Below are 56,949 nucleotides of genomic sequence, written 5' to 3'. Positions count from 1 at the left end.
TGGTCCAGCTGCTCGTGCTCGAACCTCGCGCCCCGCACCCTCAGATGCCGGCTGAAGACCGCCCGCCCGCTCGGCCGTTCGAGGCGCACGGCCCAGGGGGCGAGTTCCGCATCGAGCATCCATTCCAGGCCGGACGGAGTTACGGCGACCAGCCGGGCACCGCTCTCCTCGACCAGCGCGCGGTAGGACATGAGCGTGCGCTGAGCAGCCGGGTAGTCGCTGTCGCCGATGCTCGACAGGTCCAGCAGAAAGCGGTCGTCCGGCGACGGGTCGAGGGGCTCCTCCTCTCTGACCGTGGGCAGTTCCTCGATGCGGCTGCCCGGCACCGACGCCTCCACCAACAGCATGGTCGCCGCGGAGCGCCGGCCGATCCCGGGCGCGCCTTCCAGGAGCACCACCGCACCGGGCCGCGCCAGCCGGTCGGCCGCTCGGGCGTATCCGCCCGGCCATACGAAGCACTTGGCGAGCCGCCGCCGGTGCTCACGTACGATCTCCAGCCGATCGACTCCGGCCCTGATCAGGGGTTCTCGCAGGCCGATCGAGTAGTAGTAGGTGTTGTTCTGGTCACCGTCACCGCTGTGCACCGGTCCCTGCGGGTCACTGATCGACGTGCCGCCCGTGCCACCCGTGTCACCCGTGCCGGTCACCGTTCCTCGTCCACAGGCCGCCCGTTCCGGTCCGCCCTCTGCCGGACTTCCCCATGGTTTTCGCCCACGTACTGCACGTTGCCTCCGTCGCCGGAGATGCGCGGGCCCAGGTACTGCTCACGCGCCTGATACAGGTGCCCGCTCCCGGTGTGGACCGGGCCCTGGGGCTCGCTGACGAACGTTCCGGAGAAGTCCCCGTTGAGATTGCCGATCCCCCCGCGCTGGCGGTGCTTGATCACCCTGGCCTGCATCCGAGCGTCTCCGGCCCCGTCCCTGTCGGTGGCGTGGTCGTCGGCCGACAGTGCCGAACGGGTCCGGTAGCCGTTGCTCCGCGCGGCGGCCCCCAGTTCGGGCAGCAGCTCAACGAGGTCGTCGGCCAGCCCCGTCAGGTCGGCGTCCGCGTTGCGGTGGCTGAGCCGACGGTACTGGCAGGAGGCCAGGGCCTCGATGTCGCCGGGAAGATCGTCGATGCGCAGCCTCTTCGCGCCACCGACCAGCAGAGGGATGACCACGGCCCCTGTCTCGAGCGCTTCCCTGATCTCCCGCCGGGTCCAGTCGTCCTCGTCCTGCAGAGGACTCCGGCCGCCGGGGCCTTCCTGCTCCTGCCAGCGGGGTCCCATGACGGCCAACAACACGCTGCTGCGCCGGACCGCGGTGAGCAGTTCTTGGGGGAACCGGCTTCCCAACCGGATGGACTTGCTCGCCCGGAAGACATTCTCATTGCCAAATACCCGGGAGAGTTCCCTTTCCACGAGTGTGGCGGTGGCCTCCTCGTCATTGGTCCGGTAATTCACGAAGATCAAAGGCACGCGGAATTCCGTTTCTGTGTGATGTTCCCATGCGCGACGGAAAGGCAAAACGATGCCGATGGGATGCCGAAGGCCCGTAGGGCCCGAGCCGGAGAAACTGCCCGGCATGACGAAAAGCGGCCGAATTACTGTGCGGCCGAGACTCCTGTGGCCGGAAACAGCCCTCAGCGACCGGCGCCGAGTACGTTGGCGAGTGCGGGCCGGAGCCCGCGCACCGCCGGGTTTCCACGGAACCGTGACCATTCACGGTCCAGCCGACGCACGTCCGTGCGGACGGTGGCCGAGGGAACGACACTCATGAAGGCCAGCAGTTCGCGGGCCGTTTCGCAGGATCGCTCGATCTCACCCGATGCGGCGAGTGCCAAAGCGTGCCGGAGGCCGTACCGCGCACGGGTGTTCAGTGCGTGGGGTGCGATGCGCCGGCACTGGCGCTCCAGCACGTCGGCAGCCTGCCGGGGACGGCCCAGGTCGTGGAGACACCACCCCTCCACCATCGAGACCGGGTCCTTGAGCTGGGTGGTGCCGAGCATCGGGCCGACCGACGGATCCACGTCGGCCGCCAGGAGATCGCGCGCGCGTTCCAGCGCTCTTCCGCAGGCCCTTTCGTCACCGGCGAGGGCATGGCCCTGGGCCTCGCGCTGGGCCGCCAGTCCTCTGACCCTCGGGGGCGCGGCGCTGCGCTGAGCCTGTCGGGCGAGTGCGATCGTCCGGGGAGCGTCCCCGTCGTAATAGGTGACGAGCGCCCGGCGGACCAACGCATAGTCCGCCAGATCCGTGTCCCCACCGGCCTGCGCCAGCTCCACCGCCTCAGCCGTGGCGCGCAACGCGGTGGTCGCGTCCCCGTTCTCCTGGGCCATCCACCCGATGTACTCGGCGAAGCGGGAGGCGGTGATGAGCAGGCCGGCCCGGGAGGGTCCGGTGGTGCGGGAGGCCAGCGTCGTGACGGTGGAGGCCTGTGAGCGGAGGACGGGCAGCATCGCGGCGGGCGCCAGGCTCTGGCCCAGCCTCTTCATCTGGTGCAGCTGTTCCCGGAACAGGGCGTCCGGCGGCAGGTCCTGGTCGCCGACATGACCGGTCCCACCCCCGTCCGCCATGCGGGCGGCGAGCAGGGAGCTCACCCCCGTGACGATCACCCGGCGCCGCGCCGGCCTCGGCCTGCTTCCGGCAGATTGATCCTCCGCGGAGAACAGTCGGCGCAACCGTCCGCCGGCATTGAAGTAGGCGTCACAGCACTGGGCCAGATTCATCGTGGGGGGATTCACACCCCGCTCGATCTTGGAGAGATGCCCGGTGCTGTAGGTCGTAACTTCCGCCAGCTGCTTGAGCGTCATTCCCGCGTCCTCACGCAGCCGACGCAGCTCCGCACCGAAACGTAACGGGACGTCCATACCCTCACCTTTCCAACACCCTGTGCGGCCGAATTATCCCTCGGCCGCCTCCTGAAGAAGATTCTGGCACGAACGCGCGTCGTTCAGCCGGGTAAAGCGAAGTTTCATGTTTCCTCCTTATGTTCGGGCTCGGGAAACCGATGCGCATCCCATGACCCCGTGCTGTGACTGCGGCCCGGAATCAGGCGTTCGACGTGCAAGGATCCCTCTGACACCGATTCCGCACCCCGATCCTCCGGAGATGCGAAATCTCGGGTTCCGGATCGCATGATTTCCGTGGTTCCCCCTGCCGACCGCACCGATAACTATCGTGCCGACGAACCGAAGACCGAGTGGGAGGGGCCAGGTGTTACCGGAAGCACTGAGCAGGACTGCGGCAGAGGCCGGTGTGGCCGTGGTGGAGACGGCCGGGACCGGTCACTGGACGCTCTTTGGGGAACAGGTGGCCTGCTGGCTCGCTCGGGGCGGGCAGGCCGAGCGGGCCGACCTCGCCCGCTTGGCGGAGACCGAGGCCGCCCTGCGCTTGGCCACCGATTCCTCGTCCCGGGCTGTCGCCGTCCGTCATGCGATGGTCTGGCAAGGCCGCTTCACCGCCGTGCTGGAGCGATTGAGCGCCGATGGACGCCACCCCGCGGCAGCACACCTCCAGCGTCTCGTACGCGACCACCCAACCGGCGCCGCCCCGGCGGCCTCTGCCCCCGGCGTCATTGCCGGCGAGAACGTGCAGGTGGCAACTGCCCCGCCGTTGAACAGTCGCCGACGGGGCACGTCCGGCGGCTGGCAGCCGCGAAACCTCGCACGGAGCCGCTCTCGAGGTGCCATCCATGCGCAATCACTACCGGGTCTGACCCATCTGGCTCTTGCTGCTTGGTCAGCCCTCTCGGAGGCGGAGATGCCAGAGCACTCAGCGGTCGTCGACACCGGGACCGGCCGAGCGGTGTCCCCGGCAGCAGTGCATCGGCCACCAGGTGGTTGAGGAGTAGCGGCACGAAGTCGAGGGGATTGCTCCCAGACGTCTCCCCAGAGACCCAGCTGACGGAGAAACGGCAGATCACGGGTCCTGCATGGCGCCCACGGTAAATCTGTTGGCTGCGCCAGTGCTGCCGAGTTGGGCGGGTGCACCTCGAAACCACGCTGTAGTCAGCGTCCGCGCTGGATGCGGTTCCACACCGGAGAGTCGCCGCCGTTCGCCAGGGTCGGCACCGATGTATTCGGCCGGCGGCGCCCGCGTGGCCTGGGGAGAGCGAGCAGCATCCTCCCGGCGAGGTGCCCCAGGAACCCCCAGATCTCGTGATCGGTGCCACGCCGGTCGCTGCGGTTCGGCACGCACCTCACGCACTCCACGCCACCGCCAGGACGGAACCGCATCCGTTCGTGGCCGCACCGATCGCACTTGATCTGCGCCGTGCCCCCCCCTGTGCGTCTTGGTGCTCTCAGCATCTCAAGGTTCTACGGTGCGCACTGGGGTTCGGCGTCACCGGATAGAGGATTGCCAGGTTGCTACCTCCCGGAAAGGCTCCAACAGGCGGTCACAGCCGTGGTCGTCGTGGTTCTGTTCGGACTGCAATCCCCAGGTGCTCTGCCTTCGGGCTTGTGGCGATCCGGCGTTGGGCCGCGCGGAGGCGCGTCGCCTGTGCGGCGGGGGCCGCCGTCATCTCTTCGCCGGCGGCGGTCCCGCCCGGCGGTGCGCTGGCGGCACCAGGCATGACAGGGAAAACACTCGCCTCAAGGCGGCTCCAGTCCAGAGCCCTCCCGCCGAACTTCAGGTGAGCGTAAAGCCCCATCGAAGGGCCTCGTTCTCGATTTCTATTTGCTCCTGATCCAGCTCGGCCTTTCGGGCCGGATCCAGGTTCTGCACATTGAGCATGGCCTGTACTGAGGCGTAGCGAATTCTTGCCTTTTTCCGCCGGCTCACGAGTTCCAGATTTACGAGGCCCCACTCAAAAAATGCCGAGAGCAGGACTGCAATCAATGGAGCCAGGTACAAAAATGCTTTTCCCACCGCCTTGTCCTGGTAGCTTTCGCCAACAAAAGCGGCGATAGTGATGCCGGCACCAGCACCAGCGAGTGAGGCTTTGAGGGCATCGGCGTTGAATGGGGTTGGAACGACAGGCCCATTCTGAGTAATTCCGTTTCGCTGCGGGGGAATCATCACGAATCACGCCCGGAAGACTTACTGTCGTACTCATTCAGAAATTTGTCGAACTGGGCCGCCTCGCTCGCGTTGGCTAGATTTAGGTTCACAGAATGAGCATCTCGGCCTCCCACCTCGAAGGTTACTTTGTGGCCAGCGATATCGACCTGCACAGAGTTCAACCGGCGTAATTGCAGCAGTTGCCTGAATGCGCGCCAGCCAGCCGGGATGAACGTGGCAATGACGCCGATCAACGCGACAGCAACATTAGCTCCCACCGACCAACCTCCCCTCTGACTGTGTACAGCTCCCGCAGTCGCGCAAGCGTCAACCAACCAGCATACTGGCCCAGTTGAGCAGCGGCAGTGACTTTCAACTGATCATTTAGCGTGTCTCTGTGACGGGTGGGGAGCGCCCGTACCCAAGTCGCCTCGGGACGAAGCGGTTGCCCCGCAGGGGGAGTCTGGGGCCTGGGCCAGCCACCGGCGCTCGTTGTCCTCTTTCTTGTTCAGTTCGCTCATGCCCGCAGTGGTTCATCCTGCGCACCGGCCCCCGCTGAGCTGAAAACTACGCCTGCGGCGCCCCTAGGCCGCACCATCGGTCCTCCGAAGAGCGAACGCGGACACGAACCGGGTTCCCCGTGCCCGCCCGGTCGCTTTCCGTCCATCTCCGCACCGGTCGCCCGCGTGGCCTGCGTGCCACGCCGTCCTTTTCGGTCCGCCCGGACCACTGGTCATGGTCCTGTACAGGGAAATCAGCCCCCTCGGAAATCGCGCCCGCCGTGCGGTTGACGGCAAGTAGCGGAACAGGCGGCACAGAAGACGGATTCCAGCGAAGGAACGGCACATGGCCGCAGAAGATCTTCGGCTCCACACCACGCTCAGTGTCGAACAGATCAAGAAGATCTTCAGTACGACCCTTCAGACCTCGCGGAAGGTCGAACTCGGCGCTGTGTGGGTTAAGTGACAATCCGTTCGAGGAGAACACGGATTTCGATGCCTTCGCCGCGCTCAAGACGGTTTTCCCTAAACGAGGGCAGGCAGAAGGCGGCGCCGTGGTGGAACAACTGCGTCGTCGACGCCGGGTTGTGGGTCGGCTGAAGGAACCACCGGCCTCCGGGCCAGCTCAGGGGCCGGTCCGTGCGCGCGGACCGGTCCCTGACTGTTCCCGCACCGGGCGGACGACGCCTCGTCCCAGCCCATGAACTCACTTTCGGCCATCCGAGCGTTGTCCTGGTGTCGCAGACAACCTGATCCGTCCCGAGGGCCTCTCACAGGGCGGACACAGCGTCGACACAGCTGAGTTGGGCCGTGCTGCTGGTCCATGTCCCGCCACGCACCCGGAAGCCGGAAGTACGAGGAATGATGACCAGATCCCAGCCGGGCCGCACCAGCCGCCTGACCCGACCCTCGATCGCCATCGCCGCGGCCGTCGCCGTGACGGCGGGCGTCGTGGCCGCCGCGCCCGACGCGAAGACCGCGCAGCCGGGGCCGAAGCTCAGCCTGATCGCCGCCTCCACCTCGGTGACGCTCGACTCGTGGAAGGAGGAGCCCGGGGTCTATCTCGATCTCGGGACCTACCTGACCTCCCAGAACGGCGCCTTCGAGCTCAAGGTGACCCGTAAGTCCTACAAGGACCCGGTCGTCGCCTCGCAGATCCTCAGGAACGGGAAGAAGACCACGACCAAGGCGCTCCCCGCCGGGCTCGTGAAGGACTTCTCCGGGCTGCCGGACTTCGCGCAGATCGCCGTCACCGACGCGGCGGGCAAGACCGTGCTGAGCAAGACCGAGGCCTTCTGTCCGAACAACGCCTCCGGGCGCGTGCGGCCCGACGCCCCCGCCCAGTCGAAGTATCCGCAGAGCTGCCCGGTCAACCCCTTCACCCTCGGCTCCGTGTGGGGCGTGGAGAACGGGTGGGCGTCCAACACCTATGCCGGGTACTACTCCAAGCCGGTCCAGCTGGCCGCCGGCACGTACACCGCCAAGATCTCCGTGACCAAGAAGTACCGGGACCTCTTCGGGATCGCCAACAAGCCCCAGACCGTCAAGGTCGTGGTGCGCGAGCGCAGCTGGGAGGAGGGCGAGGGTGTGTCCCCCGCCTCCCGTACCGCCGCTCCCAAGTCCGCCGCGTCCGGACACGCGGGGCACAAGGGCCACACCCCGGCCGCCTCCTCCGGACACGCGGGGCACAAGGGCCACGCGCAGGCCGCCCCCTCCGGTCACGGGGGACACGGCGCCCACGGCGCCCCCGCCCGTACCGACGCCCCCGCCACCCGGACGACCGGCGCCGGTTCCACGTACAACGTCGGTCACGGGCCCTACGCCCCGGCTCCGCCCGCCCTCCCCTGGGCGCTCAAGAAGCAGGACGCCGGGAAGCAGGACGCCGGGAAGCAGGACGCGGGGAAGCAGGACGCCGGGAAGGACGCTCACGGGCGCCACGCCTTCGCAGCCGCCAAGGTCGGTGACCGGACCGGGCAGACCGACGGGTCGCGGCAGGCGCCGGGCGCGCTGCCCAACGCCAAACGGCCCACGGGCAAGGCGTCCGTGCCCGCCGTGCCCAAGCCCGACCTGCGCTCGCTGCCCGCGTACGGCATCACCGTCAGCGACGGTTACGAGGACGTGCCCGGCAAGGACTACCTCGCCTTCAGCGCCAACGTGTGGAACGCCGGCCCGGCCAAGCTCGTCGTGGACGGCTTCCGCTCCCCGGGCAAGAAGCTGATGGACGCCTACCAGTACTTCTACGACGCCAAGGGCAAGCAGGTCGGCTACACCCCGACCGGAACCATGGAGTGGGACCCGCGCCCCGGCCACGAGCACTGGCACTTCACGGACTTCGCCAGCTACCGGCTGCTGAAGGCCGACCAGAAGGAGACCGTCCGCAGCGGCAAGGAGGCCTTCTGCCTCGCCAACACCGACGCTGTCGACTACACGGTGAAGAACGCCAACTGGCACCCGGGCAACACCGACCTGTCCACCGCGTGCGGCCAGGAGAACTCCATCTCCGTCCGCGAGGTGCTCGACATCGGCTCCGGTGACACCTACACCCAGGACCTGCCCGGCCAGTCCTTCGACATCACCGGCATGCCGAACGGCACGTACTACATCCAGGTCCTCGCCAACCCGGAGAACCGCCTCAAGGAGACCAACCACAAGAACAACAGCGCGCTGCGCAAGGTCATCCTGGGCGGCAAGAAGGGCGCCCGTACGGTGAAGGTCCCCGCCCACCACCTGGTCAACGCCAACTGATCACCGCACACCGACGGGAAGTCGACTGAACATCGCCAGCTGAGCCTTGCGACACGGGGCTTGCCGGCATCGCGCTCGTGCCGTCGGCCCCCGGGGTCCCTCCCCGGGGGCCGACGGCACGAGCTGCCCAACCCGTCTCCCCCAGCGCCCGCCGGTCCGTGATCCGCCCCGTCGCGTACGCGTCCAGGTGGGCCGTGCCGTTCTTGCCGGTCATCGTGGCCCGGACCCTCGGCCCCACCCCGGCGCCGGTGCCCGGGGTCACGTCGATGCGCCAGCTTCCGGGGGCGCGGACCCCCAGGGTGGTGCGGGCCTCACGGACCAGTCCGGGGAAGAGTTCGTACGGGAGGGACTGGAGGTGCACCGCCTCACCGGGTGGGAGTGCCGAGTCGCCGCGCACCGCCATGCGGTGGTCCTCGATGGTGACCGCGGTGACGTACGCGGTGTCCATCCGGGACTCCAGCTCCATCGCGGTCGCCCGCATCCGCCCGAAGGTGAGCAGGGAGGACGAGGGACGGAGAGGGTGGTGGAGGTCGAGAACGTACGGGAGGCGGAGGAGGAGAGCCGTTTCGCCGGGCCGCCGTCGCCCCCGCCCCCGCCGTCGCCCCCGGACGTGAACAGCTCCCCCCGCAAGAGCAGCACCACCAGCGCCGCGCCGGTCACGCAAGAGGCAGCCGCCAGACGGAGCCCGGCGGAGCCAGACGGAGCCCGGCAGAGCCAGACGGAGCCAGGCGGAGCCCGGCGGAAAGCCTGCTCACGCCCGAACGGGCCCCCGTACTCGGTGCGTTGACCTCACCCGTGCCCTGCTGCCCCTGCCCCGGTGTCGCCCGGTGTCCCATGACCGTGATGGTGCCGGTCGGGGAGGGGCCGGGGCAGGGGGCGGCAGGGGAACGGGAGGGTGAGGCGGGTCAGTCCTCGCCCTCCAGGTTGCCTTCCGTCTCCAGGTACACCTGGCGCAGCGCTTCCAGCACCGCCGGGTCCGGCTTCGCCCACATGCCGCGCGACTCGGCCTCCAGCAGGCGTTCCGCGATACCGTGCAGGGCCCAGGGGTTGGCCTCCTGGAGGAACTGGCGGTTCTCCGGGTCGAGCACGTACGTCTCGGTGAGCTTGTCGTACATCCAGTCGGCGACGACGCCGGTCGTGGCGTCGTATCCGAAGAGGTAGTCGACCGTGGCGGCCAGTTCGAACGCGCCCTTGTAACCGTGGCGGCGCATCGCCTCGATCCACTTGGGGTTGACGACCCGGGCGCGGAAGACGCGGGAGGTCTCCTCGACGAGCGTGCGCGTGCGGACGGTCTCGGGGCGGGTGGAGTCCCCGATGTACGCCTCCGGGGCCTTGCCCTTGAGCGCGCGCACGGTGGCCACCATGCCGCCGTGGTACTGGAAGTAGTCGTCCGAGTCCGCGATGTCGTGCTCGCGGGTGTCGGTGTTCTTCGCGGCGACCTCGATGCGCTTGTACGCGGTCTCCATCTCCTCGCGGGCCGGTCGGCCGTCGAGCTCGCGGCCGTAGGCGTACCCGCCCCAGACCGTGTAAACCTCGGCGAGGTCGGTGTCGGTGCGCCAGTCGCGGGAGTCGATGAGCTGGAGGAGCCCGGCGCCGTACGTGCCGGGGCGGGAACCGAAGATGCGGGTGGTGGCCCTGCGCTCGTCGCCGTGCTCGGCCAGGTCGGCCTGGGCGTGCGCCCGTACGTAGTTCTGCTCGGCGGGCTCGTCCAGCGAGGCGGCCAGCCGTACGGCGTCGTCGAGCAGCCCGATCGTGTGCGGGAACGCGTCCCGGAAGAAGCCCGAGATGCGGAGCGTCACGTCGATACGGGGACGGCCCAACTCCTCGTACGGGATGGGCTCCAGGCCGGTCACGCGGCGCGAGGCGTCGTCCCAGACGGGTCGGATGCCAAGCAGCGCGAACGCCTCCGCGATGTCGTCGCCCGCCGTGCGCATCGCGCTGGTGCCCCAGAGGGAGAGGCCGACCGAGGTGGGCCAGTCGCCGTTGTCGGTGCGGTAGCGGGTCAACAAGGAGTCCGCCAGGGCCTGACCGGTCTCCCACGCCAGCTTGGAGGGGACGGCCTTCGGGTCGACCGAGTAGAAGTTGCGGCCGGTGGGCAGCACGTTGACCAGGCCGCGCAGCGGCGAGCCGGACGGGCCGGCGGGGACGAAGCCGCCGTTCAACGCGTGGACTGCGTGGGTGAGTTCGTCGGTCGTGGCCGCCATGCGCGGGACCACCTCGGTGGCCGCGAAGGTGAGGATGTCGGCCACCGCCTCCGGCAGCCCGGCGGCGACACCGGCGACGGCGGCCGGGTCCCAGTCGGCGTCGTCCATCGCCTGGACCAGCGCGCGGGCCTGCTCCTCGATCTCGTCGGCGGCGGTACGGGTGGCCGCCGACTCGTCAAGACCGAGCGCCTCGCGGAGCCCCGGCAGCGACGCCGTACCGCCCCAGATCTGGCGGGCGCGCAGCACGGCCAGGACCAGGTTGACCCGGTCGTTCCCGGCGGGCGGGTTGCCCAGCACATGCAGGCCGTCGCGGATCTGGACGTCCTTGATCTCGCAGAGCCAGCCGTCGAGATGCATGATGAAGTCGTCGAAGCCCTCGTCCTCCGGCCGGTCCTCCAGACCGAGGTCGTGGTCGAGCTTGGCAGCCTGGATCAGTGTCCAGATCTGCGCGCGGATGGCGGGCAGCTTCGCCGGGTCCATGGCCGCGATCTGGGCGTGCTCGTCGAGGAGTTGCTCAAGGCGTGCGATGTCGCCGTAGCTGTCGGCGCGGGCCATCGGCGGCACCAGGTGGTCGATCAGCGTGGCGTGGACGCGCCGCTTGGCCTGCGTACCCTCGCCCGGGTCGTTCACGAGGAACGGGTAGATGAGCGGCAGGTCGCCGAGGGCGGCGTCCGGGCCGCAGGCGGCGGAGAGGCCCGCGTTCTTGCCCGGCAGCCACTCCAGGTTGCCGTGCTTGCCCAGATGGATCATCGCGTCCGCGCCGAAGCCGTTGTCGTCGGCGGAGGCGGCGATCCAGCGGTAGGCGGCCAAGTAGTGGTGCGAGGGCGGGAGATCGGGGTCGTGGTAGATCGCGATCGGGTTCTCGCCGAAGCCGCGCGGCGGCTGGATGAGGATGAGGAGGTTGCCGCGCCGCAGGGCCGCGAGGACGATGTCGCCCTCCGGGTTGGCGGACCGGTCCACGAACATCTCACCGGGCGCCGGCCCCCAGTGCTCCTCCACCGCACCGCGCAGCTCCTCGGGGAGCGTGGCGAACCAGCGGCGGTAGTCGGCGGCCGGGATACGGACCGGGTTGCGCGCCAACTGCTCCTCGGTCAGCCACTCCTGGTCGTGGCCGCCCGCCTCGATCAGCGCGTAGATCAGCTCGTCGCCGTCGCCGGAGACCAGCCCCGGGATGTCCGCCTCGGGCCCGAAGTCGTACCCCTCGGCCCGCAGCCGGCGCAGCAGCGCCACGGCGCTGGCAGGCGTGTCGAGGCCGACCGCGTTCCCGATCCGGGAGTGCTTGGTCGGGTAGGCGGAGAGCACGAGCGCGATCTTCTTCTCCGCGTTCGGGATGTTCCGCAGCTTCGCGTGGCGTACGGCGATCCCGGCGACGCGGGCCGCGCGCTCGGCGTCGGCGACGTACGCGGGCAACCCGTCCTCATCGATCTCCTTGAACGAGAACGGGACCGTGATCAGCCGCCCGTCGAACTCCGGCACCGCGATCTGGGTGGCCGCGTCCAGCGGGGAGACGCCCTCGTCGTTCTCCTCCCACGCGGCGCGCGGGCTGGTGAGGCAGAGCGCCTGGAGGATCGGTACGTCCAGCCCGGTCAGCGCGCCCGCGTCCCACGACTCGTCGTCGCCCCCGGCCGAGGCCTCGGCCGGCCGGGTGCCGCCCGCCGCGAGGACGGTGGTCACGATGGCGTCGGCGGCGCGCAGCTCGTCGATGAGCTCGCTCTCCGGCGTACGGAGAGACGCGACGTACAGCGGGAGCGGCCGGGCCCCGGCGTCCTCCACCGCCCTGCACAGCGCGTCGATGAACGCGGTGTTCCCGCTCATGTGGTGGGCGCGGTAGTAGAGGACGGCGACCGTCGGCGCCCCCTCGGGCAGCTCGCGGGCCGCCCGCTCCAGCGGGCCCCACGCCGGGGCCGGGGCGGGCGGCTCGAAGCCGTGGCCGGTCAGCAGCACGGTGTCGGAGAGGAACCGGGCCAGCTGCTCCAGGTTGGCGGGCCCGCCGTGCGCGAGGTAGGCGTGCGCCTCGGCGGCTATGCCGATCGGCACGGTGGAGGCGGCCATCAGCTGCGCGTCCGGAGCCTGCTCACCGGTCAGCACGACGACCGGCCGCCCGGTGGCCAGCACCGCGTCGAGCCCCTCCTGCCACGCGCGTACGCCGCCGAGGAGACGGACGACGACGAGGTCGACGCCGTCCAGCAGGTCCGGGAGGCCGGCAAGGTCGACGCGGGAGGGGTTGGCGTACCGGTAGCTGACCGGCCCCTCGGACGCTCGGGCGCTCAGGAGGTCGGTGTCGGACGTCGACAGGAGCAGGATCATGCTGCGTCAGGCCTTCCTCGGGGTGTCCACGCCCCGGGCGGTGTCGGAGGGGTCTCCCCACGCAGGCTCGGAAGCCGGGCGCCGCAACCGGCCGCGGAGGGCCGGGTGCTCGGGGAAGGGAGTTCCTGACTCGCCCGGCCGGTGGTGGCGGCCGGGCTCACAGTGGCGGGACCGCGCCGGAATCGCACCGGGCTTCCTCCCCTGTCGCCGTCTGGCGATGGCGGCCTGAACGGACCACCGCCTGCATCCTAAGCGGCGGGGGTGGGGGCGGGGCAGGGGGCGGGGGTGCGGTGGTGATCACTGTTTGCGGGGTGGGTCACCGGCGGGGCGGGGCCATGCCCCAGGTTCGTGGTGCGGCCCTGGTCCCGCAGCTTCGTCGTGGGGCCTGTCCCGCAGGTCACAGACGCGAGCCTGCCGCCCGGACCGGCCCGGTCGGTATGCTCGCCGCCATGCCCGATTCCGCCCCCCCGCCCCTTTCCGCGGGCGGCGTCTCCCCCCGCAGCGGCGGCGACGCCTGCCCGGGAACGCTGCGGCTGCACCGGGCCGACGACGGGGCGCTGGCCCGCGTACGCATCCCCGGCGGCGTGCTGAGCGCGGACCGGGCGGAGGCGCTGCTGGCGGCGGCCGACCGCTTCGGGGACGGTGAGCTGCATCTCACCTCGCGGGGCAACGTACAGCTGCGCGGCCTCGGTACGGAGTGCGGCGGCCAGCTCGCCGGGCTGCTCACGGCCGCGGGCCTCCTGCCGTCCGCCGCGCATGAACGGGCCCGCAACATCGTGGCCTCGCCGCTGGCCGGGCTCGACGGTTCGCCGTCGCTCGGGGCCTGGCTGACCGAGCTGGACCGGCTGGTGTGCGGGTCGGTGGCCGCCGCCGCACTCTCCGGCCGCTTCCTCTTCGCCCTGGACGACGGGCGCGGTGACGTGGACGCGCTCGGGGCGGACGTGACGCTGATCGCGCAGGGGCCGGGGGCTGCCGCCCTGCTGCGGATCGGGGTGGATGACGAGGTGTTCCGGGTCCCGGTCGCCGATGCCCCGCGCGCCGCGCTGCTGGCCGCCGAGGCGTTCCTGCGCGCGGCCAGCCACTTCGGCGCCTGGCGCGTGAAGGACCTGCCCGACGACGTACGGGCCGAGCTGGTCAGGGCCATCGGCGCGCAGGCGGGCCCGCCCGTCCACCACCCCCGCCCCCGTACGGCGACAGCCCCCGCCCCCGGAGCGCACGGCTCCACCCCCGCGATCACCCCCGCGATCAGCACCGCGATCAGCACCGACGTACCGCTGGGACGGCTCACCGCTCCCCAGTGGCGGCTGCTCACCGAAACGGCCAGGCGGTACGGCGGCGAGCTCCGGCTCACCCCGTGGCGCGGGATCGTCATCCCCGGCCCCTTCCCCGGTCACGAGGCGGCGCGGGCACTCCGCGCGCTGTCCGAGTCCGGCCTGATCACCGCCCCCGGCTCCCCCTGGACCGGCGTCGGCGCCTGCATCGGCCACCCCGGCTGCGCGAAGTCGCTGTCCGACGTACGGGCCGAAGCGGGGGCCGCCGTCGGACCGCTCGGGCGGCTACCTGTGTACTGGTCCGGGTGCGAACGCCGCTGCGGCCACCCCCACGGGGAGTGGATCGACGTGGTCGTCACACCCGACGGACACCGGATCTCCCACGTACGGGGAGAGCGGCGGGACCCCCCGACGACCGTAGGGAACGACCCGGCGCGGTTGGCGGCGGCGGTGGCGGAGGCCCGCGCCTGAACACCCTTCCTTGATGAGCTCACGCATGAGCTCACGGCAGAAGAAAGCGACAGCACTGTGCACCAGTACGAGAAGGACGGACCGGCGATCTACCGCCAGTCCTTCGCCACCATCCGCGCGGAGGCGGATCTGGCCGGGCTGCCCGCCGACGTCAGCCAGGTCGCCGTCCGCATGATCCACGCCTGCGGCATGGTCGACCTCGTACGCGACCTCGCCTTCTCGCCGAACGCCGTGGCCGACGCCCGCGCGGCCCTGCGCTCCGGCGCCCCGATCCTCTGCGATGTGGCGATGGTGGCCAGCGGGGTCACGCGCAAGCGGCTGCCCGCGAACAACGACGTGGTGTGCACGCTGTCCGACCCGTCCGTGCCGGAGCTGGCCGCGAAGATGGGCACGACCCGCAGCGCGGCGGCCCTGGAGCTGTGGCGGGACCGGATGGAGGGGGCGGTGGTCGCGGTCGGCAACGCCCCGACGGCCCTGTTCCGCCTGCTGGAGATGATCGAGGAGGGCGCCCCGCGCCCCGCCGCCGTCATCGGTGTCCCGGTCGGCTTCGTCGGCGCTGCCGAGTCCAAGGAGGCCCTGGCCGAGCACGCGTCGGGCCTGGAGCACCTGATCGTGCGGGGCCGGCGCGGCGGCAGCGCGATAGCGGCGGCGGCCCTCAACGCCATAGCCAGCGAGGAAGAGTAGTGAGCACCCCAAGCACCTCCGTGACAGACATCAGCAGTGGCAGGCTCTACGGCGTCGGGCTCGGCCCCGGCGACCCGGACCTGATGACGCTCCGGGCCGTCCAGGCCATCGGCGAGGCCGACGTCATCGCCTACCACAGCGCCCGCCACGGCCGCTCGATCGCCCGCTCCATCGCCGCCGCGCACCTGCGCCCCGACCACATCGAGGAGCCCCTGGTCTACCCCGTCACGACGGAGACCACGGACCACCCGGGCGGCTACCGGGGCGCGCTGGAGGAGTTCTACGAGAAGGCCGCGGCCCGCCTGGCGGCCCACCTGGACGCGGGCCGGACGGTCGCGGTCCTCGCCGAGGGCGACCCGATGTTCTACGGCTCGTACATGCACATGCACAAGCGCCTCGCCGACCGGTACGCCACCGAGGTCATCCCGGGCGTCACCTCGGTCAGCGCGGCGGCAGCCCGCCTCGGCACCCCTCTCGTCGAGGGCGAGGAGATCCTCACGATCCTCCCCGGCACCCTGCCGGAGGAGGAGCTGACGGCCCGTCTCGCGGCGACGGACACGGCGGTGGTGATGAAGCTGGGGCGTACGTTCCCGGCGGTGCGCGGAGCGTTCGAGGCGTCGGGGAGGCTGGCCGAGGCACGGTACGTGGAGCGGGCGACGATGGCCGGGGAGCGCACGGGCGACCTTGCGGACATCGACCCGGCGTCGGTCCCGTACTTCTCGGTGGCGGTGCTGCCGAGCCGCATCGACGCACCGCGGCCTTCGCTCTCCGCTGGTGGCGAAGTGGTCGTCGTGGGCACAGGACCGGCGGGCCCGCTGTGGCTGACGCCGGAGACGCGGGGCGCGCTGGCGACGGCGGACGCACTGGTCGGCTACACCACCTATCTGGACCGGGTCCCGGTCCGCCCCGGCCAGGCGCGGCACGGCTCGGACAACAAGGTGGAGTCGGAGCGGGCGGAGTTCGCGCTGGACCTGGCCGGCCGGGGCCACCGCGTCGCGGTGGTCTCGGGCGGCGACCCCGGGGTCTTCGCCATGGCCACGGCGGTACTGGAGGTGGCCGCGCAGGAGGCGTACGCGGACATTGCGGTACGGGTGCTGCCCGGGGTCACCGCGGCCAACGCGGCGGCGGCGCGCGCCGGCGCACCGCTCGGCCACGACTACGCCACGATCTCCCTCTCGGACCGCCTCAAGCCGTGGGAGGTCATCGCGGAACGGCTGCGCGCGGCGGCGGCGGCGGACCTGGTGCTGGCGCTGTACAACCCGGGCTCGAAGTCCCGTACGTGGCAGGTGGGCAAGGCCCGCGACCTGCTCCTGGAGCACCGCGCCCCGGACACCCCGGTGGTGTTGGCGCGGGACGTGGGCGGCTCCACGGAGAGCGTACGTACGGTGCGGCTCGCCGACCTCGACCCGGCGGAGGTGGACATGCGGACCCTGCTGATCGTGGGCTCGTCGCAGACGCGCTGGGTGCGGCGGGGCGAGGGCGGCAGGTCCATCGTGTGGACCCCGCGCCGCTACCCGGAGGCTGCCGGGCCCTCCGCGTAGAGCTGCCGTACGACCCACCCCACGGCCTCGTCGGTCGTAGCGGCCACCGGCACCCCTTCGGGAACCGGTGGCCGCCGGACCACGACGACGGGAATCCGGGCCTCGCGGGCGGCGGTGAGCTTGGGGGCGGTGGCGTCGCCCCCGCTGTCCTTGGTGACGAGCACATCGAGGCGATGGCGCCGGATGAGCTCCCGCTCGCCTTCGAGGCTGAACGGCCCCCGATCGAGCAGGACTTCCGTCCTCGCCGGGCAGGGCGGCTCCGGCGGGTCGACGGACCGCACGAGGAACCACAACGCATCAAGCTCGGCGAAGGCGGCGAGCCCCATCCGCCCGGTGGTGAGGAAGACCCGCTCGCCGAGTGTCGGCAGCAGCTCGGCGGCCTCGGCGAGCGACGCGACGGAGTGCCAGCGGTCGCCGTCCTGGGCGACCCAGCCGGGCCGACGGAGGGCGAGCAGAGGAACATGGGCCTGGGCGGCGGCCTCGGCCGCGTTCCGGCTCATGGCGGCGGCGAAGGGGTGGGTGGCATCGACAAGAGCGTCGACGCGGTGCGCACGTACCCACTCCGCAAGCCCACCGCTGCCCCCGAACCCACCGACGCGCACGTCACCGGGCGGCAGCCGGGGAGCGGCCACGCGCCCGGCGAGCGAGGTGGTGACGCGCACGCCGGGTTCAGCCACCAGGCGCTCGGCCAGCAGGCGGGCCTCGGTCGTCCCTCCCAGAACAAGAACATGCTTCACGTGCATCATCGGAACGGACTCTTCTCATGAACGCTTCTCATGACCGCTGAGGCGCGGGGCGGTCGCAGTGCCCAACTCAAGCACACGGGTCTGCGCCCCGGCTGGACGACGGGTGCCTGCGCGACGGCGGCGACGACGGCCGCGTACACCGCCCTGCTGACCGGCGACTTCCCGGACCCGGTGAGCATCACGCTGCCGAGGGGCCAGACACCGGCGTTCGCGCTGGCGGTGGAGGAGCTGGCGCCCGGGCGGGCGAGCGCCGGGGTGGTGAAGGACGCGGGGGACGACCCGGACGTGACGCACGGGGCGCTGGTGAGGGCGACGGTACGGCGGCTGCCGCCGGGCTCCGGGGTGGTGTTCCGGGCGGGCCCGGGCGTGGGCACGGTGACGCTGCCCGGCCTCCCCCTGGACGTGGGCCAGCCGGCGGTGAACCCGGTGCCGCGCCGGCTGATGCGGGAGCACGTGGAGCGGGTGGCGGCGGAACACGGGGAGCCGGGGGACGTGGAGGTCACGGTCTCGGTGGACCACGGCGAGGAGATCGCCCGCTCGACGTGGAACGGCCGCCTCGGCATCCTGGGCGGCCTGTCGATCCTGGGCACCACGGGCGTCGTCGTCCCGTACTCCTGCTCGGCCTGGATCGACTCGATCCGCCGGGGAGTGGACGTGGCGAGGGCGGCGGGCCTGACGCACGTGGCGGGCTGCACGGGCTCGACGTCGGAGAGGACGGTCGCGGCGGAGTACGGCCTGCCGGACATAGCCCTGCTGGACATGGGTGACTTCGCCGGCGCGGTACTGAAGTACGTACGCCGCCACCCGATCCCCCGCCTGACGATCTGCGGTGGCTTCGCCAAACTCTCCAAACTGGCAGCAGGCCACCTGGACCTCCACTCGGCCCGCTCCCAGGTCGACAAGCCCTTCCTGGCGGACCTGGCTCGGACGGGCGGCGCGAACGAGGAGCTGGCGTCCCGGATCGCCACGGCCAACACGGGCTTGGAGGCACTCCGTCTCTGCGAGGCGGCGGGGGTGCGGCTGGGCGACCTGGTGGCTTCGCGGGCATGCGACGAGGCGCTGTCGGTGCTGCGGGGCGCGCCGGTGGAGGTGGACGTGATCTGCGTCGACCGGGCAGGATTGGTGGTCGGGCGGTCCTCCGCTCGTACCTCCTAGCTCTTCTGCAACGCGCGGGTGACACCGGCGACGATGGCGGTGGTCAGCACCCAGCCGAAGGCGATCAGCAGGTAGGCCAGCCACTGGACGCCGCTGTCCGACCAGTACCACCCGGAGCGCTGCCCCAGATCACCGATGGGGACCAGGAGGTCGAGGGTGTAGACGAAGGGCTGGAACGGACTGCCTTCGCCTTCCTTGACCGCGCTCGGGGTGTGCGTACTGAAGGCCAGCGTGCCCAGCAAGGTCAGCGCGAGGAGCCAGACACCGGCCATCCAGGGCCGGTAGCCGTAGCCCACGGTCACGTCGAGCAGATGCCCCCACACCCGCGCCGGCAGAGACAGAGTGAGTCGCCGGTGCCGCTGTTTGGCCAGGAGTACGCGGCGGGCGTCGTCGTCATGGCCGATCTGCCGGTACCAGCCCGCGAGTTGCTCGTACGGCTGAGGGGCATAGCCGGGATTCCGGCGGACCCAGGCCAGGCGACGGGCCACCCCGTCAGGCGCGCGCGCTCCTCCGTCGCCCGCCGCGGCTGAGGAGCCACGGACCGGATGGACCCGTAGGTGAACCCGTCCAGGAGCACCTGCTCGGGCCAGCTCTGCTCGCCGTCCCGGAACCAGGTGGCCTGTGCTGCCCGGAGGTCCACCAGCCCTGCGGGCGGTGCCGGGGGGCGGTGGTCGAATTCCCCCACGGACATCGACACGCAGTCCAGGGCGGTCCCGTCCCCGTTCGGATGGGCGCCCTCGAAGGTCAGCGGACCTGCTATTCGGGCGCCTCGCAGCCGTATCTCCCCTTGTGCGGTGAACCCCTGCGAGCAGTCCACGGCCGATGCGGCCACGCCCCGCCGGCGAGCGCGGCGCCGCCGGTGTTCTCCAACCGTGCGCCTTGCAGGAACAAACCACTGAGCAGCTGTGCGCCGGGCAGCCGCAGTCCGCCTCGGGTGATGAGCCGCTGACCGAAGACGCTGCCCTCCAGCACGAGGCCGCCGGCGAGCACCGCCCACTCGTCCGGCCCCGAGATCTCGGCATCCGAGACCAGCAGATTCCCGGCCATGCGGGCGTTGATGAGTGTGAGAGAGCCGCCTTCGACAGTCGACCGCCGCAGGTCCAGGTCACCCTCGATGCGGGCGAGCTCGGCGTCGACCCCCGGAACCCAGCTGTCCGTGATCACGATCGTCCGGGTCGTAGCGCCGTACAGCCGCACGGCTCGTCCAGTCGGCAGCCCTCCAGGGCGAACGTGTGGGGGATCTCCGCCCCGGACAGGTCGAGCGAACCGCTGATGCGCGTCCCGGCGAGCCGCAGGGCAGCCACAGTGCCGGACCGGTCGTCGTTCGCGCCGAGCAGCAGCCTCGCCACGACGGCGGCACGAACGGTACGTTCGCGCCCCCACCGGGCACCCGCGGCGGGAGCGTCCAGCTCAGGTGTGCCCGTACGCAGGTCAACGGGACGTCCCTCGGGGAAGGCGTCCCAGAGCTCGCGCTCCGGCGGGGTCAACTCCTCATAGGACAGCACCCCTTCAGCGTAATGACCTGCTCACCCAGCCGCGTGCCGAGCGAGAGATCGATGAATCCTGCTCGGACCCAGCCCCCGCGACTACCGCCCGGCAACGCCCCCGGCCCCGACGGCAGCGGCGGCGAGCCGCGCCCGCCACCCATCCGGCGCCCGCCCGGCCTCGACGGCCCTGGCGGCGTCTTCGGCGAGGTCGATCCCCAGATCGGCGGCCCTGCGCTTGGCCCACCGCGCCCAGGCGGCGGCCTGCTGGCACTCGGGACACACGGTCGCGCCGTCCAGGGCCCGGAAGACATGCTCGGTGCCGGGCCCTCGGCAGGTGATAAGGGGCGCGACATGAGGGGGAGCAGCGGACGGCAGACCTAGCCCGTTTTGCCGTTCTGGCGCTCACCTCCACAGCAACGGATTTCTGTCGAATGGAAGAGGGGACTACCTCCGGGATCATTGATCAGAATCACTGCCATGGGCTCCCTATTCGACACTCGTTATGCAGCCTCAGCGTTTTCCGCCTTTGGCTCCGTCGTGATGGGGCTACAGAGCCAACCGTGAGTGACAGATATAGCGCGCCATAGGTCAGTCCCGGTCCGTGTCGTTGCCGCTTGTTGTAAGGCAAGCCAAAACGGCCACCGGATCAGAGGGCATGTCGACCCCTCCTCCTCGCTCGGAACAGGCTGGTGGCCACTGGCGCCCCACCGTCCGGCCCCGGGTCGTGCACGGTGTCGGAATCAACCAGGTCGAACCCGTGCTCGTCCAGCAGCTTCGTCCATACCGTCGATTCCAGGACCCATCGCTGCATGGTGCCGGGACTGCCGTCAGGCATGCGGGTCGGGATGTCGGCGGGGCGGCACTCCGTCTCGGATGGGGCGCCCGTTCGGTAGTGGGCGAGCGTGGAGAACACCAGGGTCCCGCCAGGTCGGAGCGCCACCGCGGCTGCTGGGAGCAAGGTCTGCGGGTCGCTGAAGTCGAGTGCGCCGAAGATGCTGTAGGCGACGTCGAGACTGGACGGGTTGTCCAGGAGGTACATGGCGGCGTCATCGTGGGTAAAGTCCAGGCCGGGAACGGCCTCGTAAAAACCACGGCTACGGCTGTGCTGGGCGATGGAGCTGTCAATCGCGATGACGAGTGCCGCTTTCAACTCGATTGCCACATAGGCGGCCTGATGGCCGGCTCCGGCGCCCAGTTCCGCGACCGTACGACCCGCGAGGTCGCCCAGCAGTTCATCGCCCGGTCCCATGCGCTGGTACCAGTCCCAGTACAGGCGGCCAATGGCGGGGCGCCTGTTCGAGGAGGTTCCGTAGTGATGCCAGCGGTCGAGGGCGTCTGCCGGGGAGGAGGAGGTCGGAGTCACGGCCCATATCTTGGCCTGCCCATCGCAACCGCCGCAGCGCCCTCACAGCATTCACCCGTACGCGCTCTGCCTCGCTCGGCAATGCGCAGCCCGCCGCCCTTGCCAGACCAAGGACGGCGGTCCTCTGTGCCTTCTCAGTGACCGTCCTCACCGGGACGGCACGGCGTGCACTGAGAGGAATCGGCGGCCCAGAGCGGGGTGTCGACGTCCCAGCCCGCGTGGGCGAGCAGCTCGGCGGTCCGGGCCACAGACCCGTCCCCCTTCATCTCGACCAGCGGCACGTGGTGCAGGTACTCGCCGCCGTTGTACTTCTCGCACAGGCCGAAGAAGGCCTTCGTGTCCAGCATGATCGTGTGAACCCCGATGTCGACGATGCGACCCGGCCCCATGCCGAGTCGACGTCCCTTGTGCTCCATGGCGGTGATCACGTAGGCGACGGCCTGGCCGAGCACCCGCTCCGCCATCACAGAGTCGAACGGGTAGTCGCGCATCAGCAGGCCGACCAGCTTGGACCACTGATCGGCGGACACGTACGCGTGCGGGTCTCGCGGGGAACTGACGGGTCCGGTGCTCCCGCAAACAGGGGTTTCCAGGACTGCAGTCATTGGGGGCAGCCTCCTCCCGGTCGGCCCCCGGCCGGGGGCGATAACAGAAGGTCACCTCTTTCCGTGGTCGATGCGACAGTCAACACCCGTACCGTGCAACGCGTTTGCACGGCTTGCACGTGCCGTATACGGGCGTCGCAGCACCGCCTAACGTGGAAAGACGGTCCCCATCCCGGCCAGTGGAGGTGCGATGCGCACCATCGATCCGATGTGGCACTCGCCGAAGGCGAAGGCACTTGCCGCCCGCCACCAATTGGGGGCACTCATTCGCATAGGGCGCGAAGAGCGTGGATGGCGGCAGGCGGACCTCGGCGTACGAATCGGGTGCTCGGCATCCACCGTGTCCCGTCTGGAGCAGCGTGGGCACCATGCCGACCTGCGCCTGCTTCGAAAAGCGGCCTCGGAGGTCGGCTTGCCCACAGATGTTCTGGCGGAGTGTCTGGGGCTGGCGAGACCCACAACCACTAGGGTTGCGCCGGTAGGTCCACGAGTGGAGGAGGACCCGATGCGCCGCCGCACCCTGCTCGCCGCAGCCGGCCTGGCCGCCCCGGTCCAGCTGCTCGCGGGAGTGGACACGGCCTTGGCCGCCATGCCGGATCCCACAGGGTCCTCCATCCCCTTGGACGTCCGCCTGGCACAGGCGCGTTCCGCCTTCGACGCTGCCCGCAACACTCACCTGCTCCAGGTGCTCCCGGGGCTTCTGGCCGACGCGCATGACGGCGTACGGCAGACGCGCACCGACGCGGCGTACGGCAGGCTCTCCTCCGCCTACAGCCTCGTCTCGCAAGTCCTGACGAAGGTGGGCCGTTACGAGCAGTCCCGGCTGACCGCCGACCGGGCGTCCGTCTACGCCGAACTGTCCGGCTCCCCGCTCACCATGGCGGCAGCCGCCCGCGAACTGAGCATTGTGCTCCGCCACCAGAATCAGTCCGCGGCCGCACAGCGCCTCATCCTCTCCGCCGTCACCCAGGTCGAGGCGACGGGGCTTACGACAGACGCACAGGCATTCGCCTTCGCGCAGATGCTCTGCACCACCTCATACACCGCTGCGGTCGCAGGTGACCGGCATCAGGCCGTCACTTTGATCCGGGAAGCCTCACGAGCCGCCCGCGACCTCCCGGCAGACCCACCTGCGGGACGCCTGTTCTCCGTCACCCCTTCCGCCGTCGACCTCTATGCCGTGAGCGTCCACTGGGCACTTGGTGACGCCGGTGCGGCGCTCGAAGCGGGTCGGGGCCTGCGCGCGGCACAGTTCAAGACAGCTGAGCGCCGCAGCCGCATGCACACAGACCTCGCGCGGGCCTGGTGGCAGTGGGGCAAGCCGGAACAGACAACCGCCGAGCTTCTGTCCGCAGTGCGTGTCTCACCGGGAGAGGTACGCGATCGCCCGGCCATCCGCCAGATGGTCGGCGAGATTCATTCACGTCACCCCCGGACCACCGGCATTCGAGAGCTGGCGAAGGCAGCCGGTCTGCGCTCCAACTGACCCTTTTGGCAGGGGAACCGTCACTCCGAGCGGGTCCGGTGGTTCAGACCCCGGAGCCCCTCAGCACCCGCCCCGCTCCCGCCCCACCGCGTACAAGTGGCTGTCCCGGAACTGCTCCGCCCCCAGCGTCCGCCCCACCATGATGACCGCCGTCCTGATCACCCCCGCCGCCTTCACCCGCTCCGCGATCGAGTCCAGCGTGCCCCGCAACACGATCTCGTCCGGGCGGGACGCCATCGCCACCACCGCCGTCGGGCAGTCCGCCCCGTAGTGCGGGAGCAGCTCCTCCACCACCCGGTCCACGTAGCGCGCCGCCAGGTGCAGGACGATCAGGGCGCCGCTGCGGCCCAGGGTGGCCAGGTCCTCGCCCTCCGGCATCGCCGTGGCGCGCTGCGCGACGCGGGTCAGGATCACCGTCTGGCCGACCGTCGGGACCGTCAGCTCGCGCTTCAGGGCCGCCGCCGCCGCCGCGAACGCCGGGACGCCGGGGACGACTTCGTACGGGACCCCCGCCTCGTCCAGGCGCTTCATCTGCTCGTTCACCGCGCTGAACACCGACGGGTCCCCCGAGTGCAGCCGCGCCACGTCGTGGCCCTCCTCGTGGGCCCGTACGAGCTCCGCGGTGATCTGCTCGATGTCCAGGTTCGCCGTGTCGGTCAGGCGGGCGCCCTCTGGGCACTCGGCCAGCAGCTCCACCGGGACCAGGCTGCCCGCGTACAGGCAGACCGGGCTGGCGGCGAGCAGGCGCGCGCCCCGGACCGTGATCAGGTCGGCCGCGCCCGGGCCCGCGCCGATGAAGTACACCGTCATGTTCGATCTCCTGAGACTGAGGATGTGCGTACCGACCACTGCGTCACCGGCATCGCCTGGCGCCAGCCCGTGAAACCGCCCACCGGAACGGCATGGGCCACCGCCAAGCGCACCAACTCGCCCCCGTGCGCCCGGTACCACTCGCCCAGCAGCGCCTCCGACTCCAGCGTCACCGTGTTGGCGACCAGCCGGCCCCCGGGCCTCAGTGCCTGCCAGCACGCGTCGAGCAGGCCCGGGGCGGTCAGGCCGCCGCCGATGAACACCGCGTCCGGCACGCCCAGTTCGGCCAGTGCCGAAGGAGCTGCGCCGGTGACGACCTGCAAGTCCGGGACCCCCAGACGCTCCGCGTTACGCGTGATCCGCTCGGCCCGCACCGGGTCCCGCTCCACGCTCACCGCCCGGCAGGAGGCGTGCGTCCGCATCCACTCGATCGCGATCGAGCCCGATCCGCCGCCCACGTCCCACAGCAGCTCCCCGGGCGCGGGCGCCAGCGCCCCCAGCGTGGCCGCCCTGATATGGCGCTTGGTGAGCTGGCCGTCGTGTTCGTACGCCTCATCCGGCAGGCCCGGTACGGCCCCGAGCCGCAGCGCCCCCGCCGCCGCCCGGCACTCCACCGCGATGACGTTCAGGCGGTCCCCCGGCGCGTGCGCCCACGTCTCCGCGACGCCGTCCACGTACGCCTCCGCCTCGCTGCCCAGCTGTTCGAGGACGCGCATGGGGCTCGGGCCGAAGCCATGGGCCGTGAGCAGGGCCGCCACCGTCGCGGGCGTCGCCGCGTCCGCGCTCAGGACCAGCAGCCTGCGGCCCTCGTACAGGGACGCGGCGAGCCGTGACGCCGGGCGGCCCACCAGCGTCACGGTCTCCGTGTCCTCCAGCGGCCAGCCGAGCCGCGCGCAGGCGTACGAGACCGAGGACGGGTGCGGCAGCACGTGCAGGCCCTCCGGCCCCAGCTCCTCCGCCAGCGCCCGCCCGATCCCGTAGAACATCGGGTCCCCGCTCGCCAGCACCGCGAGCCGGCGCTCCCGGTGCTCGGCCAGCAGCCGGGGCACGGCGGGGCGCAGCGGTGACGGCCAGCCCACCCGTACGCCGGCGCACTCCGGCGGGAGCAGGTCCAGCTGGCGCGCCCCACCGATCAGCACCTGCGCCTCCCGCAGCGCCTCGCGCGCCCCACCGGACAGCCCGGCCCAGCCGTCCGCGCCGATCCCCACGACGGAGACGGGATGCGGGAGCGGAGCGGGGGGAGGGGCGGCAGACACGGTCGGGACCTCGTTCGGCTGCGGAGGAGGCGAGTAGACGCAACGTTGCCGAACTTTACTGAACGTCCCGTTCCGACCCCTCCAGCGGGTGAATCCCTCAAAGAACCGCGCGTCGTGTCGAGAACCCCGCCCCGGCCCCGACGTCCCCTGTGTAGGCGGAGAACCAAGGAAACGAAGAACTCGCTACAGGAGGCGACGGTCATGAAGTATCTGGTGATGGTCCAGGGCAGCCAGACGGACTACGAGGCGCAGGCCGGCAAGGGGTCCCCCGACAGCCCGGCCTGGGACGAGAAGGCCGTGCAGGAGATGTTCGCCTACATGGGCAGCATCAACGACGACCTCGCCGAGTCGGGCGAGCTGGTGACCGGGTACGGGCTCACGGAGCCCGCGCGGGGGCGGGCCGTGAGCATCGACGCCGAGGGGCGCCCGGTGGTCTCGGACGGGCCGTACAGCGAGACGAAGGAGCTGCTCGCCGGGTTCTGGGTGCTCGAATGCGAGAGCCTGGAGAGGGTGACCGAGATCGCCGCCCGCGTGGCACGCTGTCCGCAGCCGGCCGGGGCGCCCGAGTACCCGGTGCTCATCCGGACCGTCGGCGGCGGGATCGACGACTAGGAGCAACCACTGAAGGCGGACCGTACGACCGACGTCCACGACGTCGAGGACCTGCTGCGCCTGCACGCGCCGCAGGTCCTCGGCGCGCTCGTCCGCCGCTACGGGCACTTCGACCCGGCCGAGGACGCCGTCCAGGAGGCCCTGATCGTGGCCGCCGGGCAGTGGCCGGAGGACGGCGTTCCGGAGAATCCGCGCGGCTGGCTGATCCGGGTCGCCTCCCGCCGCCTCATCGACCGGCTGCGCAGCGACGAGGCCCGGCGGCGGCGCGAGGAGACCGTGGCCGCGCTCACCCCGGCCGACGCGTTCGTCGCCCCGCCGCCCGGGGAAGGCCCCGCCGGGCTGGGCCGGGCACCTTCCGAGGACGACACCCTCACCCTCCTCTTCCTCTGCTGCCACCCCGCGCTCTCCCCCGCCGCCCAGATCGCGCTCACTCTGCGCGCGGTCGGCGGGCTGACCACGGCGGAGATCGCCCGCGCGCATCTGGTGGAGGAGGCGACCATGGCGCAGCGGATCAGCCGGGCGAAGCGGGCGGTGCGGGGTACGGAATTCCGGCCGCCGGAGCCGCAGGACCGCGACCGGCGGCTCGCGGCCGTCCTCCAGGTCCTCTACCTGATCTTCAACGAGGGCTACACCGCCACCGCAGGCCCCGCGCTGCACCGCCCGGACCTGGCGCGCGAGGCGATCCGGCTGACGGCTCCTCGTGCACCGCACCCCCGACCCCGCCGCCGCGCTCGGCCGGGCGGTCGCGGTCGCCATGGTGCACGGGCCGCGGGCGGGGCTCGCCGCGGTCGACGCCCTCGCGGAGCCGTCGGCGGGTCGCTACCGCCTCGACGCCGTACGCGCCCATCTCCTCGAGCGCGCCGGGGACCACGAAGCCGCCCGGGCGGCCTACCGCGCGGCAGCCGACGGCACCCTCAGCGACCCTGAGGCCCGCTACCTGCGGGCGCGGGCGGACCGGTTGAGCCCGTAGCGGGGACGGCGACCACGTACGGCGAGCAGGCGGCCACCCACACGTACGGCCTCCGAACGGGGCCTGAGCCGGGCGGGACCTGAGCCGAGCGGGACCTGAGCCGGACGGGACCTGAGCCGAGCGGGACCTGAGCCGGACGGGACCTGAGCCGGACGGCACCTGAGCCGAGCGAGACCTGAGCCGGACGGGACCTGAGCCGAGCGAGACCTGAGCCGGACGGGACCTGAGCCGGACGGCACCATCGGCCCGCCGGGTGCATCGGCCCGCCCAGCGCATCGGCCCGCCTGGTGCATCGGCCCGCCCAGCACATCGGCCCGCCCGGCGCATCGCCGCCCAGCCCATCGCCGCCCAGCCCATCGGCCGCCCAGCGCATCGGCCGCCCGGCGTCACTGGAGTCGCCGTCGCCGCCCGGCCTCGGGATCATCGAAAGTATGACCAAGAGCAACGGCGGCAAGGACCTCACTCTGCGGATCGCCCAGCGGCCGGAGGCGGACGAGCTTCTCGCCCGCAGCCCGCTGGCCGCCCTGGTCGGCATGCTGCTGGACCAGCAGGTCCCGATGGAGTGGGCGTTCACCGGCCCGTACACGCTGGCGGAGCGGATGGGCTCGGACGACCTGGACGCGGCGGAGATCGCGGCCTACGACCCCGAGGCCTTCACCACCCTCTTCACCACCAAACCGGCCCTCCACCGCTACCCCGGCTCCATGGCCCAGCGGGTCCAGCAGCTGTGCCAGTACCTGGTGGCGGAGTATGAGGGCGACGCGGGCGCGGTGTGGCGGGACGCGGACACCGGGGAGGAGCTGCTGCGGCGGCTGAACGCCCTGCCGGGATTCGGCACCCAGAAGGCCCAGATCTTCCTGGCCCTGCTCGGCAAGCGGTTCGGCGTACGTCCCACGGGGTGGCGGGCGGCGGCGGGGGCGTACGGCGAGGACGGTTCGCGCCGGTCGGTCGCCGACATCACCGGGCCGGAGTCGCTCGCGGAGGTGCGTGCGTACAAGCAGGAGGCCAAGGCGGCGGCGAAGGCCGCGAAAGCGGCCAAGGCAGCGAAGTCGACGAGGACGGCCAAGGGCTCACCCCAGGCCAAGGGCTCGCCCCAGGCCAAGGGGTGACCGGAATGCACAGCTCAGCACGTAGCCGGACAGAACAGTCGGCGGAAACGATCAAAACAGCCACTGCTGTTCCCAGGAGCCACCCCACTCGCTAGCTTTCGCAGCACATTCGTTCGTACGTCCAGAACGCCTCGACCGGAAGGACTCCTGTGCACGCAACACGTCGCAGAGCCATGGCAGTTGTGGCCGCCACCGCTCTGGCCACGCCGCTCCTCCTGGGCGCCGCCCCGCACCAAGGGCCCTCGCACGGGACGGCCCCCTCGAAAGAGGCGGTCAAGCTGTCCCGGGAGCTGGTGCAGAACGCGTCCGCGCGTGACGCCTACCGCCACCTCCAGCAGTTCCAGGCGATAGCCGACTCGGCCGACGGCCACCGCGCGGCGGGGTCGCTCGGCCACGACGCCTCGGCGGCGTACGTCTACCGGCAGCTTCAGCGCGCCGGGTACCAGGTCTCCTACGAGACCTTCCGCTTCCCCTATACGGAGACCCTGGCCGAAAGGCTCGCCGTGGTGTCGCCGACGCCTCGTGATGTGACGATCAAGGCGATGACCTACACCCCGTCGACCAAGGTGGGCGGACTGACGGCGGGACTCGTCGGCGTCCCCGTCGACGACACGTCCGGCTGCGAGGCGTCCGACTACGCCTCCGCCAACTTCACCGGCAAGATCGCGCTGATCAAGCGCGGCGGCTGCCCCTTCGCCGACAAGCAGGCGGCGGCGGCGACGGCCGGGGCGGCCGGAGCGGTCATCTACAACAACACCGAGGGCCTCCTGTCCGGCACGCTCGGCGACGCCGCGGCCGGAAAGATCCCGACCGGTGGCATCACCCAGGCGGAGGGCGAGAAGCTCGTCGCCGACCTGGCCGCCGGCGCGGTCACGGTCTCCTTCGAGGTCCGGCAGCTCCAGGAGCAGCGCACCACCCGCAACGTCATCGCGGAGACGCGCGGCGGCAGCGCGGCGAAGACCGTGGTGCTCGGCGCCCACCTCGACTCCGTCACCGAAGGCCCCGGCATCAACGACAACGGCTCGGGCTCCGCCGGGTTGCTCGAAGTGGCCCTGGAACTCGCCAAGTCCAAGAGCAAGCCCGCCAACAAGGTCCGCTTCGCCTGGTGGTCGGCCGAGGAGAACGGCCTGCTCGGCTCGGAGGCGTACGTGGCCGGGCTCACCGAGCAGCAGCGCGAGCAGATCGCGCTCTACCTGAACTTCGACATGATCGCCTCGCCCAACGGGGTCCAGTTCGTCTACGACGGCGACGACTCCGACCAGGCCGGTGAGGGCCCCGGCCCCGAGGGATCGGCCCAACTCGAGCGGGACATCAACACGTTCCTCGACGGCAAGGGCAAGAAGCACGAGGGCACGGACTTCACCGGCCGCTCCGACTACGGGCCGTTCATCGAGGTGGGCATCCCCTCCGGCGGTACGTTCACGGGTGCCGAGGGCATCAAGACGGCGGCCCAGGCCGAGGTCTACGGCGGGGAGGCGGGTGTCGCCTACGACCCGTGCTACCACGCGGCCTGCGACGACCTGAGCAACGTCGACCTGCGCCACTTCGACGTCAACATCGACGTGATCGCCAACGCGGTGGGCACGTACGCCCACGACCTGCGCTCGCTGACCCGTCCGGTCACCCCGGCGCCCAGCACCGGCACGCCGGGCAGCGGTGGCGGGCTGCACGACGGCCACGGACACGAGGTCACCGAGTAACGGCCGCCCGTACCCACCCGTACGCGTACGCGGCGACTACTCGTACGTGACAGCGCACGCCGCAGGCGGAGCCGGGCCCGGTCGCCCGACCACCTGCGGCGTGCACCGGCGCCTGCGGCATGCACCTACGCCCTCGGCACGCACCACCACCTGCGGCGGGCACCACCACCTGCGGCGGGCACCGCCCGGGCGCCCCCCACTCGTACGGGCGAAACCCTGACCGGTATCCAGCGTTATGCGACGCTCTGCGGCCTTAGGCGGGGCACGGTGGTGGGGTTCCCTGGCTGCGCCCGGAGCCCCTTGCCCGGTAGGCTTTCCGTGTGATCTTCAAGCGCATCGGAAATGGGCGGCCATACCCCGACCACGGCCGGGAAAGCACCCGACAGTGGGCGGACGTCGCGCCGCGTCCGGTTCGCCTGGACCAGCTCGTGACCACCAAGGGTCAGCTGGACCTGGAGACCCTTCTCGCCGAGGACTCCACGTTCTACGGCGACCTCTTCGCCCACGTCGTGAAGTGGCAGGGCGACCTGTACCTGGAGGACGGGCTGCACCGGGCGGTCCGGGCCGCGCTCCAGCAGCGCCAGGTGCTGCACGCGCGCGTCCTCGACTTGGGCTGACGCCGCCGCACATATCATCCTTTCAGCGACCGCACACGAATTCAGGCCTTTCGGGTGCTTTCGTGCTCATCCGGGTGCCATGCGTAGATCATTTAGTACGCATCATCACCGGGTCGCACTACGCTGCCTCCATGAGCATGCTCACTCCCCCCGGCATGGGCGGAAAGTACCGCATCACGGGCAACGCCTATCCCCGTATGCGCCGCCCCCGGAACCGCCGCAGGATCGTCCTGGCGGGCGTCTCGGCCGTGGTGGCCCTCGGCCTGGCCGGCTGGGGAACACTGCAGCTCATCGACGTCTTCACGGGCGGTGACAAGAGCGCCAGCGCCGCCGGTCTCCGGCGGGACTGTCCGACCCCCGCACCGAAGGCCCCCGCCAAGGCGCTGCCGAAGCCGGCCGGCATCAAGGTCAACGTCTACAACGCGACGACCCGCACCGGGCTCGCCAAGTCCGCCGCCGACGAGCTGAAGAAGCGCGGGTTCACCGTCGGCGAGGTGGGCAACGCCCCGAAGGCGTACGACAAGAAGGTCCCCGGCATCGGTGTGCTGCTCGGCGCCCCGGTCGCGGCGAACGGGACCTTCAGCGTGCTGGGCACACAGCTGCCGGGCACCGTGCAGAAGACCGACAACCGCAAGACGGGGGAGGTCGACCTCATCCTCGGCGCGAAGTTCAAGGCGTTCAGCACCCCGGCGGAGGCGACCGCCGCGCTGGCGGCCCTCACCAAGCCGACACCGGCACCCTCCTCGTCCTGCTCGACGACGAAGAGCGGCTGAGCGGCCCGCCCCTGGACGAAGACCGGTGCCCCTCCCGCGACGCACAAGACGTACACGCGGGAGGGGCACCGTCCGTTTCCTCCCGGGCCGGAAAGGCTACTCCGCCGTCCCGTACATACGGTCACCGGCGTCGCCGAGGCCCGGGACGATGTACCCGTGCTCGTTGAGCCGCTCGTCGACGGAGGCGGTGACGACGGTGACGGGGGCGCCCGCCAGCTCGCGCTCCATCACCTCGACGCCCTCGGGCGCCGCGAGCAGCACGACGGCGGTGACATCGTCGGCGCCGCGCTTGATCAGCTCGCGGATGGCCGCGACGAGGGTCCCGCCGGTGGCCAGCATCGGGTCGAGGACGTAGACCTGGCGGCCGGAGAGGTCCTCGGGCATCCGGGTCGCGTACGTCTCCGCCTGGAGCGTCTCCTCGTTGCGGATCATGCCCAGGAAGCCCACCTCGGCGGTGGGCAGCAGCCGCACCATGCCGTCCAGCATGCCGAGACCGGCGCGCAGGATCGGGACGACGAGGGGGCGGGGGTGCGACAGCTTGACCCCCGTCGTGGGCGTCACCGGGGTCTCGATGTCGACCTGCTCGGTACGCACATCCCGGGTGGCCTCGTAGGCGAGAAGGGTGACCAGCTCGTCGGCGAGGCGCCGGAAGGTCGGAGAATCGGTGCGCTTGTCGCGCAGCGTGGTCAGTTTGTGCGCCACCAGCGGGTGGTCGACGACGTGGATCCGCATGCGTCAACAGTAACCGCGCCCTCCGGCACTCTGCGCTGGCATCAACCACCTGTTCGGAGGGAAGGTGGGGCATACGGACCCAGCGTTGGGGTGGTGTGTCGATGGCAGTGGACGGGCAGCAGCAGCGGAACCCAGGATCACGCGGAGTGAGCGACGCGCGCGACGCGCGCGAGCCGCGTGACACGGCGGGTGACGTCACGGACGCGCAGGAGAGTGACGCGGCCCGGCGCAGACGGCGCGCCCAGTTCCTCCGTGAGCTCCATGAGGCCAAGCAGCTGCGCGACCGGGTGCAGCCGCGCCGCGCCCGTGCCGCCCGTATGCGCCAACAGATGCGGATGCGTACGTTCCGCTGGTGAATCCGCCCGTACCACCGGCGCACTCCCCCCGCCGATCGGGTCTTCGGCGGGTCCGTCAGGGGGAGGGCCGACCAGGCACTCCTGGAACTGATGGCCGACGCAACGGTCGAAGAGGTCTCGCATGGCGCTTGTTTCTGCCACGATGCCGATTGGGCGGGGCTCAGGACAGACGGACAGCCGTCTGCCCTCCCGTCGGACCGATTCACCTATGACCAGTGGGAGAGTCACGGTGTACTTCGCCGCACTGCTCGCGCGCACCGAAGACGGGTGGGAAGCGAGCGATACAGAGCTCGACGATGTGGAGACCCTGTCCGACCTGACGGATCTGGCCCAGGAGGCCTCGGTGGACGAGGACACGGTCCTGGTCTACATCGAGCAGGAGGACGCCTGGTTCGGCATCCTCCGGGTGGACGGTGAGGAGGACCCCCGTATCTACGTCTCGGACGCGTCCGCCGCCGCCCGCTCCTCGTACGGGGAGATCCTGCTCACCGACGAACTGCTCGGCCGGGAACCAGGGGCCGAGGACGAGATCGCCGCGCTGGAAGAGCTCGTCGACCTCGACGACACGGAGGACGGCGACCCGGACGGGCCGGCCCGGCCCGCCTCCTCATCCGCGACCACCGACCGGACCGCCACCTCCGACTCCGATGCGGACACCGATCCCGACGCCGTCCCGGCGGGCCCGATCGGCGAGCTGGGCATCCTCGCCGACTTCGGGGTCTCCGAGAAGGACCTGCTGACCCTGCGAACCGACGCGCTGACGGAGATCGCCGACGCGCTGGGAGCGGCCGAGGTCCTGGAGGCGGTCCGCTAGGGCGGCCTGTCGTTCGGATCAGGTCGAATCAGGTCGGATCAGGTCGGATCAGGACGGATCGAGGTCGGCCGAGGACGGATCGAGTTCGGATCACAGTCCGATCAGGTCCGACCAAGGTCCGATCGGAGGTCCGCCCGTGAGCCCGGCCTGATCCGAACGAGAGGCCCCTGAGAGCGGGTGCCCGGCTCGACCCCTGCCCGGGACCCCGCCCGGGTGCCGGCCCTGGCCCGCCGGGGACCAGCGCCATGGACGTCCGTCCCTGACCCGCCGGGGACCCCGCCGTGATGTCCGACGGCACCGACCCGTCCGCGACCCCGTCCGTTAAGGTCCGCGGGTGACCGCACCACCGCCGAACCCCTCACCCCGGCCCACCCCGGACCCCTCACCCCGGCCCACCCCGGACCCCTCACCCCGGCCCACCCCGAACCCCTCACCCCGGCCCACCCCGGACTCCGTACGCGTACCCGACCCCGTACGCGCGCCCGTGCCCGACCCCGTACGCGATCCGTGGCAGGCCCCGATGCGCCGCGCCCTGGCCGAGGCCGAGCGGGCGGCGTCGGCCGGCGACGTGCCGGTCGGTGCCGTCGTCCTCGGTCCCGGCGGCACCGAGCTCGCCGCCGCCCACAACGAGCGTGAGGCCACCGGCGACCCCACCGCGCACGCCGAGATCCTGGCCCTGCGCCGGGCGGCCGAGGTCCACGGCGAGTGGCGCCTGACCGGCTGCACGCTGGTGGTCACCCTGGAACCATGCACGATGTGCGCGGGCGCCCTGGTCCAGTCCCGGGTGGCCCGGGTCGTCTACGGGGCCCGCGACGAGAAGGCGGGCGCGGCCGGCTCCCTCTGGGACGTCGTCCGCGACCGCCGCGTGAACCACCGCCCGGAGGTCGTCGCCGGCGTCCTGGAGGACGATTGCGCGACCCAGCTGACGACGTTCTTCCGCGCCCGGTGACCGGGCGCGGCCCCGCCACCGGGAACCGATTTCTGCGCACGCCCCGGGATGGTCTAAGCTCTCTCTCGGTAGCGTGTCCGAGCGGCCGAAGGAGCTCGCCTCGAAAGCGAGTGTGGCGTAACCCGTCACCGTGGGTTCAAATCCCACCGCTACCGCTGGTAGATGGAGGGACAGACCCGTTCGGGTCTGTCCCTCCACTGCGTCCCGCCTCAGTTCTCGTCTCAGTTGGCAGTCCCATGCCGCAGGAAAGCGGACCGCGTCAGCTCCCCCGCAGCGCTGGTAGGGGGCGTGGAGGGGCAGTTGCATGAGGCTGTTCCCGATCCCGGCCGTCCACCGCGGTGACCCCACGGAGAGGCCTGTTCCGGCCCTCCGGTTCCTGCCCGGTCCGGAGGGCTCGTGATCCATGCCGCCGTGGAGCAGAAGCCGTACCGGCGGGCAAAAGGCCTCGATGGACAGGTCCTAGGTCCTTGAAGGGCGCATCAGTGATCGAACACAGTCACCGGATACGACCATGCGTGCGGATAGAATCGCCCGATCGCACGCGGGGTCGGAGGCGGGTTCTACGGGGAGGCAAGGGCAGTGGCGCAAGCGAAGAAGATCACGCTCTACATAGTGGTGGTCTTCGTGCTGTACACGATCATCACCTCGCCCGAACGGTCCGCCGAACTCGTGGGGGTAGGGTTCGAAGGCGTTTCCAGCGCCGCTCAGGGCGTCGGCGAGTTCATGACCGAACTGGTGAAGTAGCGAAGCAGTAGGAGTACCCGATGATCCGCCACCTGGTCCTGTTCAAGCTCGACGAGGGCGTCGAGCGGGACGACCCGAGGGTCGTCGCCGGGGACCGCGCCTTCCGGGAGCTGGCGGGGCAGGTTCCGGAGCTGGAGTTCTGGGAGTGCGCCTGGAACATCACCGACCGGCCGATCGCGTACGACTACGCCATCAACTCCGCCGTCGCCGACGAGGACGCCCTCAAGCGCTACATCGAGCACCCGGCCCACCAGGCCGCCGCGGGCCAGTGGCGTGCATTCGCCACTTGGGTGATCGCGGACTACCCCTTCTGATCCCTCCCGCCGCGGAGGCAGGACCGGCTCCACCCGACCCCTCGCCGTTCAGGCGAGGGGTTTCCTCGTTCCGTTTAAACCCTTATGACCTCAACACGGCACTTTGCGGTGCTTGCACACAGTGGGCATGTCTTGTGATGCTATGACCGCTTTTGACGGATGAGTTGACCGTAGTTGACCGCGAAGGGGTGGCGTCACCGTGCCGGCCAGTACAGCGCCTCAAGTGCCTCCCCAGTCCGTCCAGCCGCCCCAGGCAGCCTCCCAGGCCGCCCCCCAAGCCTCCCAGGCCCCGCAGACCCCTCAGACCCCTCAGGCGTCCCAGGCCGCTCCGGCCGAGGAGATCCAGACCGAGACCCCGGACCCGACCACCCCGCCCGCCAGAACCCGTGGGGCGGACACCAGAGCCCTCACCCAGGTGCTCTTCGGGCAGCTCAAGGACCTGGAACCCGGCACCCCGGAACACGGCCGCGTCCGGGCCGCCCTCATCGAGGCGAACCTCCCGCTCGTCCGGTACGCCGCCGCCCGCTTCCGCAGCCGCAACGAGCCGATGGAGGACGTCGTCCAGGTCGGCACCATCGGTCTGATCAACGCCATCGACCGCTTCGACCCGGAACGCGGCGTCCAGTTCCCGACGTTCGCCATGCCCACCGTCGTCGGCGAGATCAAGCGCTACTTCCGCGACAACGTCCGCACCGTCCACGTCCCCCGCCGGCTGCACGAGCTCTGGGTCCAAGTCACCGGCGCCACCGAGGACCTGACGACCGCTCACGGGCGCTCCCCCACCACCGCGGAGATCGCCGAGCGGCTGAAGATCTCCGAGGACGAGGTGCTCGCCTGCATCGAGGCCGGACGCTCGTACCACGCCACCTCCCTGGAAGCGGCACAGGAGGGCGACGGGCTGCCCGGACTGCTGGACCGGCTCGGTTACGAGGACCCCGCGCTCGCCGGTGTCGAGCACCGCGACCTCGTACGCCATCTCCTCGTCCAGCTCCCCGAGCGCGAGCAGCGCATCCTCCTTCTGCGCTACTACAGCAACTTGACCCAGTCTCAGATCAGCGCGGAACTAGGCGTCTCCCAGATGCATGTGTCAAGGCTCCTGGCCAGAAGTTTCGCCCGATTGAGGTCCGCAAACAGGATCGAGGCGTAACCGGAACGGGTAGACCCTCCAGAGAACGGTTCTGACGGCATAAAAGCCCTACACCCCCTGTTTCCAGGGCGGATTCGTCGCTGACTTGTCGACATGTCACTACAGCGTGTTGCCGACATGTGACATTCTGCTCGAAGCGCGTTTGCCGCAGCCCCGCCTCCGGTATTCAGGTGGAGGCTGCGTTCCTCCGATGGTCGCGGCCACCGCGACCGTCCGCGACCTCAAGGGGGTGGCATGTCCGCAGAACAGGGCAGCTCGAAGGTGCTCACGCTCACGAAGAGCGTGCCGGCACCCGCCGTGCTCACCAGCTCGCCGGAAGCCATCGACACCCGCACTCTGTCCCGCTCCCTGTTCCTGCGGCTCGCCGCGCTCGGCCCCGCCTCGGGTCCCGAGGGAACGGACAGTCCGGAGCGGACCTATGTGCGGGACACACTCATCGAGCTCAACCTCCCGCTGGTGCGGTACGCCGCGGCGCGGTTCCGGAGCCGCAACGAGCCGATGGAGGACATCGTCCAGGTCGGCACGATCGGCCTGATCAAGGCGATCGACCGGTTCGACTGCGAACGGGGCGTGGAGTTCCCGACGTTCGCCATGCCCACGGTCGTCGGCGAGATCAAACGGTTCTTCCGCGACACCTCCTGGTCCGTACGGGTGCCCCGGCGCCTCCAGGAGCTGCGCCTCGCGCTGACGAAGACCAGCGACGAGCTGTCCCAGAAGCTCGACCGCTCCCCGACCGTGCCGGAGCTCGCCAAGGCGCTCGGGGTCTCCGAGGAGGACGTGGTCGACGGTCTCGCCGTTGGCAACGCGTACACCGCCTCCTCGCTCGACTCCCCCTCGCCCGAGGACGACGGCGGCGAAGGCTCCCTCGCCGACCGCCTCGGGTACGAGGACGCGGCGCTGGAGGGCGTCGAGTACCGCGAGTCGCTGAAGCCCCTGCTGGCCAGACTCGCCCCGCGCGAGCGCCAGATCATCATGCTGCGGTTCTTCGCCAACATGACCCAGTCGCAGATCGGCGAAGAGGTCGGCATCTCCCAGATGCACGTCTCGCGGCTGCTCACCCGTACCCTCGCCCAGCTCAGGGAAGGACTCATCTCCGACTGAGGCCGGGCGGAAGCCCCTGCACATCGTCACCCCGTGCACGAGGGTTCTGATTTGACGGTGCGTCAGACACACTGGCGCGATGCGACGTCAGAAGCGTCAGACCCCTGGAATCCGCCGACCCCGACAGACCCGCCGGACCCGTCGGACACGCCAGGCACTTGCAGACCCGCCAGACACCTCAGGCACTTCAGGCACCTCAGGCGCGTCAGGCATGCGGACCCAACGGCCGCCGAGGCATCGTGATCGCCGCCTCGGCGGCCGCATTGTGTCTGGGCGGCGGCTTCCTGGTCGGCTGCGGGGGCGGTCCGGACGACGGTTATGTGGCGGTGGGCGCGGCCGGCAGCGGGCCCGAGCGGTCCGCGGGCGGGACCGGAGGGCCTTCCGGGAAGGTGACACTGGTCCCGTTGGACGGCGGCGCGGAGGAGGGCGGGGCCGGGGCGGGGGGCGGTGGCGGCCGCCGGAGCCCGGGAGTCCCCTCGCCGCCCGGCTATGACCCGGTAGGCGCTGACGCCACTCAAGGGCGTACGGAAGGTACTGCGGCACAGTCCGCGGACCCAGGCCCGGGGGGCGGCGGCAGGGGTGGTGGGAGCGGAGGGCGTACGGGGGCGTCCGACGGGGCCGGAACCGGCCCGGGGGCCACCACCGGCACGGGCTCCGGTACGGGCTCCGGTACGGGCTCCGGTACGGGCTCGGCACCGGCCCCAAGCCCGGCGGACCCGCCAAGCCCCCCGGAGGCGGGTCCACGCCCCCGGACCCGGGCAGCCCCGGACCCGGTGGCGGAGACGGCACCGCCGGCCCTTCCCCCGGCAGACCCGCCCCGCCCCCGACCCCCGCCGCACTGAAGCTCGGCGCCCCCCAGCGTGCGCCGGCGGACAAGCGGTGGTACGAGAAGGTCACCGTGGACTTCCGCAACACCGGCGGCTCCCCGGCCCGCTCGGGAACGGTCACCTTCGCCACGCACGTCATCGGAGCCCTGGGCGTCGACTGGGCCACCATCAGGTCGAGCCGGCCGCTACCCGCACCCATCGCGGCCGGTGCGACGCGTTCGGAGACGTACAGCGTGTGCGTGGCGTCCTGGCGCGTCCCCCTGGGAATGCGCGTCGAGACGCAGGACGTCTCCGCCGTGTGGCAGTGAGGCGTGGAGGTGAACGCCCGTGGGGCGGAGCGGCGGCCGCGCGGTCGCGGTTCCGCCGTCCGCCCCACGGGCGTTCAGGTCGTCATACGTCGTTCGGTGGGCCGGTGCGTCAGCTCAGTGCGAGCCACGCCACCGCGCCGAGGACGACGACGACCGCGACGACGAGCGCGATCACCCCGGCTCTCGGCCCGGACGAGGTCGCCGCCGGCTGCTGCCGGCGCTGCGGCTCGCCCTCGTCGACGAAGGCGCGGAACATCTGCGTGCTGCCCGCCGGATCAGGGGTGCCCTCGGGGCCCGGCTGAGGGGCGTGGGGGTTGTGTGCCATGGGGCAGGACCCTAGCGAACTCGGGCCTTCCGCCCAACCCCCGGGCCGCCGGGCACCCCGTCCGACCGGCGGTTGCGGATACGGAGAACGGGCTTGACCCGGAGCCTACGGAGGCTTTTGCGTTCCTTTACTTCTGCAAGCCGATTTTCGTTTGCCTGTAGCAACCAACAGCTTCTATGGTTGCCCTAAGCAACAACATAGTGAACACAGCCAATCAGTGCGTTGGGGGGTCCCGTGGCCGCACGGAGTCGGTACGAGGAACTGGCCCGGCAGCTCAGCGCCGTCGGGGCCGTCAAGCGGGGACTCGCCCGCGTACTGCCCCCCGAGTGTCCCGGTGGCTCCGCCGCCGTGCTGACGCTCCTGGACCGGCACGGCGAGATGCGCATCAGCAGACTCGCCGAGCTGATGGCCGTGGACCTGTCGGTGACCAGTCGCCACGTGGCCCATGTGGCCGAGCACGGCTGGATCGAACGGTCCCCGGACCCGGCGGACAAGCGGTCCCGCATCCTGCGGTTGACCCCCGGCGGTCACGCGCAGCTCGACGAGCTGACGCGGCGCATCACCGAGATGTTCGCCCGCAATCTCGTCGACTGGTCCGACGAGGACGTCGGCCGGCTCAATGCGCTGCTGTCCCGGCTGCGGGACAGCTTCGCCTGTCGCGGAACCGGTGGCTGTGCCCCCGGAAGCCACTCCGGGGAGTGCCGGAACGGGCTCGGCGACGACGCGTACACCCGTACACCTATGTAACAGAAGCAAATACGCACGGATAAGGAACTCAATGGCTACGACCACACCGACCGGTGTGCGGGGCGGCCACGCCAAGCACGGAGGGCACGGAGGCCACAGCGGCTCCGGCGCCCCCGACGGCACGCCGATGACACACCGGCAGATCATGGAAGCGCTGACCGGGCTGCTGCTCGGCATGTTCGTCGCGATTCTGTCGTCGACGGTCGTTTCCAACGCCCTCCCCGAGATCATCTCCGACCTCGGCGGCGGACAGAGCGCCTACACCTGGGTCGTCACGGCCTCGCTGCTGGCCATGACCGCCACCACCCCCCTGTGGGGCAAGCTCTCGGACCTCTTCAGCAAGAAGCTGCTGGTCCAGATAGCCCTGATCATCTACGTCCTGGGATCGGTCGTCGCCGGTCTGTCGACCAGCAGCGGCATGCTCATCGCCTGCCGGGTCGTCCAGGGCATCGGCGTCGGCGGCCTCTCCGCCCTCGCGCAGATCGTGATGGCCGCGATGATCGCTCCGCGCGAGCGCGGCCGCTACAGCGGCTACCTGGGCGCGGTCTTCGCCGTCGCCACCGTCGGCGGCCCGCTGCTCGGCGGTGTCATCACCGACACCAGTTGGATGGGCTGGCGCTGGTGCTTCTACGTGGGTGTGCCGTTCGCGGTCATCGCCCTCGTCGTGCTCCAGAAGACCCTGAAGCTCCCGGTGGTCAAGCGGGAGGGCGTCAAGGTCGACTGGACCGGCGCGTTCTTCATCAGCGCCGCCGTCTCCCTGCTCCTGGTGTGGGTCACCTTCGCGGGTGACAAGTACGACTGGCTGTCGTGGCAGACCTACGTGATGGTCGCGGGCTCGGTCCTGCTCGGCCTGATCTTCGTCTTCACCGAGTCGCGGGCCGCGGAGCCGATCATCCCGCTGCGCCTCTTCCGCAACCGCACCATCACGCTGGCCTCGATCGCCTCGCTCTTCGTCGGCATCGCCATGTTCGCGGGCACGGTCTTCTTCAGCCAGTACTTCCAGCTCGCGCGGGGCAAGTCGCCGACGATGTCCGGCGTCATGACCATCCCGATGATCGCGGGCCTCTTCCTCTCCTCGACGATCTCCGGCCAGGTCATCACCAAGACGGGCCGCTGGAAGGCGTGGCTGGTCAGCGGCGGCTTCCTGGTCACGGCCGGGCTGGGACTGCTCGGCACGATCCGGTACGACACCGAGTACTGGCACGTGGCGATCTACATGTTCGTCATGGGTCTGGGCATCGGCATGATGATGCAGAACCTGGTCCTCGCGACACAGAACCAGGTCGCTCCGGAGGACCTCGGTTCCGCGAGCTCCGTCGTCACCTTCTTCCGGTCCCTCGGCGGCGCGATCGGCGTCTCGGCGCTCGGTGCCGTCCTCGGCAACCGGGTCACCCACTACGTGAAGGACGGCCTCGCCGACCTCGGCCCCGAGGGCGCGGCCTTCGGCCACGGCGGTACGGGCGGCGGTGGCATCCCCGACCTGGACAAGCTGCCCGAGCCCTTCCGCATGGTCATGGAGGCCGCGTACGGCCACGGCGTCGGCGACGTCTTCCTCTACGCCGCTCCGTGCGCGCTGATCGCCTTCATCGTGACGCTCTTCATCAAGGAGGTCGCTCTGAAGACCAGCGCCGGGAACGACAGCCCGCAGGACGGGACCGCTCCCGACGAGACGGTCGCAGTGCCGGCCGTCGCGGAGGCGGAGGTTCCGGCCGCCGTGGGTGCCGCCGGGCTCGTCTCGGAGGGCGCGGCGGGGGTCACGTCGGTCGACACGGCCGACGCCACCCCCTCGTACGACACCGTCCAGGGCACGCCCGTCCGCGGTGTGGTGCGCGGCGCCGAGGGCGCTCCGGTGGCCCGTGCGGCCGTCACCCTGATCTCGCTGGGCGGCCGTCAGCTGGGGCGTTCCGTCGCCCGCGGCGACGGCGGCTACGCCCTGGACGCGCCGGGCTCCGGCAGCTACGTCCTGATCGCCTCCGCCGACGGTTTCCAGCCGCAGGCGTCCACGGTGGTCGTCGGTGCGGAGCCGCTGGCCTTCGACATCCTGCTCTCCGGTACGAGCGGACTGGCCGGGGCCGTACGGGCCGCCGAGTCCGGTGCGCCGGTCGAGGGCGCGATGGTCATCGTGACCGACGTGCGCGGCGACGTGCTGGCCACGGGGACGTCCGGCGCGAGTGGGGAGTTCGCCTTCGGTGAGCTGATCCCGGGCTCCGTGACCGTCGCGGTCAACGCGGCCGGGTTCCGCCCACTGGCGCTGCCGGTGGAGATCGGCGGCCAGGGTGTCACCCGCGTCGAGGCCGCGCTGCGGTCCGGTGCGCTGGTCCAGGGCGTCGTACGGGCCGGGTCCGCCCTCAGGCCGCTGGCCGACGCCCGGGTCACGCTGATCGACGCGGCCGGCAACGTGGTAGCCACCGCGACGACCGGCGAGGACGGCGCGTATGCCTTCACCGACCTGGACGCGGGTGAGTACTCGGTCATCGCCACCGGCTACCCGCCGGTGGCCGGAGCCCTCACCGTGAGCGGTCAGGGAGTCGACGGGCACGACATCGAACTCGCCCACCCGGGTGAGTGACTGATCCCTTCCGTACGTGTCCCCTCCGTGCGTGTCCCCTCCGTGCGGGCCCCTAGTAGGTGCGCGCGTGCGCTGAGAGGGATGCGCGTGAACACGTGAAGGGATCGCAAAGACCCCTGGTCGGACGGCACTTCCTGCGGAGAGGCTGTCGCAACCGGGTGGAAATGGGCCCCGGTGGTGGGTACGGCAGGCAGGGGACGGCCTGCCGGGCCCGCCCCGGGGCCCGACTCATGTGCCCCTCGGCGGCGGACGTGCCGCCCGCGGGTCATCGAGCTAGGAGAGAGATACGGATGGGACTTCGCGCACAGGTACGGACGCGGGACGGCTGGGCGGTCCAGCACGCCGTCGTGACGGTCACCGACATGACCGGCACCCAGGTGCTGCGGGCCGCGGTCGACGAGGACGGGGCCGTCCGCACGGACGGGTCCCTGCCGGCCGGCGCGTACACGGTGATCGTCACGGCGGTCGGGTACGCCCCCGCCGCCTCCACCGCCCTCGTCACGGCGAGCGGCCGGATCGAGGGCGGGCAGATCGTGCTGGCCCGCCAGGGCGGGCTGGAGCTCCCGCCGCCGGGTGCCTGGTCGCTGGACCCGGTCCACTCCTCGGTCGGCACGGTCGCCCAGCACCTGGGGATCTCCAGCGTGCACGGCCGGTTCACCGACTTCGGCGGCCGGATCGAGATCGCCGAGGACGTCTCCCGCTCCCGGGTCGACGCGGTGATCGGCGCGGCCAGCATCGACACCGGCAACGGCATGCGGGACAAGCACCTGCGCTCACCCGACTTCCTGGACGTGGACCGGTACCCGGAGATCACCTACCGCTCCACCGGCCTCACCCCGGCCGGCCCGGACCGCTGGACCGTCCACGGCGAACTGGCCATGCACGGCGTCGCCCGCCCGGTCGACCTGGACCTGACCTACCTCGGCACCGGGCCCGACCCGTGGGGCGGGGTGCGCGCCGCCTTCCACGCCACGGCCGAGCTGCGCCGCGACGACTTCGCCATGAACTACAACCAGGTCGTCCAGGCGGGCATCTCCGCGATCGGGACGACCCTGCGCGTGGAGCTGGACATCCAGGCGGTCCAGGGCGAGGCGCTGCCCGGGCAGTGACCGCCGGGAGCGTGGTTCGCCGCCACGGCCGGGCGCCCGCCCGGTCGTAGGGTGGTCGCCATGGCTCCCGACATCGCTACCACCACCGCCGTGGACCTCGATGGGTTGCCGGCGTTCGTACGGCCCCGGCACCGGGCGATCCTGCTGACCGCCCGGGCCGACGGCCGTCCCCAGGGCTCCCCGCTGACCTGCGGGGTCGACGACGCCGGCCGGATCGTCAAGTCGACGTACCCGGAGCGCGCCAAGGCCCGTAACGCCAAGCGCGACGAGCGGGTCAGCGTGATCGTCCTCTCCGACGCGTGGGACGGGCCGTGGGTGCAGGTCGACGGCGTGGCGGAGGTGCTCGACGCCCCGGATTCGGTCGAGCCGCTCGTCGAGTACTTCCGGAACATCTCCGGTGAGCACCCGGACCGGGACGAGTACCGGGCCGCCATGGTGAAGCAGGGCAAGTCGATCATCCGGGTCACACCGGAGCGCTGGGGACCCGTCGCCACGGGGGGCTTCCCGGCCCGTCTGGCGCCGGGCCGGTGATACGCGCGGTGCCGGGGGCGGCGGGAGCGGCTGGGACGCCGGGGGTGCCGGGGGTGGTGCCTGCCGTGGAACTGCTCGCGCGGGCCCGGCTGCTGGTCGCGCCTGAGCTGAGCGCCGGGCTCGTACGGGAGTTGGAACGGATCTCCGGACGGGTCGCCGAGCCCCTGGGGGGTGAGCCCCTCGGGGGTCAGCCCCTCCTCTGCGTGGGGGCCGCGCTGCCCGGGGCGCTGCGGGCGGCGGCGGACCGGCTGCTCTGGTTCCACAGCGTCAACGCCGGGACGGACCCGCTGCTCGCCGCCGGTCCCTGGCCCGCCGGGGCGCTGCTGACCCGGACCGTGGGGCGGATGGGCGAGCGGATCGCCCAGTACGTCCTGGCCTGGGTGCTCGCCGAGTGCCAGGCCGTCCCCGAGTTCGCCGCCCAGCACGCCCGCGCCGAGTGGCGCCGCCTCCCCACCGAGCTCGTCGCCGGGCGGACCGCCCTCGTCTACGGCACCGGGCGCATCGGCGGGGCCGTCGCCGGACTGCTGCGCGGCTGTGGCGTGCGGACGGTGGGCGTGGCCCGCACCGCACGGACCGGGCCGCCCCCGCCGGGCTTCGACCGGGTGATCGGGGCGGACGAGGACGCCGGGGAGCTGGCGGGCGCCCGGTGGGTGGTCGCCGCCCTGCCGTTGACCGAAGCGACGGAAGGCTTCTTCGGGGCGGACCGGTTCGCTGCGGTGCGGGGGGCGACGTTCGTCAACGTGGGGCGGGGCGCGACGGTGGACATGGGGGCGCTGGAGGCCGCGCTGCGGGGCGGTGGGGTGCGGCGCGCGGTGCTGGACGTGCTGGCGGAGGAGCCGGCAGCACCCGGCGACCCGGTCTGGCGGCTGCCCCGTACGGTGATCACCTCGCACTCCGCGGGGATCACCGCCGACGAGGACGTGGCCGCGGACTTCGCCGCGTGCTGGGAGGCCGTGGCGGCGGGCCGACGGCCGGAGCTGGCCGTGGACACGGGTCGGGGCTACTGAGGGGGGGCCTGCTGGTGGGCTGACTGAGGGGCCTGCGGGCGGGGTGGCTGGGAGGCTGCTGGTGGGGCTACTGAGGGGCCCGCGAGCGGAGTGGCCGAGGGACCCGCGGGCGGAGTGGCTGAGAGGGCCCGTTCGCGGGTGACCGACGGGCGGGCTACCGGGCCGTCGTCGGGGAGGCCGTCCGGTCGCGCATCGCCTCGATGCCCGCGATCAGCAGGTCCAGCGCGAAGACGAAGTCCCGCTCGCGCATCTCCTCGACCGTGTCGCCGCCCCGGGCCGTCATGAGGTCGTCGGAGGACTCGACGATCTTCCGCAGGTTCGGCTGGGCCCGGATCGTGCCCATCGCGTGCCGGTGGAACTCGTCCTGGGTGAGCCCGGCCGCGTCGCACCGCGCCTTGAAGTGGCCCTCGACGGTGCCGAAGCCGTACACGAACTGGAAGACCGCCGAGAGCGCGCCCGTCTGCCGCTCCAGCGGGAGGCCGGTGGCCCGGACGATGTCCTGGACGGCGTAGGCGAACAGCATCGCGTTGGGGCCGATGTTGAGGAAGGTCCCGGCCAGCGGGGAGATCCAGATGTGGCGGACGATCAGTTCGCGGAAGCTCCGGGCGAACGCGCGCAGCCGCACCCGCCAGTCGGCATCCTCGGGGGGCGGGGCGATCTCGGCGTACACCGAGTCGAGCGCCAGCTCCAGGAGGTCGTCCTTGGTGTCGACGTACCAGTAGAGGGACATCGCGGTGACGTCCAGTTCGGCGGCGAGCCGGCGCATGGAGAACTTGGCGAGGCCCTCGGCGTCCAGCAGGCGTACCGACGCCTCGGTGATCCTGTTCCGGTCCAGGCCCGCGGGGGACTCGGTCCTGCGGGAGCGCGAGGGCGTGTTCCGGTCCAGCCACACGCTGGTCCGCGCGGGGTTCTTCGCACGGTCGGACGCGGACACCATGGCGCACTCTCCTCCTCTTGCGGGGACCGCCCCCCGCCGGTACGGGCCCGCCCTGTCGTACCTGTTCCGCCACCTGACCTGCCGGAAGGCCGGCGTACCGAACGACCCACGGTCCGGTACGCGCGTCCCCTCCGATGCTATGCCGCCGGTCCCGTCGAGTCTGCCCGGTCTCCGGCCGTCTCAGGCACCTCGACCTTCCCAGGCACCTCGACCTTCCCAGGCACCTCGACCTTCCCAGGCACCTCGACCTTCCCAGGCACCTCCGCCCGCGCCTCGGCCCTCTCAGGCACCTCGGCCTTCCCAGGCGCCTCCGCCCACACCTCGGCCCTCTCAGGCACCTCGGCCCTCTCAGGCACCTCGGCCTTCCTGGCCGCCCCGGCCTTCCCGGCCGCCTCCACCCGTTCGGCACGGCGCAACAGCAGCGCCGCGAGCAGGCCGCCCGCCAGCACCGCGGCCGCGCCGACCAGCTGGCTGAGCTCCAGGCCCGAGGCGAAGGCGTCCTCGATGCGGGCGCGTTCGGCCGGACCGTCGGCGGCGGCCACGGCGGCGGGCAGCGAGGCGGCCCCCACGGCCGCCGGTACGAGGGCGGCGAACCGCGAGTTCAGGACCGCACCGAGCACCGCGACCCCGAGCCCGTGGCCGAACTCCGCGAGCGTGCCGTTGACCCCCGCGCCCACCCCGGCCTTCTCCGGCGGGATGGCGCTCATGATGGCGTTGGCCATCGCGGGCATGGCCAGCGCGATCCCGGCGCCCATGACGATCAGGCCGAACAGCATCCCGCCGTACCCGTCCCGCCCCAGCACGGCGATGGCCGCGAGACCGGCCGCCAGGCCGCCCATGCCCGCCGCGATCGTGGCGGGCGTCCCCATCTTCACGACGATCCGGGCGCCCACGCCGGTGAGGTTGAGGGCGACCACGGTGAGCGCCATCGGCGCCGTACGCAGACCCGCCTCCAACGGCCCGTACCCGAGAACAAACTGAAGGTGCTGCGTGAGCAGAAAGAGGGAACCGCCCATCCCGAACGCGACCAGGATCGCGCCCGCCACCGCGCCGATGAACTTCTGGTTCCGGAAGAAGTGCATGTCGAGCATCGGGTACGGGATGTGCAGCTCCCACAGGACGAACCCGGCGAGCACCGCGACCCCGGCGAACGCCGTCAGCAGCACCCGGCCCGACGCCCAGCCGTGCTCGGGGCCGGAGATGATCGCGAACACGACCGCGGTCATGCCGATCGTGGAGAGGAGCGCCCCCAGCAGGTCGGGCCGCTCCCCCTGCGCGTTCCTGGACTCCGGTACGAGCCGGGCGACGGCGACCAGGCCGACCAGGGCGACCGGGATGTTGATGAGGAAGATCGCGCCCCACCAGAAGTGGTCGAGGACGAACCCGCCGAACAGCGGCCCCGCCGCGAAACCGAGGGAGCTCACGGTCGACCAGATGCCGATGGCCTTGACCCGCTCGGTGTCGTCGAAGATCTGGACGACGACGGCGAGCGTGGTGGTGAGCAGCAGCGCGCCCCCGACACCCATCCCGGCGCGGGCCGCGATGAGCTGGCCGGAGGACTGTGCGAGCCCGGCCACCAGCGAACCGATACCGAACAGGGCGAGGCCCACGACCAGCATCTTTTTGCGCCCGTAGCGGTCGGCGGAGCTGCCCGCGGTGAGCAGCAGGCCCGACTGGACGAGCGAGTAGGCGTTGATCATCCACTGGATGTCGGAGGTGGAGGCGTTCAGCTCGGTGGTGAGGGACGGGATGGCGACGTTGAGGACGGTGTTGTCGAGCAGCACGGTGAGCTGGGCGAGGCAGATCACCCCGAGGATCAGCCAGCGCTGCGGGTGCCCCTGCGGGGCGAGGTCGGGTCGCGGTGCGGCGGATGCCGTCATGCGGGCTCCTCGGTCTCCGGCGCGGCTTGACACCTCGACGGTTGAGTGGTTCTACGGTGTATAGGACAGGAACGTCGTACACCGTAGGACATCCCTGTACGGCGTACAAGTCGATTTACGCTGTACGACTCGCTGTACGACCCCCGCTGACTGGAGAGCCATGCCACTGCCTCGCCGTATCCGTCTCCTGCGGCTTCTCCTCGCCGCAGCCCTGTCGGGCGCGTTACTCGGATCGCCCGCCACCTCCGCTGCCGCAAGCCCCCGTGCTGTACCGCTGCGGGTGGTCACGTACAACATCCACGCCGGTGCGGGCGTGGACAACGTCTTCGATCTCGACCGCCAGACGACTGAACTGCGCTCGTTGCGCGCGGATGTGATCGGCCTTCAGGAGGTCGACCGGCACTGGGGCGCGCGCAGTGACTGGCGCGACCTCGCGGGCGAGCTGGCCGAGCGGCTGGGCATGTACGTGTTCTTCGCCCCGATCTACAGCCTGGACCCCGCCGAGCCGGGCGGGCCACGAGCGGAGTACGGGGTGGCGGTGCTGTCGCGGTACCGGATCGTGAGCGCCGAGAACCACGAGATCACCCGGCTCTCGACCCAGGACCCCTCTCCGGTGCCTGCCCCCGCCCCCGGGTTCGGCGAGGCCGTCGTACGGGTGAAGGGGCAGCCCGTGCACGTGTACGTGACGCACCTCGACTACCGCCCGGACCCCGCCGTACGGATCGCCCAGGTCGCCGACACCCGGCGGATCATGGCCGAGGACCGGGGCCCGAAGGTCCTGCTCGGCGACTTGAACGCGGAACCCGGCGCCCCGGAACTGGCCCCGCTGTGGACGGAGCTGGCGGACGCCGACCCGGGGGGCCCGACCTTCCCGGCGCGGGGCCCGGTCAAGCGGATCGACTACGTGGCGGTGTCCAGGAGCGGCGGCCCGCACGGCGGAATCTCCGTACGGGGAGCGTGGGTGCCGGAGAGCGTCGCCTCCGACCACCGGGCGGTCGTGGCGGACCTGGTGCTGCGGGGGCGATGAGTTCGCGGAGGCTCGGCAGTCTCCTGCTACGGCTTCACGCTCCGGAGGCTTCGTGCGGTGTGACGCCCTCGAAGCTTCCTCTTGGCACCCGAGGACGTCTTACAGCCCGAGGACGTCTTACAGCCCGAGCACCACCCACGGACCGCCGCCCACGGGGGGACGTACCAGGGAGACCGGGCTCATGACCGAGCACGCGGTACCGGAAAGGCCGACCATGAGCACCCCGAACGGACTGCCCGCGAACGGACTGTCCCCGAACGGACTGCCTCCGAACGGACTGCCCCCGAACGGACTACAGGAACTGCTGGACGCCCATATCGCCGAGGGATCGATGCCGGGCGCGGTGGCCTTGGTCGCCCGGGGCGAGCGGGTCGAGGTGGCCTCGGCCGGTTCGGCCGGCCGGGCCGGGGTCGCGGGCGCGGACGGAACTGCCTGCCCGGCCGGGGTCGCGGGCACGGTCGCGGATGGAACGGCCGGCCGGGCCGGGGTCGCGGGCGCGGACGGAACCGGAACGTCCGCGTCGCCCATGCGGCGGGACACCCTCTTTTCGCATCGCCTCGATCACCAAGCCGATCGTCGCGGCGGCCGCCATGACCCTGGTCGAGGACGGACTGATCGCCCCCGCCGACCCGGTCGCCGCATGGCTGCCCGAGCTGGCCTCCCCACTGGTCGTACGGACCCCGCGGAGCCCGGTCGACGACGTGGTGTCGGCGGTCCGCCCGATCATCCTCCTGGACCTGCTGACCTCCCGGGCCGGCTACGGCTTCCCGGCCGACTTCTCCCTCCCGGCCCTCGCCCCCCTGTTCGCCGAGCTGAAACAGGGCCCGCCGCAGCCGCAGGCCGTGCCCGCGCCGGACACCTGGATGGCCGCGCTCTCCCGTATCCCGCTGCTCCACCAGCCGGGCGACGGCTGGCTGTACGACACGTGCTCCGACATCCTCGGGGTCCTGATCGCCCGGGTCGCCGACCGCTCGCTGCCCGCGTACCTGGCGGAGCGGCTGTTCGAGCCCCTCGGGATGACGGACACCGGGTTCGCCGTGGAGCCCGGCGCGCTGGACCGGTTCACGAGCTACTACCGGGCGGGGGCGGCGGGCAGGCCCGAGCTGGTCGACGCCCCCGACGGGCAGTGGAGCAGCCCGCCGGCGTTCCCGTCCGGGGCGGGCGGCCTGGTCTCGACCGCCCGATGACTGGTGGACCTTCGGCCGGATGCTGCTCGCCGGAGGCCTGGCGGACGACGGCCGACGGGTGCTGGCCGCCGAGTCGGTGCGTCAGATGATCAGCGACCACCTGACCCCGGCCCAGCGCGCCGACAACGCCTTCTTCACGGAGGGCCAGGGCTGGGGGTTCGGCGGCTCGGTGGACATCGAGATCGCCGCCCCGTGGCACGTACCCGGCCGCTACGGCTGGATCGGGGGCACCGGCACCACGGCCCACATCACCCCCTCCACCGGCACGGTCGCCGTCCTGCTCACCCAGATGGAGCTGGCCGGACCCGCCGCGCCCCGGGTGATGCGGGACTTCTGGACGTACGCGGCCGGGTTCTGAGCCCGCCCGCGTACGCCCCCGCCGTCAAGGCCGGGTACGCCCCCGTCGTCCAGGCCGGGTACGCCCCCGTCGTCCAGGCCGCGTACGCCCCCGCCGTCAACCGGCAGGCTGCGTCAGGCCGTAGAAGGTGGCGCCGCCAACGGCGACCGCGGTGAAGTTCTCCGTCACCCAGGAGGAGATCCGCGCGCCGACGACTGCGGCGGTCAGCCCGGCGGCGGTGACGCACACCTCGACGACGATCAGGGGGTTCAGCGCACCGCTCACCGGGCTACTCACCGGGCTTGATCAGGTACCCCGCTCCTCGCCGGGTGTGGATCATCGGCGTCCGTCCGGCGTCGATCTTCTTGCGGAGGTAGGAGATGTACAGCTCGACGACGTTGGCCTGGCCGCCGAAGTCGTAGCTCCAGACCCGGTCCAGGATCTGCGCCTTGCTGAGCACCCGGCGCGGGTTGCGCATCAGGAACCGCAGCAGCTCGAACTCCGTGGCGGTCAGGTGGATCGCGTCCCCGCCCCGGCTCACCTCGCGGCTGTCCTCGTCGAGCAGCAGGTCCCCGACGGCCAGTGTCGACCCGCTCCGCCCGGCCGCGAGCGCCGTGCCGGACCGGCGGATCAGCCCGCGCAGCCGGGCCACCACCTCCTCCAGGCTGAACGGCTTGGTCACGTAGTCGTCGCCGCCCGCCGTGAGCCCGGCGATCCGGTCCTCCACGGCGTCCCGGGCGGTCAGGAAGAGGACCGGCACGTCGGAGTACTCGCGGCGGAGCCGGCCCAGCACGGCGAGTCCATCCATGTCCGGAAGCGTCACGTCCAGGACCACCGCGTCCGGCCGGAAGTCCCGGGCGGCGCGCACGGCCCCGGCCCCGTCACCGGCGCTGCGCACGTCCCAGCCCTCATAGCGCAGGGCCATCGAGAGCAGCTCGGCGAGCGGAGCCTCGTCGTCCACGACCAGGACGCGCACGGGCGTACGGTCCGGCCTGAGCAGTTCGGCACGCCCCTGGGGCGCGGTCGTCGTCGTCATGGGGCCAGCCTGTGCGGCGCCGGTGAAAGAAGCCTGACCCGTTCCTGTGAAAGTCCTGAGAAAGCGGCGCGGGTCTACGAGCGTCCCCCGAACAACACCTCCGCGTTGCCGTGACAGACCGCCCGCAACCACGCGTCCCCCAGCCCCAGCCGCTCCAGCGCCTCCAGTTGGTGGACGTACGGGTAGGGGATGTTCGGGAAGTCGGTCCCCAGCAGGATCCGGTCCCCGAGATCGGCGAGCCGCCCGCGCTCGTGGACCGGAAACGGCGTGAACCCCTCGCTGAAGTCGGTGAAGGCCATCGTCGTGTCGAGCCGCACCTCCGGGTACGCCTGCGCCAGCGCCAGGAACTCCGCGTACTCCGGCATCCCCAGGTGCGCGACGATCAGCCGCAGCCGGGGGTGGCGCGCGAGGAGCCGTCCGATCGGCTCGGGCCCGGTGAACCTCCCCGGCGCGGGCCCGGACCCGCAGTGCATCACGACCGGGACCCGGGCCTCCGCGAGCAGCCCCCACACCGGTTCCAGCAGCGGATCGTTGGCGTCGTACGCGCCGACCTGGAGGTGCGACTTGAAGACCCGCGCCCCACTCTCCACGGCTTCCTTCACGTACGCCTCCACGCCCTCCTCGGGGAAGAGGGTCGCGGTGTGCAGGCAGTCGGGCACCCGGGCGGCGAAGCCGGCGGCCCAGCCGTTCAGCCAGCGGGCCATGCCGGGCTTGTGCGGGTAGAGCATGGAGGTGAAGCGGAGCACCCCGAACGACCGGAGCAGGGACAGCCGTTGCTCCTCCTCGTACCGATAGGTGATCGGCCACTCCAGGCCGGTCAGCGGCCCGGCGGAGTCGAAGTAGGCCCACACCTTGCGCAGGACCTGCTCGGGCATGAAGTGGGTGTGCACGTCGATGATGCCGGGGAGCCCGAGCCGCTCCCAGAACCGCACGACGTCATGGCTCTCGGCTTCCACGCGCGGACTCCTTGCGGGGGTGGGGGCAGAACAGGGGGCGGGGTCAGAACAACCCACCCTGCACGCCGCCGCCCCCGATGTCGATGAGGGGCACACGTACATCGCCGGTCCCGTCCGCCGCGACGGCCACCAGCTCCCACCCGGTGATCAACCGCGTGTCCAGCACGACCACACCGCCGCCGGCCCCCTCCAGGTGCAGGTCGGGCCCGGCTGCGGCCACCAACCGTCCCGCGACGACGCCGCCGTCGACCAGTTCACCCACCGACCGCGTGGCGGCCGCCGAACGATCCAGTCCGAAGGCCGCGCCGTGATCGACGACTTCGAGAGGAACCCGCTCCAACGACTCGGGCCAGCCACGCCCTTCCAGCTCCACGACCCGCCCGTACAACTCCGCCACCTCGGCGAACCGCTCCTCCACACCCGGGAGTTGCCCGCGAACCACCCGCTTCCTGGCGTACGGGATCCGATCCGGCACCCCGAGCGCCGCCCGCAGCACCTCCTCGGTCCGCCGGGCGGCCATCAGGGGCCCGCGCCCGAGCCAGCTGAAGGCCACGGCCCCCTGCTCCCGCAGCCGCGCACCGCCCCGCTCCTCCCGGGTGATCCCGACCTTGACCAGGCCGGGCCCGAACCAGGCGAGATAGACGCGGTACGTGCGCGGGTCGTCCAGCAACGTGTCGGCGGCGACCGAGTGGGCCCGGTCCAGCCGCGCACACTCCGGGCACCGCGCCCCGGTACTGCGCACGGACACCACGGCTCCCAGAGGGCACACGTTCCCCCGTGCCCCCACGCAGTGCCGCTCCCCCACCGCGCGGAACCCGAGCCCGGCCCCGTACGCGAGCACACTCACCCGCCGGTCCCGGCCCCTGCGCCAACCCAGCTCCGGCGCGTCCCCCGGCCACCCGACCCCGGTACACCGCCACCCCAAGGCCACCCGAACTCCGCTCTCTCCACCACGCCCGAACCGGGCCGGCCCGAAGAACGAGCCCTGGACCTCACGCCTCCACGAAACCGTAGAACGAGCCCCGGCCCCACGCCTCCACCAAACCCAGGAAGGAACCCCGGCCCCACGCCTCCACCACACCCAGGAACGAGCCCCGGCCCCACGCCTCAGCGAAGGCTAGCGGGCCTCTTGAGGGAACCCGCCCGCGCCGCCTGGTGCGCCACCCACGCCACCCACGCCACCGACCGCGCCCGCCGCCGCGCCGCCGCCCCCGACACCCTCGATCCGCTGCCGCATCCCGGCCATACGCCGCACGAAGCGCCGGTTGAACCAGACCATCCACCCCAGGAACGCCGCACCGAACGCCAGCCCCCACAGGCCCGCCGCCACGTTCCCGGCGGCGAACCAGAGCATCGGGGTCCCGAAGACGACCAGGCCCAGCAGCGGGAAGGCCCACCACTGATTGCGCGCCAGCTTCTCCTCCCGGCGCCGGATCAGCCGGATCATGACGGCCTGCTCGGCAGGGTCCTCGGGCAGTTCGCCGTTCCTGGCGATACGCCGCTCCAGCTCCGGCACCCGCGCGGCCTCGGTCCCCACCGCCCGCGCGTCCCGCCGCCGGCGCCGCATCAGGTACCACGTCAGGAAGCCGGCGTAGAGGAACCCGCCGACGATGATCCCCGGCCACCCCGACCACCCGTCGAAGGCCAGCCGGATACCGACCCAGATGACCAGTACCAGCAGCCCGATGGCCCACCACTGGTCGTGCCACCGCTGTACCTGGACCTGGCCGTGCGCCTGCGACCCCATCGGTAACCTCCGCCCGGGCGCGCCCATCACACCCCGTGCCCTTCCGGCTACCCCGGCACCCGGCACTGATGCGGCCGGCGCCGCGCGCTCGGAACGCGCGGTTGCCCCGACCCCCCGGCGCGCCCGAGGGCTAGGATCCGGATCATGACTCCGACGGGGACCCACATGGACCGGTTCGAGGCCTCCATGCCCCGTCTGAAGGCCATCGCCTACCGTCTGCTCGGTTCGGCGAGCGACGCCGAGGACGCCGTGCAGGACACGTTCCTGCGCTGGCAGGCCGCTGACATCGACCGCATCGAGGTCCCCGAGGCCTGGCTGACGAAGGTCCTCACCAACCTCTGCCTCAACCAGCTCACTTCGGCCCGCGCCCGGCGCGAGTCGTACGTGGGCCAGTGGCTGCCCGAGCCGCTGCTCGCCGGGGACCCGATGCTCGGCCCCGCCGAGACCGCCGAACAGCGCGAGTCGGTCTCGTACGCGGTCCTCACCCTCATGGAGCGCCTCTCCCCCGACGAGCGGGTGGTGTACGTGCTGCGGGAGGCGTTCGACTACCCGCACCGGAGGATCGCGGAGATCCTCGACATCACCGAGGCCTCCTGCCAGCAGCTCTACCACCGCGCCAAGAAGCATGTCGCGGAGGGCAAGGCCCGTAAGGAGATCGACGAGGTAGCCGCCCGGCGGATCGTCGAGGAGTTCCTCGCCGCCGCCACCAGCGGGCGGACCGAGCCGCTCGTACGGCTCCTGGCCGCGGACGCCATCACGATCGGCGACGGCGGCGGGAAGGTACCGGCCCGCGCCGAGGCGTTCGAGGGGTCCCTGGCGGTCGCCAAGTTCATGCGGGGCCTGTTCAAGCCCAGCAAGGCCAAGCGCGACCTCATCGGCGGCACCGCCGAGATCCACGCCACGACCGCCAACGGCGCCCCCGCCATCGTGGTGGTCGTCGGCGGCCGGGTCGCCGGCGTCATGTGCCTGGAGGTCACCGACGACGGCATCGCCGCGTTCCGCAACCAGGTCAACCCCGACAAGCTCGAACGGGCGACCCGGCAGTGGGCGGCCACCGGCCACGGGGAGCCCCTGTTCCGCCTCTGACCACTCTGTGACGCGCATCACTTCGCACACCTGTCAGGAATCGACGGGCTGCCCGGTTCAAGGGGCGAATCCGCGCGAGACAGGAGTCAGGACATGCAGCACCGCATCATCGTCATCGGAGCCGGATACGCCGGAGCGATCGCCGCCGGGCGCCTCGCCAGGAGGCTGCGCCGCGAGGACGTATCCATCACCCTCGTCAACGCCGAGCCCGACTTCGTCGAGCGGGTCAGGCTGCACCAGCTGGCGGTCGGCCAGGAGCTCACCGCCCGCCCCTTCAGCGAGATGTTCGCCGGCACCGGCGTCGAACTGCGGCTCGCGCGGGTCACGGCCGTGGACGTCGACCGCGGGACCGTCGCCGTCACCGGCGCGAACGGCGTCGAAGAGCTGACGTACGACACTCTCGTGTACGCCCTCGGCAGTGCCTGGAACACCCACGGCGTCCCCGGCACCGCCGAGCACGCCCACGACATCGCCGGCCGCCCCGGAGCGCTTCGACTGCGCGAGCGCCTGGCCGGCCTGGCCGCCGGGCAGCCCGTGGTCGTCGTCGGCGGCGGCCTCACCGGCCTGGAGGCCGCGACCGAGATCGCCGAGGCCCGCCCGGACCTCGACGTGGCCCTCGCCGCCCGGGGCGGGCTCGGCGACTGGCTCTCCCCCAGGGGCCGCCGCCATGTGCGGAAGGTCTGCGGCAAGCTCGGCATCACCGTGCACGAACACACGGACGTCACCGCCGTGGAGGCCGACCGCGTCATCACCGCCGGCTCCGCCATCCCCGCCGCGGTCACGGTGTGGACCACCGGCTTCGCGGTCCACCCGATCGCGCGGGCGACCACTCTGGAGGTCGGCGGAGCGGGGCAGATCGTGGTCGACGGCACCATGCGCTCGGTCTCGCACCCGGACGTGTACGCCATCGGCGACGCGGCCCTGGTGATGGGCCCCAACGACAAGCCGCTGCGCATGTCGTGCGCCTCGGGCGTCCCCACCGCCTGGCAGGCCGCCGACTCCATCGCCTCCCGCCTGACCGGCACGAAGCCCACGGCCACGCCGCTGCGCTACTTCAACCAGTGCATCTCGCTGGGCCGCAAGGAGGCCCTGATCCAGTACGTCACCGCCGACGACCGCGCCCGCCCCGCCGCCCTCACGGGCCGGACCGCCGCCCTCTACAAGGAGGTGGTCTGCAAGGGCGCGGCCTGGGGCGTCGCCAACCCGACCCTGGGGATGCCGACCCGCCGACGCGGCATCACCGCCCAGGCGCCGACGGGAGCGGTAACCGAAGCCGCTTGAGGCCCCCGCCACCGGATCCTCGCCCCGCACCGAGGGTCCGGTGAGATGCGGTGGGCTCCATACGCGACTCCATACGCGAGAGGCCCCCGGGATTTCTCCTGGGGGCCTCTGGCCTGCTGTGCACTCGGCAGGATTCGAACCTGCAACCTTCTGATCCGTAGTCAGATGCTCTATCCGTTAAGCTACGAGTGCTTGGCGTTCCGGGCTTTTCTGCCTGGTCGGCGTTGCGGGAACAACATTACATGACCTGCGCCGTGACGCGAAATCCATTAGCCACACCGCCCCTGACCTGCATAAACACCCTTCTGGGGCAGATCCTGGCTGCCCCGTTGACCGTCCTGCGCAAGCAGCTCCCCGGCCGGGAACGACCGAAGCCCCGTGCCAGGGGCACGGGGCTTCGGGGTGGAGCGGAGGCGGAGGGATTTGAACCCTCGATGGGCTTTAAGACCCAAACCGCATTAGCAGTGCGGCGCCATAGACCGGACTAGGCGACGCCTCCTCCACA

At 71.4% G+C, this 56,949-nt stretch carries 52 protein-coding genes, 3 tRNA genes, 2 pseudogenes and 1 riboswitch (1 of these 58 cut by a window edge); of the genes and pseudogenes, 30 read left to right on the top strand and 27 right to left on the bottom strand.

Features of this window, described 5'->3' with window-relative positions; genetic code table 11:
- The 5 genes from ACIQAK_RS12335 to ACIQAK_RS12315 all read right to left on the bottom strand — a co-directional run.
- Nucleotides 1–647, bottom strand: partial view of a hypothetical protein gene (locus tag ACIQAK_RS12335; protein WP_366391724.1) — the beginning only. The gene continues 1,360 nt to the left of window position 1, outside the view; the window shows 647 of its 2,007 coding nt (coding positions 1–647); its start codon is at nt 645–647; the stop codon falls past the left edge of the window.
- On the bottom strand, nt 644–1,456 hold the full coding sequence (locus ACIQAK_RS12330) for a toll/interleukin-1 receptor domain-containing protein (protein ID WP_366391734.1): 813 nt from the start codon (nt 1,454–1,456) through the stop codon (nt 644–646). Before ACIQAK_RS12330 ends, ACIQAK_RS12335 begins: the two co-directional genes overlap by 4 nt.
- 164 nt (nt 1,457–1,620) lie before the next feature.
- Entirely contained in the window at nt 1,621–2,844 is a 1,224-nt protein-coding gene (locus ACIQAK_RS12325) for a helix-turn-helix transcriptional regulator (RefSeq protein ID WP_366391723.1), read from the bottom strand.
- Nucleotides 2,845–4,606: 1,762 nt separating this feature from the next.
- Nucleotides 4,607–4,999, bottom strand: a complete 393-nt coding sequence (locus tag ACIQAK_RS12320; RefSeq protein WP_366391722.1) for a hypothetical protein — start codon at nt 4,997–4,999, stop codon at nt 4,607–4,609.
- The gene (locus ACIQAK_RS12315; protein WP_366391721.1) at nt 4,996–5,256 is read right to left on the bottom strand and encodes a hypothetical protein; all 261 of its coding nucleotides are present in this window, start codon (nt 5,254–5,256) and stop codon (nt 4,996–4,998) included. Before ACIQAK_RS12315 ends, ACIQAK_RS12320 begins: the two co-directional genes overlap by 4 nt.
- A 1,083-nt stretch (nt 5,257–6,339) precedes the next feature.
- On the opposite strand from ACIQAK_RS12315, the gene ACIQAK_RS12310 reads away from it, so the two are divergent.
- A complete protein-coding gene (locus ACIQAK_RS12310; RefSeq protein ID WP_366391720.1) occupies nt 6,340–8,223 on the top strand; it encodes a lysyl oxidase family protein in 1,884 nt (627 codons plus the stop codon).
- On the opposite strand, the gene ACIQAK_RS12305 is transcribed toward ACIQAK_RS12310, so the two are convergent.
- Both ACIQAK_RS12305 and cobN read right to left on the bottom strand, forming a co-directional pair.
- A complete protein-coding gene (locus tag ACIQAK_RS12305) occupies nt 8,210–8,704 on the bottom strand; it encodes a hypothetical protein (protein ID WP_366391719.1) in 495 nt (164 codons plus the stop codon). The two genes, ACIQAK_RS12310 and ACIQAK_RS12305, sit on opposite strands and share 14 nt — an antisense overlap.
- 424 nt (nt 8,705–9,128) lie before the next feature.
- Entirely contained in the window at nt 9,129–12,734 is a 3,606-nt protein-coding gene (gene cobN / locus ACIQAK_RS12300) for a cobaltochelatase subunit CobN (RefSeq protein WP_366391718.1), read from the bottom strand.
- Nucleotides 12,735–12,853: 119 nt separating this feature from the next.
- Nucleotides 12,854–12,933: riboswitch (cobalamin riboswitch) on the bottom strand.
- Between the two features lie 238 nt (nt 12,934–13,171).
- Between cobN and ACIQAK_RS12295 the strand changes: the two genes are divergently transcribed.
- The 3 genes from ACIQAK_RS12295 to ACIQAK_RS12285 are packed head-to-tail and all read left to right on the top strand — an operon-like array spanning nt 13,172 to nt 16,701.
- Nucleotides 13,172–14,476, top strand: a complete 1,305-nt coding sequence (locus ACIQAK_RS12295) for a cobalamin biosynthesis protein CobG (protein WP_366391717.1) — start codon at nt 13,172–13,174, stop codon at nt 14,474–14,476.
- 57 nt (nt 14,477–14,533) lie between these two features.
- Entirely contained in the window at nt 14,534–15,160 is a 627-nt protein-coding gene (locus tag ACIQAK_RS12290; RefSeq protein WP_366391716.1) for a precorrin-8X methylmutase, read from the top strand.
- Nucleotides 15,160–16,701 (top strand): precorrin-2 C(20)-methyltransferase, encoded by a 1,542-nt coding sequence (locus tag ACIQAK_RS12285; protein ID WP_366391715.1) that lies wholly within the window; start codon nt 15,160–15,162, stop codon nt 16,699–16,701. The genes ACIQAK_RS12290 and ACIQAK_RS12285 overlap by 1 nt, the downstream gene beginning before the upstream one ends.
- Here ACIQAK_RS12285 and ACIQAK_RS12280 read toward each other — a convergent pair.
- Entirely contained in the window at nt 16,671–17,447 is a 777-nt protein-coding gene (locus ACIQAK_RS12280) for a cobalt-precorrin-6A reductase (RefSeq protein ID WP_366391714.1), read from the bottom strand. The two genes, ACIQAK_RS12285 and ACIQAK_RS12280, sit on opposite strands and share 31 nt — an antisense overlap.
- A 30-nt stretch (nt 17,448–17,477) precedes the next feature.
- On the opposite strand from ACIQAK_RS12280, the gene ACIQAK_RS12275 reads away from it, so the two are divergent.
- On the top strand, nt 17,478–18,602 hold the full coding sequence (locus tag ACIQAK_RS12275; RefSeq protein ID WP_366391713.1) for a cobalt-precorrin-5B (C(1))-methyltransferase: 1,125 nt from the start codon (nt 17,478–17,480) through the stop codon (nt 18,600–18,602).
- Here the strand turns inward: ACIQAK_RS12275 and ACIQAK_RS12270 are convergent.
- From ACIQAK_RS12270 to ACIQAK_RS12245, 6 genes are all read right to left on the bottom strand, one after another.
- Complete coding sequence (locus ACIQAK_RS12270) at nt 18,599–19,090, bottom strand: hypothetical protein (protein WP_366391712.1); 492 nt, start codon at nt 19,088–19,090, stop codon at nt 18,599–18,601. The two genes, ACIQAK_RS12275 and ACIQAK_RS12270, sit on opposite strands and share 4 nt — an antisense overlap.
- A gap of 268 nt (nt 19,091–19,358) precedes the next feature.
- Entirely contained in the window at nt 19,359–19,766 is a 408-nt protein-coding gene (locus tag ACIQAK_RS12265) for a hypothetical protein (RefSeq protein WP_366391711.1), read from the bottom strand.
- Nucleotides 19,763–20,107 (bottom strand): hypothetical protein, encoded by a 345-nt coding sequence (locus tag ACIQAK_RS12260; RefSeq protein WP_366391710.1) that lies wholly within the window; start codon nt 20,105–20,107, stop codon nt 19,763–19,765. The genes ACIQAK_RS12265 and ACIQAK_RS12260 overlap by 4 nt, the downstream gene beginning before the upstream one ends.
- 81 nt (nt 20,108–20,188) lie before the next feature.
- Nucleotides 20,189–20,371 carry a hypothetical protein gene (locus ACIQAK_RS12255; RefSeq protein WP_366391709.1) on the bottom strand — a complete coding sequence of 61 codons (183 nt, stop codon included), beginning with the start codon at nt 20,369–20,371 and terminating at the stop codon, nt 20,189–20,191.
- Nucleotides 20,372–20,735: 364 nt separating this feature from the next.
- Nucleotides 20,736–21,452, bottom strand: coding sequence for a class I SAM-dependent methyltransferase (locus tag ACIQAK_RS12250; RefSeq protein ID WP_366391708.1), 717 nt, complete (start codon nt 21,450–21,452; stop codon nt 20,736–20,738).
- 134 nt (nt 21,453–21,586) lie between these two features.
- Complete coding sequence (locus ACIQAK_RS12245) at nt 21,587–21,982, bottom strand: hypothetical protein (RefSeq protein ID WP_366391707.1); 396 nt, start codon at nt 21,980–21,982, stop codon at nt 21,587–21,589.
- Nucleotides 21,983–22,247: 265 nt separating this feature from the next.
- On the opposite strand from ACIQAK_RS12245, the gene ACIQAK_RS12240 reads away from it, so the two are divergent.
- Nucleotides 22,248–23,543 (top strand): helix-turn-helix transcriptional regulator, encoded by a 1,296-nt coding sequence (locus ACIQAK_RS12240; RefSeq protein ID WP_366391706.1) that lies wholly within the window; start codon nt 22,248–22,250, stop codon nt 23,541–23,543.
- A 60-nt stretch (nt 23,544–23,603) separates the two neighbouring features.
- On the opposite strand, the gene cobM is transcribed toward ACIQAK_RS12240, so the two are convergent.
- Together cobM and cbiE are read right to left on the bottom strand one after the other, a co-directional pair.
- Nucleotides 23,604–24,353, bottom strand: a complete 750-nt coding sequence (gene cobM, locus ACIQAK_RS12235) for a precorrin-4 C(11)-methyltransferase (RefSeq protein WP_366391705.1) — start codon at nt 24,351–24,353, stop codon at nt 23,604–23,606.
- The gene (gene cbiE / locus ACIQAK_RS12230; RefSeq protein ID WP_366391704.1) at nt 24,350–25,609 is read right to left on the bottom strand and encodes a precorrin-6y C5,15-methyltransferase (decarboxylating) subunit CbiE; all 1,260 of its coding nucleotides are present in this window, start codon (nt 25,607–25,609) and stop codon (nt 24,350–24,352) included. Before cbiE ends, cobM begins: the two co-directional genes overlap by 4 nt.
- A gap of 201 nt (nt 25,610–25,810) precedes the next feature.
- Between cbiE and ACIQAK_RS12225 the strand changes: the two genes are divergently transcribed.
- From ACIQAK_RS12225 to ACIQAK_RS12200, 6 genes and pseudogenes are all read left to right on the top strand, one after another.
- Complete coding sequence (locus ACIQAK_RS12225; protein WP_366391703.1) at nt 25,811–26,221, top strand: YciI family protein; 411 nt, start codon at nt 25,811–25,813, stop codon at nt 26,219–26,221.
- A gap of 9 nt (nt 26,222–26,230) precedes the next feature.
- A pseudogene (locus ACIQAK_RS12220) lies at nt 26,231–27,191 on the top strand (RNA polymerase sigma factor).
- Between the two features lie 431 nt (nt 27,192–27,622).
- Nucleotides 27,623–28,300, top strand: coding sequence for an HhH-GPD-type base excision DNA repair protein (locus ACIQAK_RS12215; RefSeq protein WP_366391702.1), 678 nt, complete (start codon nt 27,623–27,625; stop codon nt 28,298–28,300).
- Nucleotides 28,301–28,473: 173 nt separating this feature from the next.
- Nucleotides 28,474–30,000 (top strand): M28 family metallopeptidase, encoded by a 1,527-nt coding sequence (locus ACIQAK_RS12210; RefSeq protein ID WP_366391701.1) that lies wholly within the window; start codon nt 28,474–28,476, stop codon nt 29,998–30,000.
- Nucleotides 30,001–30,320: 320 nt separating this feature from the next.
- A complete protein-coding gene (locus tag ACIQAK_RS12205) occupies nt 30,321–30,617 on the top strand; it encodes a type II toxin-antitoxin system VapB family antitoxin (RefSeq protein ID WP_096626547.1) in 297 nt (98 codons plus the stop codon).
- 155 nt (nt 30,618–30,772) lie between these two features.
- Entirely contained in the window at nt 30,773–31,390 is a 618-nt protein-coding gene (locus ACIQAK_RS12200; RefSeq protein ID WP_366391733.1) for a LytR C-terminal domain-containing protein, read from the top strand.
- 96 nt (nt 31,391–31,486) lie between these two features.
- Here the strand turns inward: ACIQAK_RS12200 and upp are convergent, their stop codons facing one another.
- On the bottom strand, nt 31,487–32,122 hold the full coding sequence (upp, locus tag ACIQAK_RS12195; RefSeq protein ID WP_326704646.1) for a uracil phosphoribosyltransferase: 636 nt from the start codon (nt 32,120–32,122) through the stop codon (nt 31,487–31,489).
- Nucleotides 32,123–32,217: 95 nt separating this feature from the next.
- Between upp and ACIQAK_RS12190 the strand changes: the two genes are divergently transcribed.
- The 9 genes from ACIQAK_RS12190 (at nt 32,218) to ACIQAK_RS12150 (ending at nt 38,682) form a co-directional block, all read left to right on the top strand.
- Complete coding sequence (locus tag ACIQAK_RS12190; protein WP_366391700.1) at nt 32,218–32,478, top strand: hypothetical protein; 261 nt, start codon at nt 32,218–32,220, stop codon at nt 32,476–32,478.
- 229 nt (nt 32,479–32,707) lie between these two features.
- Nucleotides 32,708–33,292 carry a hypothetical protein gene (locus ACIQAK_RS12185; RefSeq protein WP_366391732.1) on the top strand — a complete coding sequence of 195 codons (585 nt, stop codon included), beginning with the start codon at nt 32,708–32,710 and terminating at the stop codon, nt 33,290–33,292.
- A gap of 520 nt (nt 33,293–33,812) precedes the next feature.
- Entirely contained in the window at nt 33,813–34,241 is a 429-nt protein-coding gene (gene tadA / locus ACIQAK_RS12180) for a tRNA adenosine(34) deaminase TadA (protein WP_366391731.1), read from the top strand.
- Between the two features lie 67 nt (nt 34,242–34,308).
- Nucleotides 34,309–34,396, top strand: a tRNA-Ser gene (locus ACIQAK_RS12175).
- 424 nt (nt 34,397–34,820) lie between these two features.
- Nucleotides 34,821–34,985: a hypothetical protein gene (locus ACIQAK_RS12170; protein WP_366391699.1), complete on the top strand. Its 165-nt coding sequence runs from the start codon at nt 34,821–34,823 to the stop codon at nt 34,983–34,985.
- 20 nt (nt 34,986–35,005) lie between these two features.
- A complete protein-coding gene (locus tag ACIQAK_RS12165) occupies nt 35,006–35,299 on the top strand; it encodes a Dabb family protein (RefSeq protein ID WP_366391698.1) in 294 nt (97 codons plus the stop codon).
- 223 nt (nt 35,300–35,522) lie between these two features.
- Nucleotides 35,523–36,446 carry an RNA polymerase sigma factor SigF gene (locus ACIQAK_RS12160; protein WP_401369918.1) on the top strand — a complete coding sequence of 308 codons (924 nt, stop codon included), beginning with the start codon at nt 35,523–35,525 and terminating at the stop codon, nt 36,444–36,446.
- 234 nt (nt 36,447–36,680) lie between these two features.
- On the top strand, nt 36,681–37,547 hold the full coding sequence (locus ACIQAK_RS12155) for an RNA polymerase sigma factor SigF (protein WP_366391696.1): 867 nt from the start codon (nt 36,681–36,683) through the stop codon (nt 37,545–37,547).
- A gap of 898 nt (nt 37,548–38,445) precedes the next feature.
- Nucleotides 38,446–38,682 carry a hypothetical protein gene (locus ACIQAK_RS12150; protein ID WP_366391695.1) on the top strand — a complete coding sequence of 79 codons (237 nt, stop codon included), beginning with the start codon at nt 38,446–38,448 and terminating at the stop codon, nt 38,680–38,682.
- 109 nt (nt 38,683–38,791) lie between these two features.
- Here the strand turns inward: ACIQAK_RS12150 and ACIQAK_RS12145 are convergent, their stop codons facing one another.
- Nucleotides 38,792–39,007, bottom strand: coding sequence for a hypothetical protein (locus ACIQAK_RS12145; protein ID WP_366391694.1), 216 nt, complete (start codon nt 39,005–39,007; stop codon nt 38,792–38,794).
- Between the two features lie 234 nt (nt 39,008–39,241).
- Here ACIQAK_RS12145 and ACIQAK_RS12140 point away from each other — a divergent pair, with 234 nt between their 5' ends.
- From ACIQAK_RS12140 to ACIQAK_RS12120, 5 genes are all read left to right on the top strand, one after another.
- Nucleotides 39,242–39,754, top strand: coding sequence for a MarR family transcriptional regulator (locus ACIQAK_RS12140; RefSeq protein ID WP_366391693.1), 513 nt, complete (start codon nt 39,242–39,244; stop codon nt 39,752–39,754).
- 31 nt (nt 39,755–39,785) lie between these two features.
- Nucleotides 39,786–42,323, top strand: coding sequence for a DHA2 family efflux MFS transporter permease subunit (locus tag ACIQAK_RS12135; protein ID WP_366391692.1), 2,538 nt, complete (start codon nt 39,786–39,788; stop codon nt 42,321–42,323).
- Between the two features lie 290 nt (nt 42,324–42,613).
- A complete protein-coding gene (locus ACIQAK_RS12130) occupies nt 42,614–43,432 on the top strand; it encodes a YceI family protein (RefSeq protein ID WP_366391691.1) in 819 nt (272 codons plus the stop codon).
- A gap of 60 nt (nt 43,433–43,492) precedes the next feature.
- Nucleotides 43,493–43,963, top strand: coding sequence for a PPOX class F420-dependent oxidoreductase (locus ACIQAK_RS12125; protein ID WP_366391690.1), 471 nt, complete (start codon nt 43,493–43,495; stop codon nt 43,961–43,963).
- A 53-nt stretch (nt 43,964–44,016) separates the two neighbouring features.
- Nucleotides 44,017–44,970: an NAD(P)-dependent oxidoreductase gene (locus ACIQAK_RS12120; RefSeq protein ID WP_366391689.1), complete on the top strand. Its 954-nt coding sequence runs from the start codon at nt 44,017–44,019 to the stop codon at nt 44,968–44,970.
- A gap of 154 nt (nt 44,971–45,124) precedes the next feature.
- Here the strand turns inward: ACIQAK_RS12120 and ACIQAK_RS12115 are convergent, their stop codons facing one another.
- Together ACIQAK_RS12115 and ACIQAK_RS12110 are read right to left on the bottom strand one after the other, a co-directional pair.
- On the bottom strand, nt 45,125–45,907 hold the full coding sequence (locus ACIQAK_RS12115) for a TetR/AcrR family transcriptional regulator (RefSeq protein ID WP_366391688.1): 783 nt from the start codon (nt 45,905–45,907) through the stop codon (nt 45,125–45,127).
- Nucleotides 45,908–46,044: 137 nt separating this feature from the next.
- On the bottom strand, nt 46,045–47,787 hold the full coding sequence (locus ACIQAK_RS12110; RefSeq protein WP_366391687.1) for an MFS transporter: 1,743 nt from the start codon (nt 47,785–47,787) through the stop codon (nt 46,045–46,047).
- 160 nt (nt 47,788–47,947) lie between these two features.
- Between ACIQAK_RS12110 and ACIQAK_RS12105 the strand changes: the two genes are divergently transcribed.
- Nucleotides 47,948–48,814, top strand: coding sequence for an endonuclease/exonuclease/phosphatase family protein (locus ACIQAK_RS12105; RefSeq protein WP_366391686.1), 867 nt, complete (start codon nt 47,948–47,950; stop codon nt 48,812–48,814).
- 331 nt (nt 48,815–49,145) lie between these two features.
- Nucleotides 49,146–50,359, top strand: a pseudogene (locus ACIQAK_RS12100) (serine hydrolase domain-containing protein).
- A 96-nt stretch (nt 50,360–50,455) separates the two neighbouring features.
- On the opposite strand, the gene ACIQAK_RS12095 reads toward ACIQAK_RS12100, so the two are convergent.
- The 5 genes from ACIQAK_RS12095 to ACIQAK_RS12075 form a co-directional block, all read right to left on the bottom strand.
- On the bottom strand, nt 50,456–50,623 hold the full coding sequence (locus ACIQAK_RS12095; RefSeq protein ID WP_366391685.1) for a hypothetical protein: 168 nt from the start codon (nt 50,621–50,623) through the stop codon (nt 50,456–50,458).
- A gap of 4 nt (nt 50,624–50,627) precedes the next feature.
- Complete coding sequence (locus ACIQAK_RS12090; RefSeq protein WP_366391684.1) at nt 50,628–51,374, bottom strand: response regulator transcription factor; 747 nt, start codon at nt 51,372–51,374, stop codon at nt 50,628–50,630.
- A gap of 74 nt (nt 51,375–51,448) precedes the next feature.
- Nucleotides 51,449–52,330, bottom strand: coding sequence for an amidohydrolase family protein (locus tag ACIQAK_RS12085; RefSeq protein WP_366391683.1), 882 nt, complete (start codon nt 52,328–52,330; stop codon nt 51,449–51,451).
- A gap of 43 nt (nt 52,331–52,373) precedes the next feature.
- Nucleotides 52,374–53,261, bottom strand: coding sequence for a DUF2797 domain-containing protein (locus tag ACIQAK_RS12080; RefSeq protein ID WP_366391682.1), 888 nt, complete (start codon nt 53,259–53,261; stop codon nt 52,374–52,376).
- A gap of 186 nt (nt 53,262–53,447) precedes the next feature.
- Entirely contained in the window at nt 53,448–54,077 is a 630-nt protein-coding gene (locus ACIQAK_RS12075; protein WP_366391681.1) for a hypothetical protein, read from the bottom strand.
- Nucleotides 54,078–54,221: 144 nt separating this feature from the next.
- Here ACIQAK_RS12075 and ACIQAK_RS12070 point away from each other — a divergent pair, with 144 nt between their 5' ends.
- Nucleotides 54,222–55,163 carry an RNA polymerase sigma-70 factor gene (locus ACIQAK_RS12070; RefSeq protein ID WP_366391680.1) on the top strand — a complete coding sequence of 314 codons (942 nt, stop codon included), beginning with the start codon at nt 54,222–54,224 and terminating at the stop codon, nt 55,161–55,163.
- 93 nt (nt 55,164–55,256) lie between these two features.
- Nucleotides 55,257–56,444 (top strand): FAD-dependent oxidoreductase, encoded by a 1,188-nt coding sequence (locus ACIQAK_RS12065; RefSeq protein WP_366391679.1) that lies wholly within the window; start codon nt 55,257–55,259, stop codon nt 56,442–56,444.
- 119 nt (nt 56,445–56,563) lie between these two features.
- Here ACIQAK_RS12065 and ACIQAK_RS12060 read toward each other — a convergent pair.
- Nucleotides 56,564–56,636 (bottom strand) — tRNA-Arg (locus ACIQAK_RS12060).
- Nucleotides 56,637–56,852: 216 nt separating this feature from the next.
- Nucleotides 56,853–56,943: transfer RNA gene (locus ACIQAK_RS12055), tRNA-Ser, on the bottom strand.
- Nucleotides 56,944–56,949 lie beyond the last annotated feature (6 nt).

The organism is Streptomyces sp. NPDC088706, from assembly GCF_044752765.1.
Lineage (GTDB): Bacteria > Actinomycetota > Actinomycetes > Streptomycetales > Streptomycetaceae > Streptomyces.
Note: the sequence above shows the minus strand (reverse complement) of the source record. Positions and strands in the feature narration are given on the sequence as shown.

Excerpts from the sequence above, each read along its gene's own strand:
- ACIQAK_RS12325 (WP_366391723.1), bottom strand. The coding sequence starts at position 2,844 with ATGGACGTCCCGTTACGTTTCGGTGCGGAGCTGCGTCGGCTGCGTGAG.
- ACIQAK_RS12310 (WP_366391720.1), top strand. The coding sequence starts at position 6,340 with ATGATGACCAGATCCCAGCCGGGCCGCACCAGCCGCCTGACCCGACCC.
- ACIQAK_RS12305 (WP_366391719.1), bottom strand. The coding sequence starts at position 8,704 with ATGCGGGCGACCGCGATGGAGCTGGAGTCCCGGATGGACACCGCGTAC.
- cobN (WP_366391718.1), bottom strand. The coding sequence starts at position 12,734 with ATGATCCTGCTCCTGTCGACGTCCGACACCGACCTCCTGAGCGCCCGA.
- ACIQAK_RS12295 (WP_366391717.1), top strand. The coding sequence starts at position 13,172 with ATGCTCGCCGCCATGCCCGATTCCGCCCCCCCGCCCCTTTCCGCGGGC.
- ACIQAK_RS12280 (WP_366391714.1), bottom strand. The coding sequence starts at position 17,447 with ATGATGCACGTGAAGCATGTTCTTGTTCTGGGAGGGACGACCGAGGCC.
- ACIQAK_RS12275 (WP_366391713.1), top strand. The coding sequence starts at position 17,478 with ATGACCGCTGAGGCGCGGGGCGGTCGCAGTGCCCAACTCAAGCACACG.
- ACIQAK_RS12240 (WP_366391706.1), top strand. The coding sequence starts at position 22,248 with ATGCGCACCATCGATCCGATGTGGCACTCGCCGAAGGCGAAGGCACTT.
- cobM (WP_366391705.1), bottom strand. The coding sequence starts at position 24,353 with ATGACGGTGTACTTCATCGGCGCGGGCCCGGGCGCGGCCGACCTGATC.
- ACIQAK_RS12225 (WP_366391703.1), top strand. The coding sequence starts at position 25,811 with ATGAAGTATCTGGTGATGGTCCAGGGCAGCCAGACGGACTACGAGGCG.
- ACIQAK_RS12215 (WP_366391702.1), top strand. The coding sequence starts at position 27,623 with ATGACCAAGAGCAACGGCGGCAAGGACCTCACTCTGCGGATCGCCCAG.
- ACIQAK_RS12210 (WP_366391701.1), top strand. The coding sequence starts at position 28,474 with ATGGCAGTTGTGGCCGCCACCGCTCTGGCCACGCCGCTCCTCCTGGGC.
- ACIQAK_RS12200 (WP_366391733.1), top strand. The coding sequence starts at position 30,773 with ATGGGCGGAAAGTACCGCATCACGGGCAACGCCTATCCCCGTATGCGC.
- upp (WP_326704646.1), bottom strand. The coding sequence starts at position 32,122 with ATGCGGATCCACGTCGTCGACCACCCGCTGGTGGCGCACAAACTGACC.
- tadA (WP_366391731.1), top strand. The coding sequence starts at position 33,813 with ATGCGCCGCGCCCTGGCCGAGGCCGAGCGGGCGGCGTCGGCCGGCGAC.
- ACIQAK_RS12165 (WP_366391698.1), top strand. The coding sequence starts at position 35,006 with ATGATCCGCCACCTGGTCCTGTTCAAGCTCGACGAGGGCGTCGAGCGG.
- ACIQAK_RS12155 (WP_366391696.1), top strand. The coding sequence starts at position 36,681 with ATGTCCGCAGAACAGGGCAGCTCGAAGGTGCTCACGCTCACGAAGAGC.
- ACIQAK_RS12145 (WP_366391694.1), bottom strand. The coding sequence starts at position 39,007 with ATGGCACACAACCCCCACGCCCCTCAGCCGGGCCCCGAGGGCACCCCT.
- ACIQAK_RS12135 (WP_366391692.1), top strand. The coding sequence starts at position 39,786 with ATGGCTACGACCACACCGACCGGTGTGCGGGGCGGCCACGCCAAGCAC.
- ACIQAK_RS12130 (WP_366391691.1), top strand. The coding sequence starts at position 42,614 with ATGGGACTTCGCGCACAGGTACGGACGCGGGACGGCTGGGCGGTCCAG.
- ACIQAK_RS12125 (WP_366391690.1), top strand. The coding sequence starts at position 43,493 with ATGGCTCCCGACATCGCTACCACCACCGCCGTGGACCTCGATGGGTTG.
- ACIQAK_RS12115 (WP_366391688.1), bottom strand. The coding sequence starts at position 45,907 with ATGGTGTCCGCGTCCGACCGTGCGAAGAACCCCGCGCGGACCAGCGTG.
- ACIQAK_RS12110 (WP_366391687.1), bottom strand. The coding sequence starts at position 47,787 with ATGACGGCATCCGCCGCACCGCGACCCGACCTCGCCCCGCAGGGGCAC.
- ACIQAK_RS12105 (WP_366391686.1), top strand. The coding sequence starts at position 47,948 with ATGCCACTGCCTCGCCGTATCCGTCTCCTGCGGCTTCTCCTCGCCGCA.
- ACIQAK_RS12090 (WP_366391684.1), bottom strand. The coding sequence starts at position 51,374 with ATGACGACGACGACCGCGCCCCAGGGGCGTGCCGAACTGCTCAGGCCG.
- ACIQAK_RS12075 (WP_366391681.1), bottom strand. The coding sequence starts at position 54,077 with ATGGGGTCGCAGGCGCACGGCCAGGTCCAGGTACAGCGGTGGCACGAC.
- ACIQAK_RS12070 (WP_366391680.1), top strand. The coding sequence starts at position 54,222 with ATGACTCCGACGGGGACCCACATGGACCGGTTCGAGGCCTCCATGCCC.
- ACIQAK_RS12065 (WP_366391679.1), top strand. The coding sequence starts at position 55,257 with ATGCAGCACCGCATCATCGTCATCGGAGCCGGATACGCCGGAGCGATC.